The organism is Streptomyces sp. NPDC031670 (genome assembly GCF_055580545.1).
In genome coordinates this window covers 1-43,753 of the sequence record NZ_JBVILC010000035.1, presented here as the reverse complement: position 1 = coordinate 43,753, position 43,753 = coordinate 1, and the positions used below count along the sequence as shown (strand labels likewise).

34 protein-coding genes and 1 pseudogene are annotated in these 43,753 nt (G+C 69.7%); 17 read left to right on the top strand and 18 right to left on the bottom strand.

Features of this window, described 5'->3' with window-relative positions; genetic code table 11:
- Nucleotides 1-371: 371 nt before the first annotated feature.
- Entirely contained in the window at nt 372-776 is a 405-nt protein-coding gene (locus ACZ5ID_RS35385) for a hypothetical protein (protein ID WP_468906477.1), read from the top strand.
- 423 nt (nt 777-1,199) lie between these two features.
- Here the strand turns inward: ACZ5ID_RS35385 and ACZ5ID_RS35380 are convergent, their stop codons facing one another.
- The 8 genes from ACZ5ID_RS35380 to ACZ5ID_RS35345 all read right to left on the bottom strand — a co-directional run bounded on the left by ACZ5ID_RS35380 (nt 1,200) and on the right by ACZ5ID_RS35345 (nt 14,407).
- On the bottom strand, nt 1,200-3,194 hold the full coding sequence (locus ACZ5ID_RS35380; RefSeq protein ID WP_468906474.1) for a hypothetical protein: 1,995 nt from the start codon (nt 3,192-3,194) through the stop codon (nt 1,200-1,202).
- A gap of 278 nt (nt 3,195-3,472) precedes the next feature.
- Nucleotides 3,473-4,846 (bottom strand): hypothetical protein, encoded by a 1,374-nt coding sequence (locus ACZ5ID_RS35375; protein ID WP_468906472.1) that lies wholly within the window; start codon nt 4,844-4,846, stop codon nt 3,473-3,475.
- Between the two features lie 434 nt (nt 4,847-5,280).
- Nucleotides 5,281-6,018, bottom strand: coding sequence for a barstar family protein (locus ACZ5ID_RS35370; protein ID WP_468906469.1), 738 nt, complete (start codon nt 6,016-6,018; stop codon nt 5,281-5,283).
- Between the two features lie 85 nt (nt 6,019-6,103).
- Nucleotides 6,104-10,084 (bottom strand): hypothetical protein, encoded by a 3,981-nt coding sequence (locus tag ACZ5ID_RS35365; RefSeq protein ID WP_468906467.1) that lies wholly within the window; start codon nt 10,082-10,084, stop codon nt 6,104-6,106.
- 219 nt (nt 10,085-10,303) lie between these two features.
- Nucleotides 10,304-11,431, bottom strand: coding sequence for a hypothetical protein (locus ACZ5ID_RS35360; protein ID WP_468906465.1), 1,128 nt, complete (start codon nt 11,429-11,431; stop codon nt 10,304-10,306).
- Nucleotides 11,428-12,045 (bottom strand): RICIN domain-containing protein, encoded by a 618-nt coding sequence (locus ACZ5ID_RS35355; RefSeq protein WP_468906463.1) that lies wholly within the window; start codon nt 12,043-12,045, stop codon nt 11,428-11,430. The genes ACZ5ID_RS35360 and ACZ5ID_RS35355 overlap by 4 nt, the downstream gene beginning before the upstream one ends.
- A 173-nt stretch (nt 12,046-12,218) precedes the next feature.
- Entirely contained in the window at nt 12,219-12,776 is a 558-nt protein-coding gene (locus ACZ5ID_RS35350; RefSeq protein ID WP_468906460.1) for an RICIN domain-containing protein, read from the bottom strand.
- A 53-nt stretch (nt 12,777-12,829) separates the two neighbouring features.
- Nucleotides 12,830-14,407 (bottom strand): AbfB domain-containing protein, encoded by a 1,578-nt coding sequence (locus ACZ5ID_RS35345; RefSeq protein ID WP_468906457.1) that lies wholly within the window; start codon nt 14,405-14,407, stop codon nt 12,830-12,832.
- 771 nt (nt 14,408-15,178) lie between these two features.
- Between ACZ5ID_RS35345 and ACZ5ID_RS35340 the strand changes: the two are divergent.
- From ACZ5ID_RS35340 to ACZ5ID_RS35330, 3 genes and pseudogenes are all read left to right on the top strand, one after another.
- A pseudogene (locus tag ACZ5ID_RS35340) lies at nt 15,179-15,385 on the top strand (RHS repeat-associated core domain-containing protein); the annotation flags it as partial.
- Nucleotides 15,377-15,685 carry a polymorphic toxin type 17 domain-containing protein gene (locus ACZ5ID_RS35335; protein WP_468906480.1) on the top strand — a complete coding sequence of 103 codons (309 nt, stop codon included), beginning with the start codon at nt 15,377-15,379 and terminating at the stop codon, nt 15,683-15,685. The pseudogene ACZ5ID_RS35340 and the gene ACZ5ID_RS35335, both read left to right, overlap by 9 nt.
- A gap of 61 nt (nt 15,686-15,746) precedes the next feature.
- Nucleotides 15,747-15,995: a hypothetical protein gene (locus tag ACZ5ID_RS35330; RefSeq protein ID WP_468906454.1), complete on the top strand. Its 249-nt coding sequence runs from the start codon at nt 15,747-15,749 to the stop codon at nt 15,993-15,995.
- 414 nt (nt 15,996-16,409) lie between these two features.
- Here the strand turns inward: ACZ5ID_RS35330 and ACZ5ID_RS35325 are convergent, their stop codons facing one another.
- The 4 genes from ACZ5ID_RS35325 to ACZ5ID_RS35310 all read right to left on the bottom strand — a co-directional run bounded on the left by ACZ5ID_RS35325 (nt 16,410) and on the right by ACZ5ID_RS35310 (nt 20,908).
- Nucleotides 16,410-17,489, bottom strand: a complete 1,080-nt coding sequence (locus ACZ5ID_RS35325) for a hypothetical protein (RefSeq protein ID WP_468906451.1) — start codon at nt 17,487-17,489, stop codon at nt 16,410-16,412.
- Nucleotides 17,490-17,502: 13 nt separating this feature from the next.
- On the bottom strand, nt 17,503-19,761 hold the full coding sequence (locus ACZ5ID_RS35320; protein WP_468906449.1) for a WXG100 family type VII secretion target: 2,259 nt from the start codon (nt 19,759-19,761) through the stop codon (nt 17,503-17,505).
- A 9-nt stretch (nt 19,762-19,770) separates the two neighbouring features.
- Nucleotides 19,771-20,229 carry a hypothetical protein gene (locus tag ACZ5ID_RS35315; protein WP_468906446.1) on the bottom strand — a complete coding sequence of 153 codons (459 nt, stop codon included), beginning with the start codon at nt 20,227-20,229 and terminating at the stop codon, nt 19,771-19,773.
- A gap of 556 nt (nt 20,230-20,785) precedes the next feature.
- Nucleotides 20,786-20,908, bottom strand: a complete 123-nt coding sequence (locus tag ACZ5ID_RS35310) for a hypothetical protein (protein WP_468906444.1) — start codon at nt 20,906-20,908, stop codon at nt 20,786-20,788.
- Between the two features lie 485 nt (nt 20,909-21,393).
- Between ACZ5ID_RS35310 and ACZ5ID_RS35305 the strand changes: the two genes are divergently transcribed.
- From ACZ5ID_RS35305 to ACZ5ID_RS35285, 5 genes are all read left to right on the top strand, one after another.
- A complete protein-coding gene (locus ACZ5ID_RS35305) occupies nt 21,394-21,768 on the top strand; it encodes a hypothetical protein (RefSeq protein ID WP_468906442.1) in 375 nt (124 codons plus the stop codon).
- Nucleotides 21,765-26,045, top strand: coding sequence for a DUF6531 domain-containing protein (locus ACZ5ID_RS35300; RefSeq protein ID WP_468906440.1), 4,281 nt, complete (start codon nt 21,765-21,767; stop codon nt 26,043-26,045). The genes ACZ5ID_RS35305 and ACZ5ID_RS35300 overlap by 4 nt, the downstream gene beginning before the upstream one ends.
- Complete coding sequence (locus tag ACZ5ID_RS35295; RefSeq protein WP_468906438.1) at nt 26,042-26,521, top strand: hypothetical protein; 480 nt, start codon at nt 26,042-26,044, stop codon at nt 26,519-26,521. The genes ACZ5ID_RS35300 and ACZ5ID_RS35295 overlap by 4 nt, the downstream gene beginning before the upstream one ends.
- A gap of 408 nt (nt 26,522-26,929) precedes the next feature.
- Nucleotides 26,930-27,403 (top strand): hypothetical protein, encoded by a 474-nt coding sequence (locus ACZ5ID_RS35290; RefSeq protein ID WP_468906431.1) that lies wholly within the window; start codon nt 26,930-26,932, stop codon nt 27,401-27,403.
- Nucleotides 27,404-27,566: 163 nt separating this feature from the next.
- Nucleotides 27,567-30,677 (top strand): FG-GAP repeat domain-containing protein, encoded by a 3,111-nt coding sequence (locus ACZ5ID_RS35285; protein ID WP_468906429.1) that lies wholly within the window; start codon nt 27,567-27,569, stop codon nt 30,675-30,677.
- A 72-nt stretch (nt 30,678-30,749) separates the two neighbouring features.
- On the opposite strand, the gene ACZ5ID_RS35280 is transcribed toward ACZ5ID_RS35285, so the two are convergent.
- The gene (locus ACZ5ID_RS35280; RefSeq protein WP_468906427.1) at nt 30,750-31,976 is read right to left on the bottom strand and encodes a hypothetical protein; all 1,227 of its coding nucleotides are present in this window, start codon (nt 31,974-31,976) and stop codon (nt 30,750-30,752) included.
- Between the two features lie 121 nt (nt 31,977-32,097).
- On the opposite strand from ACZ5ID_RS35280, the gene ACZ5ID_RS35275 reads away from it, so the two are divergent.
- Together ACZ5ID_RS35275 and ACZ5ID_RS35270 are read left to right on the top strand one after the other, a co-directional pair.
- A complete protein-coding gene (locus tag ACZ5ID_RS35275) occupies nt 32,098-32,355 on the top strand; it encodes a hypothetical protein (RefSeq protein WP_468906424.1) in 258 nt (85 codons plus the stop codon).
- On the top strand, nt 32,355-32,567 hold the full coding sequence (locus ACZ5ID_RS35270) for a hypothetical protein (protein WP_468906421.1): 213 nt from the start codon (nt 32,355-32,357) through the stop codon (nt 32,565-32,567). The genes ACZ5ID_RS35275 and ACZ5ID_RS35270 overlap by 1 nt, the downstream gene beginning before the upstream one ends.
- A 131-nt stretch (nt 32,568-32,698) precedes the next feature.
- On the opposite strand, the gene ACZ5ID_RS35265 is transcribed toward ACZ5ID_RS35270, so the two are convergent.
- The gene (locus ACZ5ID_RS35265; protein ID WP_344077859.1) at nt 32,699-32,869 is read right to left on the bottom strand and encodes a hydrophobic protein; all 171 of its coding nucleotides are present in this window, start codon (nt 32,867-32,869) and stop codon (nt 32,699-32,701) included.
- A gap of 303 nt (nt 32,870-33,172) precedes the next feature.
- On the opposite strand from ACZ5ID_RS35265, the gene ACZ5ID_RS35260 reads away from it, so the two are divergent.
- The 4 genes from ACZ5ID_RS35260 to ACZ5ID_RS35245 all read left to right on the top strand — a co-directional run bounded on the left by ACZ5ID_RS35260 (nt 33,173) and on the right by ACZ5ID_RS35245 (nt 36,527).
- The gene (locus ACZ5ID_RS35260; RefSeq protein ID WP_468906418.1) at nt 33,173-33,361 is read left to right on the top strand and encodes a hypothetical protein; all 189 of its coding nucleotides are present in this window, start codon (nt 33,173-33,175) and stop codon (nt 33,359-33,361) included.
- 240 nt (nt 33,362-33,601) lie between these two features.
- A complete protein-coding gene (locus ACZ5ID_RS35255) occupies nt 33,602-34,024 on the top strand; it encodes a hypothetical protein (RefSeq protein ID WP_468906415.1) in 423 nt (140 codons plus the stop codon).
- The gene (locus tag ACZ5ID_RS35250) at nt 34,021-35,895 is read left to right on the top strand and encodes an alpha/beta hydrolase (protein WP_468906412.1); all 1,875 of its coding nucleotides are present in this window, start codon (nt 34,021-34,023) and stop codon (nt 35,893-35,895) included. The genes ACZ5ID_RS35255 and ACZ5ID_RS35250 overlap by 4 nt, the downstream gene beginning before the upstream one ends.
- Nucleotides 35,892-36,527, top strand: a complete 636-nt coding sequence (locus ACZ5ID_RS35245; protein WP_468906409.1) for a hypothetical protein — start codon at nt 35,892-35,894, stop codon at nt 36,525-36,527. Before ACZ5ID_RS35250 ends, ACZ5ID_RS35245 begins: the two co-directional genes overlap by 4 nt.
- A 69-nt stretch (nt 36,528-36,596) precedes the next feature.
- Here the strand turns inward: ACZ5ID_RS35245 and ACZ5ID_RS35240 are convergent, their stop codons facing one another.
- From ACZ5ID_RS35240 to ACZ5ID_RS35230, 3 genes are all read right to left on the bottom strand, one after another.
- On the bottom strand, nt 36,597-37,121 hold the full coding sequence (locus ACZ5ID_RS35240) for a GNAT family N-acetyltransferase (protein ID WP_468906406.1): 525 nt from the start codon (nt 37,119-37,121) through the stop codon (nt 36,597-36,599).
- Between the two features lie 146 nt (nt 37,122-37,267).
- Nucleotides 37,268-37,864: an HD domain-containing protein gene (locus ACZ5ID_RS35235; protein WP_468906403.1), complete on the bottom strand. Its 597-nt coding sequence runs from the start codon at nt 37,862-37,864 to the stop codon at nt 37,268-37,270.
- Nucleotides 37,865-37,969: 105 nt separating this feature from the next.
- A complete protein-coding gene (locus ACZ5ID_RS35230) occupies nt 37,970-39,136 on the bottom strand; it encodes an alanine--tRNA ligase-related protein (RefSeq protein WP_468906401.1) in 1,167 nt (388 codons plus the stop codon).
- 839 nt (nt 39,137-39,975) lie between these two features.
- Between ACZ5ID_RS35230 and ACZ5ID_RS35225 the strand changes: the two genes are divergently transcribed.
- Both ACZ5ID_RS35225 and ACZ5ID_RS35220 read left to right on the top strand, forming a co-directional pair.
- Complete coding sequence (locus tag ACZ5ID_RS35225; RefSeq protein ID WP_468906398.1) at nt 39,976-40,599, top strand: hypothetical protein; 624 nt, start codon at nt 39,976-39,978, stop codon at nt 40,597-40,599.
- A 507-nt stretch (nt 40,600-41,106) separates the two neighbouring features.
- Complete coding sequence (locus tag ACZ5ID_RS35220; protein WP_468906395.1) at nt 41,107-41,829, top strand: M15 family metallopeptidase; 723 nt, start codon at nt 41,107-41,109, stop codon at nt 41,827-41,829.
- Nucleotides 41,830-41,947: 118 nt separating this feature from the next.
- On the opposite strand, the gene ACZ5ID_RS35215 is transcribed toward ACZ5ID_RS35220, so the two are convergent.
- The gene (locus ACZ5ID_RS35215; RefSeq protein ID WP_468906392.1) at nt 41,948-42,523 is read right to left on the bottom strand and encodes an HAD domain-containing protein; all 576 of its coding nucleotides are present in this window, start codon (nt 42,521-42,523) and stop codon (nt 41,948-41,950) included.
- Nucleotides 42,524-43,753 lie beyond the last annotated feature (1,230 nt).

The window sequence follows — 43,753 nt, the reverse complement described above, 5'->3', positions numbered from 1 at the left end:
CCGGTCCGGGAGCAACGGCTCAATCCGCGCCCACTGCGCGTCAGTCAAAGGCACACCCGAACCAACGATCAGATGATCCGAACGAAACGGCCTAGCCGTACCGGGAGGGAAATGAGCCATATGAGGCCGGACTGCTGTGGATCTTCGCGAGTCACACAAGCATTGCGGGTCTGGCTCAACCAATCAGGCAGGCATCAGGTGGAAGGAACAGCCAAGTGATGGAGACCGTGTGCTCACGGCACCGAACCGCAGCTCAAGCAGTCCTGACCGCGTTCGCACTCTCCTTGTCGGCCATGGCAGTCACCGGCTGTGACGCTTCCCCGCCAAGCCGGTCGGCCTCATCATCGGCGCCTTTCAGCGACCCGCCCAGCGTGGACACGCCCATCTCGGAAGCGGGCAAGAAGGCCGAGCAGGTACAGAGCGCTGTCAACGAGGAGCTGACCAACTACTACAACAGCTTCGGCGAAGGGGTTCACTCTCCCTGTACGCCGGCCGCCCGAACACTGTTCAGCGATAAATGCCGCAACGCAGGGGAGTCGATCCAGTCCGTTGCCCGCGACGCTCTCAAGGACATCGGGGGTAGCAAGGCCTTCCCTACCTTGAGAGAACAAGCCCAGATCACGATCGACGCCTTCAGCGGGTACCGGGAAACTCGCTGTGCCAGCAACCCGCAGGCGGCGAAGTCGCGATCACTGTGTGTGCAGTACGGAAGCGTTCTGGCGCAAGCGCCGTCCAATCTGCGTGATGGGATCACCCTCGGCCTCGCCGGAAAGTGAGGAGCCTCGGCGGGGGCTTGGGTGTGCCGCCGACGTTCCCGGAGCGGTCGGGGCCCTCCAGCCGGGCGGGGCGGTCTGGCGGGGGTAAGCGCGGCATGCGGGATTCCGCTGTCGCGCAGTGCTGCTGGTGGACCGGCATCCCGGTGGCGGCGCACAGCGGTCAGGGGCGAATAAGGGCCCGCAGAACTCCTGAAGTACGCGCGGCCCCGGAGCCCGTGGACCGGACAGAGCGACAGAGCGCCGCTCCGGTCCACGGGCTCCGGGGCCACCTGCGTCAGTGTGCCTGCGTCCGGCGGTTTCGGGTCTTCAGGAAGAGCCCGGCGCCGAGGGCGACTGCAGCCGCGTCGGCACCGGCCTGTCGTCTCAGTCCAGTACACCATCGGCCGTCCTGGAAGGCATCCACGCGTGCGCGTCGACCCGTCGTCACGGCAGGGCGAGGACATCGTCGATCGCGGACCAGATCTCCTCGTGCCGCAGGAGGGCCCGGTAGTCCCGGTACGTCGACAGCCACCGGTCAGATGCCTGCACCGTACGCAGGGCCGCCCGCGCCGCCGGAGAGACAGTGCCGATCCTCGCGAGGGCGCGCAGCGCGACGAGGAAGGAGCCGTAGGTCTCGCCCCCGTCGGCGCAATGGAGGAGGTACTTCTCCATGACGGATCCCGTCGGCTCGGGCTCGCCAGTGATCGACCACAGCGCCACCGCCGCGTGCAGCCGTAGCCAGCTGTCACCGTGCTCCATGACATCCAGCACCCGGTCGGCGTAGCGCGCGGCCGCCGGGCCGAAATCGCCGAGCAGGGCGACGGGACCGTAGAACGGTTCCTGTTCAGTCAGCACGGCCTCGCCGATGAACTGCAGCGCCTCATCGCGATCGCCGCCCAGGCGCCAGGCTGCCCACGCCACCTTGTGATGGTTACCGGGGAAATCGAGGACCGTGCAGCGGCGCACGGCGGCCTCGGCAGACCGTGCAGCCGCTCCCATCGCCACCAGCGCATCGACTGCGTGCAGCGAGTACCTGGCGTCGTCGAGCAGCGCCACCACTTCTGGCAGCGCGGGCGCCGCGGACGGGCCCCACGCTGTGAGGACTTCCAGGAAGCAGCAGGTCAGTGAGCCGCCCACGCCGTCCTCCCGGAGCAGCCTCCGTACTGCGGGCAGCAGGACCTCCGCATGCGCCTGCAACGGGATCAGCACGTCCTCGACCTCCGGCAGGCGCGGCTCGCCCTCGACGTATCCGCGGGAGTACCCGGCCCGGTACGGCGCGCACAGCCGCTCGACCAGCCCCGGCAGGGCCCGCTCGTCGCCGATGCGGGTCAGCGCCCAGCGGGCGTGGTCACCGACGGTGCCCTCAAGCAACTCCGCCTCGCCCGGGTCGTCGAGGAGAGCGGCCAACTCGTCGGCGTACGGAGCCGCCCGTGAACCGAGCACGGCCAACAGGTGGGCGGCCCGGTACCTTACGCCGTCGTCGGGCTCGGCGAGCAACGCGCCCGCCAGCGGCAACAGCAATGACGCCGCGGACGGCCGGACCACCAACAACCTCCATCCCTCGTCCAGCGCGGCGCAGCACAGCAAGGTGTCCCCGTTCCGGCGCGCCGCGCCGATGAGCCGGACGACGAAGGCGAGTGCCGTCCGCGGCGCACCCTCGAACAGCCGGGCCGTCCAGGAGATGACCTCCTCACGCGTGAAGGCACTGTCCGTATCCGGTACGTACCAGATCTCCTCGAACCGTGGACGTACGGCTGGGTCGGACAGGGCCCCAACCAGCAGGTTCAGCTCACGGACCGATGCCTGGGGATCGAAGGCGGCCCAGGCGTGCACGGCCGCGACCCGCAAGACGGGAGTGCCCGTACGCAGCACCTCGGCCAGCACCGCCCGCACCCGGTCCACCGGCCCGGCTTGAGCGGAACGTGCTGCGGCGCGTCCCATCGCGAGCAGCACAGGCAGCCGCACCGTAGGGTCCGTCTCGGCGTGCCACCGCTCCAGCAGCACGCCGACACTCTCTCCGAGAGGCAGCGCTTCTCGGCGCACCTCGGGCGCGGGGTCCGCGAGCAGCGCCCGGATCCGGGGACGCTGGCCCTGCCATGCCTCCTGCCACCTCGCATCCACCCGGTCCGCATCGGCTTCGGCCGCCACCTCGGACAAGCTCACCAGTAGCTGAACGAGCGTGGCCCTGGCACCCATGCCCGGATCGCCGGCGAGTGCAACGACGAACGGCAGCGCAGCGGTTGAGACGGACGCCACGCGCCCGGTGCACAACGCGAAACAGTCGAACAGGAGATAGCAGTCTTCCTCGGTCGCCGCACCGCCCCTGAGGGCCAGGCGACGCAGCGCTCGCCGCATCTCCTGGGCTGGGTACTGCTCAAGCGCCGACTCCAGCTGCTCCCACGGCACATCGTCCAGCGCCTCAAGCGCTATACCTGCCACTTACACCCCCCGGGACCTTGCGACGCGGCTCCCCGACAGACATCCTGTCATCGCAAACGGGTCCCTGCAGGGGGCCGGTCTGGCCGGTAGGTCGGTGGTGAGGGCGGCGCCCAGGACGTACCAAGGCGGTTTCGGCGACCGGTCCGGCCCGACCCGCCGGTTGGTTCGGTGGTCGCGGGGAGCGGTCGCCGGGACCGCGGCTGTCTCAGCCGGCCTTGGCCAGATCCAGAGAGAAGTCGGGGCAGACGTCCGGATCGGCGTTCTCGTAGAGAACTGTCCTAGCCGGATCCATGGCGACGGGGAGCCGGTCGATCGTGTCGCCGGACATCCAGTCGTGTGGCGCGGTGAAGGAGAGGTGGACCAGGGGTGGCCGTGGCCCGCGTTCGAGCGGGTGTCGCCCCCCAGGTACCCGAGCCCTCGAAGGTGTCTCCCAGCTCCGAGCGGCAGTAGTCGCCGGTGGGCCAGTTCTCCACGGTGAGGGTGCCGCCGTTGCGGCCGGCGGTGAGCGCCAGGGTGAGACGAACACCCTTCGCCGCGTGCCTGCCCCAGTAGGTACCGGCCAGGTCGCTGCCGTCCGCGGCCGAGGCCTCGGGCGGGGTGCAACTCCCGGTCGCGTAGCCGCACCCGGTGAGATCGAACGCCAGCAGGCAGAGGGTCGCGGCCCCCGCGAGCGCGCCCAGAGTGCGGGTCATTCGGAGGTCTTTCCTCCAGCCGGGGTGCGTTCGGTCCAGGTGATCTCCTGACGCACGGTGGAGAGGACGCCCTCGTCCCGGTTCGTTCTCTTGAGCCAATCGTAGTCCGAGGTAGTGCGGGAACGATTCGTTGCTGGTGGCGTTCTTCAGCTTGTACTGAACGACCAGGGAGCCGTCGGGGTCCTGTCCCCGCACGTCGTAGTCGAGGGAGTAGGAGCCGACGAAGACCTCGCCGATGTGGTCCGGGTCCCCGGTGACGATGGCGGGGATGTCCGGCAGGACCAGCTTCTTCAGCGCGCCGGCCCTGCCGCCGTCGGAGATCGAGTAATGCACCGTCCCTTTGGCGTTGCCCTGGGCGCGCCACTCCTGGAGGGTGTCCGCACGCAGTTGCTTCATGCTTTCGCTGGAGCGGATCAGCTCGGTCATCCTGTCGCCCGCCTCGTAGTTCCGCTCACGCGGTCCCTCGCCCAGGAGCCGGCCGAAGCCCAGGTCGTACGGGTCGTCGCTGTCGGGCAACCGGTAGGGCGACTTGCCCTGGATGGCGCGGTTGAGGGCGTTGCACTCCTCGTACCCAATGGTGTTGGTGGTGTCGATGTTCTGGTGCTGGGGCTTGGCGCTGAACCACAGGCCCACCCCGATGTCCGACATGAGACTGAAGGAGAGGTCCTGGTCGGCGGCGATGCCCCGCTTCACGATCTCCACGATCTCGTGCTGGGCCGCCTCGATCGCCTTCGCGTCGTCGGACCCCTTCTCGTTGACTTTGCACTGGCCGTGGACCATCGTCGGTGAAACGGCCCCGTCGCCGTCGATGTGCAGACCCCGCTCACCGGCGCGGCGAACCGCGCCCTCCAGGTCCGTCCGTACGGCCTTCAGCTCGCCCAGGGCGTCGTCCAGCACCCCGACCACGGCCGCCGCGACCCTGGTGGCGTCCTGGAGCTGGCGCTCGATGTCGTCGATCATGCACCAGGCGTACGGCGCCGCCGCGCCCTCCTAGTCCAGGCCACGGACAGCACCGTCGAGCATTACCGCCCCGGCTGCGGACTGAGCCCGTGCCTTTCCCGTTTCCACTCCTCGCGTTCGGCCGCCTCGCGCTCCCACTGCTCTGGCAGCGCCGAGCGCCTGCTCGGCACAACCCGCGCGGCGCCGTCGTCAAGGGCAGCAGCAACTCGATCTCCGAGGCCGCCTTGAGGCTCCCGCCATGCTGCTACTTGAGCCAGCCGCGTAACCCTCCAACGTGGCGGGAGCCTGGTCGGTGGTACCAACGGGCCGGGTGAAGTCCTTGTCGTCCTCGGTGGTGAAGGAGTTCGTCACCGTCCGTGCATCAGTCCGCCCGCCGAGGCCCGCCGCGTCGCCGCAGGAACGAGCCCCTTCTGCGCCGACTGTTCACTGCCCGGTCAGCAGAAGGCCACGGTGACCCCGGCGGCGCGCATCGTTTTCACGACGCCATCCACGTACGCGTCCCCGAGATGAGCGCGAGCCGTTTGCACCGAATGCCAGTTCACCTGAAACGGCGCGGCCAGCCCGAACCCCCCGTTAAGGCAGTCCCGAAAAGCATCCAGAGTCGATCCAAAATATCCACCCGGGCCACCTAGCGCCTCGCCGATGGCGCAGTAGAGACCCGCCCATTCCGTAATGTTGCACCCGTCCAGCTCGTACACGCCCCCGGAGACATCCGCCTCGGTGCGACGGGCAGTCGCGTGGTGATGAAGCCGCACGCACTCCAGCCAGGCTCCCCTCGCCGAGGGGGAGAGTGCCACCCACGCGTTCTTGCGGAGATCGCTCGATTCGCGCCAACGGTCCCAGGCGACCGGCGCTTGAGGATGCGGATGGCTCAGAAGGTAGCCCGTGAGCTGCAGGGCCTGCCTGCCTGCCTGTTTCACTTCCTCGATGCGAACGTCGCTCACGGAATATGCACCGAGAACCCCGCCCTGGGAGTCGAGAACCCGAACTTCAAGGAGCTCGATTTCCCCTTCTGCCGCCCGACTGCTTGCCGAGTACCGTAGTGCATGGAAAGTTCGCCAGGGCTCGTCCGAATCAACGAAGAAGTCGGCGAGATCGCCGGCGATGAACAGTTCCCTCTCTTCATCTACCGAGTACAAAGAATAGACGCCTTCTTGGCATATTTCACTCATTCGAGACCACCATGGGATTCAATATTTCGACAAGCGAGCCAGCAGGGTGCGTCCTATCATCGCACCCTGCTGGCCATTCTGGTTTCTAGGGCTTACGCGGCTTGAGGTTCGGGACCTTTCCGCCGTCCTTGTACCAGGGGCCCGGGAAGAGCCTGGGGTTGGCGTAGTCGTGCTCCCAAGCAAATCCGATCAACCCGTCGGGCCGCTTGATGATGCGGTGACTGGTACCCGGCACGTCGTAGATCACCGAGCCCTTCCACTTCGCCTGCTGGGCGGGCTCCAGCTCATTCGCCTGGTAGATGTCCAGTCCTCCGGGTCCATTACCGGGCCGCGGCGTTCCTCGTCCGGCGAGGACCTCCTCGTACTCCTGCCGCAGCTGCTTGCTCGGGATCGGGTTCCTGTCAGACAGCTTCGGACACTTACGCTCCGGTTTCGGCTTTCCGGCGGCCAGCGTGAAGTAGACCTGCTGGAGGTTGACCGAACGGGGCACACGGGAGGAGTTACTGAAGCTGCTGGGCTCGACCTCCACCTCGCACGAAACAACCTTGTCGAACACCTCCTCGACCTTCTTGACGTACTTCTTCGCCTTGGCCGATTCGTCGAGGAGCTTGCCGATTCCAGCAAGACGCTTGGCGGATTTTAGGATCTCCGGGAACTTTGTGGCGGCTTGGCCCATCTTGGTCCACGGGAGGTTGTTGACCAGGCTCCAGAAGCAGGCTTCGACGTTGTGCTCGCTGACGCACTTCTGGATGTCGTCGATATCGAAGTACTCGTTGAGGAGTTCACCACCGATTTCGATGACGAAGTCGGCGAAGCTCTTGTTCGCGAGCTCGCGCAGCCTCTCGTACTCGTCCGGGTCCAGATTTGCGCCTCTCAGCGCCTTCTTCTGCTCATCCGTCAGCTCCAGGAGGTCACCCTTGGCGCTGGCCTCCTTGGCGGCTTCCTCTCGGGCCTTGCGCTCCCTCTCTTCCTGCTCCGCTTCCGCCTTCTTGGCGACCTCGTCGGCCTCCTTGGCGTACTTCAGCGCGTTGTCGGCCGCTTCCTTCGCCGACTTGGCGTGGCCTTCGGCGGACTCGGCCAGCTTTCCCGCGTCCTCGGCGTCCTGCTTTGCCTGGGTCGCGGCGCTCTGTGCGGTGGCCGCTTCCTTCTCGGCGAGGTCGGCGGCACCGGCGGCCGCGGCGGCGTGCTGCTCGGCTTCCGCGGCGGCGCCGCGGGCGCGGGCGGCTTCGGCTTCGGCCTGGTTGGCGGCCTGGCGGGCGGCGTTGGCGTCCGCATAAGCCTGGTTGGCCGCTGCCCGGGCGTCCTTGGCGTCCTGCTGGGCCTGGGCGTCGGCCTGGTTGGCGCGGGCGGCTGCGGCCCGGGCCAGGGCGCCGTCCGCCGCGGCCTCGGCCGCCGACTTCATCGCCGCCGCGGTGGAGCGGGCGGCGTTCGCGGACGAACGGGCGGCGTCGGCTGCGGCCTTGAAGGCCGGGGCGACCTGGGCGTTGGCGCGCTTCGCGGCGGCCTCTGCCGCCTCCGCCGCCTTCACGGCTTCGGCTGCCTTGGTCTCGGCCGAGGCGACCTGCTCCTCGCCCATCTCCTGGGCTGCGGCGGCCACCGCGGCGGCGAAGTCCGCGTCGATGTCCTTGCCGGAGAACGGTGCGGTCAGCTCGATCGCGGTGTTGGCCGGGTCGGCGATGCCCGCCGCGGTGGTGCGGGCGGCGTTGGACGCCTGGACGGCGACAGCGGACTGGAGCCGGGCCATCGCGGCCTCGCGGACCGCTCCCTCGGCCTCGGCCTTGGTGCTGTTCGCAGCCTGGAGGGCGTTGTTGGCCTCAACGGCGGCCAGTCCGGCCAGCCGTGCGGCCTCGTGGGCCGCGACTCCGGCCCGGGCTTCCTGAGCGGTGGCCTCGGCGGCCTGGGTGTTGGCGCGCAGCGCGGCGGCGTGAGTAGCGGCTGCCTCGGCCTCGGCGCGGTTCGCGGCAGCGTTGGCGGCGGCAGCCGCCGCCTCCGCCTTGTTCGCCGCGGCGTTGGCGCGCGCCGCGTGCGCGGTGGCCTCTGCTGCCGCTGCCCGTGCGCGGGCAGCCGCACCGGCGGCCTGGGTAGCGGCGGTACGTGCCCGGATCGCCGCGCCACTGGCGGTGTCGGCGGCAGTCTGTGCCTGGCCGGCCGCGGCGTTCGCGGTGTCGGCGTCGGCGCGGGCGGTGGTCGCCGCGGTCTGGGCCTCGACGGAGTACGCGGTGCCCTTGGCGGCGGCGGCCATCGATGCGGTGGCCTGTGCACGCGACGCCTTGGTGTCGGCGTCCATCCGGGCTTCGCGCGACTTGCGCCACGCCTCGCGGGAGGCGTTTTCCATGCCGCGCGCGTTCTCGTCGGCCTTGGACGCGATGCCTTCCTGCTTCTCGGCATCCGCCCGGGCCGACGCCGCAGTGGCCGCTGCCGCCTGCGCGTCCGCGCGGGCCGCCGACGCGGTGCGCGCCTCGGCCTCGGCGCGGGCTCTAGCAGCGGCAGCGATGTCCCGTTCCTTCTCGGCGCGGACCCGCGCCGCCGCTGCCAGATCCCGCTCACGCTCGGCGATCACGCGCTGCTCGGCCGCGATCTTCGCCTGGCGCTGAGCCTCGACGCGGGCCTCGCGGGTCTTCTTGGCGTGCTCCCAGGCCTCCTTCTCGGCCTTCTCGGCTGCGATACGGGCCGTCTTGGCGCGGGCTGCCGCATCCGCTGCGATCTTGGCCTGCTTGGCGGCGGCGTCGGCCAGAGCAGCGGCGGCCTGGGCGTGCTGCTCGGCGTTGGCGCGCCACTGCTTGGCCTGCTGCTCGTGCAGCTCGGCCTGGTTCTTGGCGTTGAGGCCCTTGGCGTCTGCCTCGGTGGCGTCGATGGCGTGCTGAGCGGTCTGGCTCGCCTTGACGGCCGCGTCCGCAGCCGCGGCGATGCCGGCCGCGACGTCGGACCACTGTGTCCCGTAGGTCAAGCCGGTCTCGACCAGAACGTCGGCCTGGACCTTGGCCTGCGCCGCCGCGACCTGGGCAGCCTTCGCCGCGCCATCGGCGATGCCGACCTGGCGGACGGCCTCGGCCTTGACACTCTCGTACGAGGACAGGGTCTTGCCCGCGCGGTCCGCGGACAGCATGCGGTCAGCCTGGCGTGCCTGTCCGGCCGCGGAAGTCATCGCGTTGGACGCTTCCTTGAGCGCCTTGACCGCGTTGCCGTGGGCGGTGATGAGCTTGGTGCGGGCCTCTGCGGCGCGGGCGGCCTTCTCGGCCAACTCACGGAGCTTGTCCGCGGCCTCCTGGGCCTCCTTGAGCGCCTTCTCGTGGGCCGCCCGGTCATCCGCGTCCTTCTGGGACGCGATCTGGTAGCCCTTTTCGAGGAAGGCGGCGATGACCTTGTCATCGTTCGTGGCCAGGGCAGCCGCGGCGGCCTTCTTGACCTCGGGGCCGCCGGAGGCGACCAGCATCTCGACGCGCTTGCGCAGCTCCGCAGCGCGCTCCTTGGCGCTCTGCTCGTTCTTCTTGTCCTGCGCGCGGGCGATGTCCGCGCCGAACGCCAGGAAGTCGGCCCGGGCCTTGGTGTCGGACTTCAGGACCCGCTCGACCTCGGCGTTGAACACCGGACCACCGGTGCCCCGCAGCGCCTCGATCTGCTGGCGGTTCTTGACGTCCGTGCCGTCACGCTTGTCCTTGGCGCGCTGGCGGGCCTCGGCCTCGCCGTGCTCCAGGAAGTCCTTGATCGCGTTCGGGTCGCTGCTCTCCAGCGCCTTCTTCGCGGCTTCGCGGACCTCGTCCTCCTCGTCGAACTCCGCGTAGTCCTCAACGAGTTGGCGGTCACGCTCGGCGCTGACCTTGTCCAGCTCGGAGCGCGGGGCGGGCGGCGGTGCGGCGGCGGCCTTCGGCAGGGCCGCAGCCGCACGGTCCAGTGCCGCCAGGGTGTTGGTGTGCGACGTCTGCTCGGCGCGGGCGGTCGTGGCGGCGGTTGCCTCGGCGGTCGAGCCGCCCAGGATCGCCAGCACCAGGGTCGCGGACAGTGCCCCCGACGCTGCTGCGGCTGCCCGGCCGCGTATACGTCCGGCCCTCGGCCGGAATTTACCCATCACGGGATGAATCCCCCTCAATTATGGAAACAGAAAGCACTCCCTGCCCCCGGCGTCACCGCACGGAGGAGCAGGGAGGACAGAGAAAACGCAGCGCACCAAGGACACGCGCGGGAAGCAGGCGAAACGCGCGCCGAGACAGGAGCCCGCTGGACGCGTCACGCCTGCGGGTGCCGTCCGGCTGGTCACACCGGCCGGCACCCGAGACGGATCCGGATGTCAGCCCTTGACGCGGTTCTCCGCGTCCCGGGCCCGCTCGAACATGTCCTTCCAGAAGCCGGCCGACGCGGTTGCACCCGCCTGCTCCTCGGCCCAGGACGTCTGGTTGGCGTCGGCGGGATCGCCGATGCCCTTCCAGAGCTCGTTCGCGGACTCCTTGGCGGCCTGGGCGATACCGCGCCAGTTCTCCGCCTGCGCAGCCGCGGCCTCCTGCTCGGCCAGCCACGCCTTCTGCGCCGCGCCGGCGTGCTCGGACACCGCCTTCCAGGCGGCTTCCGCCTCGGCGCGGGCCTTCGCGGCGTCGGCGGCGCCCTTGACCGCCTCTTCGGCGGCCGATGCCTTCGCGATCAGCTGCGAGAGCGCGGCGCGCCGGGCCGTCTCGGCGTCGGACACGTGCAGCCGGTACGCCTCCAGGTCCAAGGATCCCCCGGTGGCCCAGCCGTACCCGTAGAACTCGGCGATGTCTGCATCGGTGGCACCCGGTCGCAGTGCCCACTGCGCGGCGACCCGCACCTGCTCGCCCGGGGCGTGCTGGGCGAGTGCGGCCACGAACTCCCGGTCCGCGGCGGATACGTCCAGCCGGTGCTGGACGTCGGCCGCGCGGGCTTCGCGATCACGCTTCTGGGCCTGCGCGTAACCGGACTTCACGAAGGCGGCGCGGTCGGCGTCCGAGCCCTTGAGCGCCTTCTCGGCCGCGGCGCGGACCGCCGGGGAGAACTGCGCGGTGTGCGTGGCCACGACCCGCTCGCAGAAACCGCGGTTCTGTGTCCGGGAGTCCTTCAGGCGCTGCTTGGTGTACGCGTAACCGCCGCCGGGAGCCATCCACTCGGCGATCGCGTCGTCGCCACGGGTGCTGCGGAGCGCGTTCCACGCGGAGACGCGCAGCTCGGCGGGCAGCTTGGAGACGGCGATCGAGTGGACGTAGTCGCGCGCGCTCGCGGCGGCGGCGGCCTTCATCGCCGCCGCCGGGTCGGCCGGCTGCTCCGCCGTGGCGGCAGACGCGGTGGCGGACCGCGGCGCGTCGGCCCACGCCGGTGCCGTTCCCGCCGCCAGGACGCCCCCGCCGGCCAGCAGGGCTATGGCCGTGGCCTGCGCGGCCCACCCCTGGCGCCTCGTTGCCCGCCTCACTTGGTCTTGACCGGCTTGATCTGCCACAGCTGGGCGTCGGACTGGTTGCAGTACCAGGACTGGGCCTTGACGCCGTTCTCCGCCTTGGCGCTGACGATGTCCAGGCAGCGGTCCTCGGTGTGGGTGGGACGCACCTGGAAGAGCTTCCTCACCGGGTCGACGAGCACGATCCGCCAGCGCATCTGCGCGCCGCTGCCGCACGTCCACTGCTGGACGGCCGCGCCGGCCTTGGTGCCGCTGTTCTCGACCTCGAGGCACTTGTTGCCGGTGACGGTCCGCAGCTCGTAGGAGGCGCCTCCCTTCGGGACCATGCGCCAGTGCTGGGCGACGACGGCGGTGTTGCAGTCCCACTGCTGGGCCGGCAGGCCGTCGTTGACAGCGCCGTTGTTGATTTCCAGGCACTTGCCGCTGGAGGCCACCTGGAGCTGGACGATCGTCTCGGGCAGCTTGGCCCGCGCTGCCGCCTCGTCGACGCTCGCGCGTGCCGTGTTGGCCGCTTCCCGTGCGGCCTTGGCCGCGTCTTCGGCCGCGTCGGCATGGACGGTGGTCGCGGTGCCGGCCAGGGCGGCGACACTGGCGGTCAGGGCCAGCGTGGCACGGATGATCCGGGACATGGGGTGGTGGGTTTCCTCTCGGGGGTGGGGGGTGCTCAGGCTCGGGCGGATGCCGGTGCCGGGTCCGGTGCGGACCGATTGTGGTCCGGGGGGATGCCGGTGCCAGGTCCGCTGCGAGGACCGGTGGTGGTCCGGGCGGACGCCGGTGCCGGGTCCGGTACGAGGACCGGTTGTCAGGCCTTGGCCGGCTTGATCTGCCACTGCTGGGCCGCGCTGCCGTTGCAGTAGTACAGCTGTGCGTTCGCGCCGTCGGTGGTGGCGCCGCTCTTGATTTCGAGGCAGCGGGCCGCGGTCGTGTGTGCGGGACGCAGCTCGTACAGGTCCTTGGCGACATCCACCAGGAACGGACGCCAGCGCATGTTGGCGCCGCCGCTGCACCACCACTGCTGGATGTTGGAACCGCCGGTGGTGCCGCTGTTCTCCACTTCGAGGCACTTGCCGCTGTGCGCGGGCCGCAGCTCGAGCGTGCCGTCGCCGACCGGGGCCATCTCGAAGAGCTGGTTGTCGGCGCCGTCGGCGCAGGTGCTCTGCACCGCGTTGGCTCCGTTGCGCAGGCTGGCCTTGTCGATGGTCAGGCACTTGCCGCTGTGCGCCGCCTGCAACTGCACGGTGGCCACCTCGGGGGCGGCGTTGTTCGTGGTGGTGTCGTCCGCATGGACGGCGGTGACGGTGGCCGCCAGGGCTGCCAGGCCGGCGGTGGCGGCCAGCGCGGCTCGGATGATCCGGGACATCGGGTGTTCCGTTCTGTTCAGGTCTGCGAAGGAGTGGAGCCGGTCGGGCCGGATCAGGGCGCGAGCGGGGCGGCCAGCTTCCAGCTGGCGTCCTGGGCGAAGTCCTTGCCGCCGTCGAAGCGGTTCTTGCCTTCCTTGCCGGCGGCGTAGACATCACCGGCGAAGTGGCGCAGCCAGCGCCCCGGCTGGCTCGCCGACTCGAAGGACTTGCCCGAGCCGGAGAGGCCCGGGCGGGCGCACCAGGTGGCGGCCTGGGCCGAGCCGTCGCTGCCGTCGTGCGCGGCGGCGACGACCCGCTGGCCCTTCAGCGTCAGGTAGGAGCCGCGGTCGCGGGCCGACTCGAAGGAGTAGCAGTCGGCCTTCTTGGCCAGGGACGGCACGACGACCCAGGTGGCGTCCTCGCGGTCGGACTGCTTGCCGTTGGCGGCAACGGGCGCGACGAAGGCCTCGCCGGCGTCCACCTTCGACTGCCGGACGAAGAAGCCGGCCGGCTTGCCGGTGGCGGGCTGGAGCGACTGGCGCATCGCGCGGTACTGGTTCGTTTCCTTGAGGAAGTCGACGACCTCCTCGTCCGTACCGATCAGCGCCTTGTCGGCCTTGGTGACGAACCAGGGGTTGACCCCGGTCTTCGCCAGGGCTGCCGCTATCTGCTTCAGACGCAGCTTGTTGGCCTCGGCTACCTGCTTGCGCCGGTTCTCCGCGTCGGTCTTGTACGCCTTCTCCGCGCCGGTGTGGATGAACTCGCTCCAGTCGGCGGCGCTCTGGCTCAGCGCCGCCTTCTGCGCGGACGCGTACAGCTCGGGGCCGTTGGCGGCGACGGCCTGGCGCAGCAGCTCGCGGATGAAGTTGTCGTCACTGAGCCCGAGCATGGCCTCGGAGGGCGTGAGGTTGAACAGCGCGGCGGTGGCCTTGCGCGCGGCCAGCTCCTGCTGACGCCGGGCCTCCTCGCGGTTCTTCTCCTCCAGCTCCTTGAGCTCGGCCGCCACGTCGCGCTGGTGGGCCTCGCGGGCGCCGTTGGTGATGAACTCGCGCCAGGCGGCCGTGTCACCGGCGAGCGCCGCCGCGGCGGCGGCCTTGACCTGAGGACCGGAGGCAGCGTGCTTCATGATGGCGCGGACGAAGTTGTCGTCGCTCAGCGCCAGCAGGTCGGGGCTGTTGGGGATGCCCACCGCGATCAGCGCCTGCGACTTGGCGAAACGGTCGGCACGGGCCGCGGCCTCGCGCTCCTGCTCGCGCTTCTTGTCGGTCGCGTACGCCTCGTGGATACCGCTGGCGATGAACCGTACATGGGCCTCCGCGTCGGGGTTGAGCATGGCCTCCTCGGCCGCCATCCGCACCGCTTCGTACTTCTCGCCGCCCTCGCGGGCCTTGCGCCACAGCTCCTGGATGAAGTCCAGGTCACCGCGCTGGAGCACGTCCCAGGTGGCGTCCAGGCCGACGACCGCAGCCGCCTCCACGCGCTGCTTCTCGTCGGTGCCGACGGCCGAGGCCGCAGCCACGGCCTGCGCGGGCCTGGCTATGGCGATGCCCGGCGCGGCCACACCGGCGACGGCGGCCAGAGCGGTGGTGGTGACGACGCCGCGGGTGATGACCCGGCGCATGCGCGCAGGGGTGATGTCTTGCTTGTCCATGCTGGTTCGGCTAGCCCTTTTCATCACGTAATGCCCCCGTAAGTAAAGGGGAGATGAAGGCGAAGTCTTGAAGAGTCACCCGATAGGAGTCAAACCGGACTAGAGGGATATGATCTCGTCCAGCACACCCAAAAATTGATTTGCTTTTGCAACTCGATGGGATGGGCTTGGCCTGTCTTTTACTCATGCCGGGTATAAGCGGATGCGCCGCTACAGCACCCCGGCCGTCTCCTTGGCCGTGGACGAGCCGAGTTCGACCGACTGCGGGAACTCGGCGTGCGCTGCACCCAGAAGCCCAAGGAGACGTCGGCACGGGTCGGACCAGCGCAACTCAAGGCGGCCTGTGCACCGGATGAACGTGCCTCAATCCCCCGTGACGCGCCACCGCACGCCTACGGCGTCGAACCGTGCACGAGGGCCTTCGCTTCAGGCGCAGGCCCTCAGAACTTGGCCCGACTGTCAGGCCGTCACTGGGTGCGGGCCTGGTGCCCGACGTCAACGGCGCCCGGACCAGCCACGCGTACGACGAGCTGGGCCACTGACCTCGACCACCGACCCCCTGGGCCACACCACGTGCACCACCTGGGCCACCGAGGGCAGACCGGCCCGCCGCGAGCACCCCGACGGCACCACGGAGTCCTGGACCTGGGACTCCGAGGGCAACCCGCTCACCCACACCGACCAGGCCGGCCACACCACCCACCACACGGTAGGTCACTTCGACGTCCCGGCCACCCGCACCACTCCAGACGGCACCACCTACACCTTCACCCAGTGCGCTTCCCCGGCCAGTACGCCGACCCCGAAACCGGCCTGCACTACAACTACTTCCGCTACTACGACCCGGAGACCGCCCGCTATCTGTCGGCGGACCCCCTCGGCCTCGATCCGGCGCCCAACCACCACGGGTACGTGGACACGCCGCTGTCGATGATCGACCCGCTGGGGCTGAAGACGTGTGACGAGCCGGTGCCAACGCAGAAGCCGCCCGACCGGAGTGAAGGGGCTCATCAAGGAAGCCCAGCTGCCGACTCCGGGCGCATCCGGTTCGTACCGTCGCAGGACGTCAACGTGAACTCGGGCCTGCCGCGGGGAACGCGGAAGGGCTACATCGACCGCTTCGGTAATGAATGGATCAAGGGACCGTCGCGCACGGCGGGCCGGCCGTTCGAGTGGGACGTGCAGCTGAGCAAGAAGGGCAAGGCCCAGCTCGGCTGGCTGAGCCGGGACGGCAGCCATCTGAACGTATCCCTCGACGGGGAGATCACACACAAATGAGACAGTGGACGGCGCAGGCGCCCGGACAGCAGGAACGGGCGCCCAGACAGCAGGAAACGCAATGACCGCCATGGAGCAGACCGCAGAAGACGCGTTCCACTTCTACGCCGAAGTGCGCATCACCGACTCCCCGCGCCGCCCGGAACTGGCGGGCCGCCTCGGCGCGATCCTCGGCATCACCGAGCCGAAGGACTCCGAGGTCCCGCCCGCCTACGCGGTCATGGTGGACGACTACGACTACACGGTGCAGTTCGAACGCCATGAACTGACCCCGACGGGACGGGACCGCAAGCACGAGGACTACTACTGACCCGGATCACCGAGTCGCGGCCAAGGGAACCTCGGCTGCGCCGGTGCGCGCGGGCTCCGGGGCTCGCGAGCTTGGCGCTCGCGGGCTTGGGCGATCTCCAGGCGAGCTGGGGAGAGCCGTCGGGGACGGCGGAGGCCGGATGAGTGGGCGTCCTGGTGGCAGGGCCGTGGGGCCGGCCTGCGGGTAGCGCACGGCTACGTCGCCTCGGGACTGCCCGCTCACCGCGCGCGGCGACGCGTCGGCAACGGCGCACCATCCCCGCCAGCACAGCGTCCCCCTGCTGTCTCCTGGCCGCCGTTCGGCAACGGAGTGCGGCGAGAAGCGCGCGGCCGGCGCCGCCAGAAGGTAAAGCGGCGCCGGACGGTGAGGCGGCGCCCTCCGTCAGCGGCACCGGACGGCGGCGCCGCCGGGCCTCTACGTGCGGGGACTTCTGGGAGCCGAGCCTGTGTTGATCAGTGCTTCGTCCAACCAGTCCCGCCCGACCCGGCCGGAGGCCACGGCCTGCCGGAGCGGCTGTGCGACGGACGCCGCCGTGCGGCCACTCGCCTTCACGAGAATGCCGACCATGTCCCGCGTCTGCCCGCGCAGAGCCGGATAGCCGCCGCCGGCGACGCCCCGCTCCCAGGTGCGGGCTAGGTACCCGGCGGGGTCGGAGGAGAACGGCGGCACCTCGCCGCCCCCCTCCGCCAGGCCCTTGACCACGTCCGCCTTCCACCTGGCCGCCGCGCTCGTGGAGCGCGAGGCGAGGACCTCGTCCGCGATGGCGTCGAGCAGCCCCAGAGCGGTGGCGGTGGAGCTGACCGGAACGGACACGGAGACTCCGGCCGAGGTCTTGGTGATCTGCGCCAGATCCTCCGCCGAGCGTGCGGTCCCGGCCCTGCGGAGCGTCGCGTACGCGGCGGGGTCGTCGGAGACCGCCCTCATGACCAGGATGAGCGACTGGTTCTCCACCGGCATGCGGACGACCCCCCGGTCGTCGCGCCACGGCCCGCCGTCCGGCCCCGCGTGTCTGAGGTAGTCCCTCGACTCGGAGTAGTGCACGAGCATGGTGTGGACGTCCGTGGCGTAGTCGGCCAGCAGCTGGGCGACCGGCTTTCGCAGGGGCGGGGCGATGTCCACCCTGGAGCGGTCCCGGAAGTCGTCCGCGAGCGTGTTGACGAGGTCGCGCATCACCCCGGCCTGGGCGAGGGTGTGGCGGCCGGAGCCGTCCGAGGCCGCCGCCCTCTTCAGCGCGGCTGCCAGCTCCGTACAGCCCATCCCCTCCGGGTCCGCCGGCGCCAGGTCCTCGCGGATCCGGGTGTTCCCCCCGACGGTGGCGCAGGACGGCTGCCCGCCACCGTCGTCGCGGGTCAGGGCCCAGGTGGCCGCCGCCCCGCCGAGGATGACGAGGGCTGCGGCCAGGGCGAGTGCCTTCACCGGCACCCGGCGGCTCTTCCCCTGCCGCGGCGCGGCCGTCGTCACCTCGGTGTCCATGCCCGTCGCCTCTGACTCCATGCCCGTCGCCACCTCAGTTGGTGGTGTCGGTGAGGTAGCCGCGCGCCATGGTCAGCCCGTCCGTGTGCCCGTGCATGATGTCGGTGATGAAGCCGTTCACCTGCAACTGCCCCTCCGGCGTGCTGGTGTTGAAACGCCCGCTCCCCCAGCCGCCCACGATCGACTTCATCTGGGTGTCCGCCTGCATGAAGGTGTCGGAGATGCCCTCGTTGGCCTTGGAGTCGGCGTTCGCCTTCAACGCGTTGCCCCACTGCCAGGCGAGGACGTCGACATCGCGCTGCAGGGAGTCGCCGACGGCGATGCTGGTCCCACGCCAGGTGAGATAGAACGGCGTGACGGATCCGCCGATGAGGTGGTACGCGACCTTGGCCTTCCAGTCGGCCTTCGCGTACTCCCCCACGCGCTCGTCGTTGAACAGGTCCTCGCGTATCGCGGTGTACGTGCCGAGCACGGACCCGGCGTGGGAGAGCGGCACACTGCGGTCGTACCCCGTCGCGCCCTGCGGCATCAGGTGCAACTGCTGGTCGATGTAGCGCAGTTCCGTCTTGTTGAGGTCGGCATAGGCGGCGGGGTCCTCCGAGAGGCCGCGCATGACCTGTACCAGCTTGCCCGGCGGTGTCGCCAGATGCGCCATGCCGTCGGCGTCCGTCCACGATCCGTCGGCCAGGTGGTCGACGTACCCGCCGCCGGATCCGCCCAGGATCTCGTGGGTGTCCGGGGTGTACTCGGCCAGGGCCTTGGCCACCGGGTCGCGCAGGTCGGCCGGGACCGTGGTGCCGGTGCCCTGGTCCAGGTTCTTGATGATGGCGTCCATCACCCGCGCCTCGGCCGGGCTGTGACCGGGCAACGGATAGGGGTCCTGGTGCAGGCCGAGTGGCGGATGCCCCGTCGCCGCGGCCTCCAGCGCCGCGCCGAGCCCGGCCCGCGGGTTGGGCAGGTCCATGTGCGCGGTGGCGGGCCCTGCCGAGACGAAGTGCTGGGGCCATTCCCGGCTGCCGTGCCCGTGCCCCACGAGGTACTTGAGGTGGTCGGCGCCCGCCTTGTCCGCCGGGTCGAAGAAGAAGGTCGCGGCGTCGGGGTTCTTGCTCATCACGCCCATCAGCGCGTCGATCGGGTCCGGCGCGATGCCCTTGTAGTCGGCGCCCCAGGTGTCGAACAGGCCGTGCCCGCCCTTCTTCTCGGCCGCGATCATCTGATCGCCCAGGGCGTTCAGATACTGGTCGTCGTACGGGCCGTCGGCCTTCTGCATCAGCGTGGCGAGGATGTGGTACCCGCGCAGCGGGCGGGTGTTGTCCCCGTAGTTGTGGACACCTGCCTTCTCCATCCCCTCCATCCAGTCCTTGGAGAACTTCCCCTCCGGACTGTTCAGCCACTGCTGGTACTTCTCCGACCCCGGCGGCATGTCGGAGACCTTGCCGGGGACGGCGGTCGCGGTGAGCAGGGAGTTGGCGAAATCGCGTTCCAGGGCCGCGTAGTCGCCCTTGTGGTTGTTGTCGGAGCGCGCCCAGTCGTCCACGTGCCGGGTGAACTTGATCGCCCCGTCCGGACCCAGGCTCTGCAGCACTGTCTGGGTGAAGACCGTGTCGTGCTCGTTGTCCCTGAACAGCGAAGCGGCCTCGGCCAGCTCCTGAGGAGACAGCTTGTCGCCTTTGCTGATCTTGCGGGCCAGCGGGATCGCCGCCTCGGCCTCGTAGTGCTCCACGTCGCCACTCGCCCGGGCGTTGAAGCCGTTCGTCTCCCCGTCCCGGAAGTCGGAGTCGATGCCGACCGCCTCCAGGGCGATCCGCACCCCCTGGTCCGCGTCGTTCACCGCCGAGACGGCCTGGGCGATGTGCAGGGACCAGGCGTTCTCCGTGTTGCTCAGCCCCGGGTCGTGCCGGACGGTGTCTCCCTCCTTCGCACTCACCTTGCTGTAGTCGAAACTCGCCCGGCCCGCCTCGGAGACCTTCATCCCGGCCCTTATGGCGTCCTCCCGCGCCGACTCCACCCTCTTCTTCAGGTCCACGAACTGCGCATAGGCGTCCCGCAACAGCGACGCGACGGCCCTGGCCTCGGTCTGGGCCGCGACGTACTGCGCGTGGGTGGTCGCGAAGTTCGGCCGGGAGTACAGCGAGGCCTGGCCGGTCCAGGTGCCGTCCAGGCTCACGCTCTGCACCTGGCTCCTGTACCGGTCCTCCAGCTTCTTGAACTCCCCTGCCATGTCGTCCCACTTGGCAGCGGCGGTGTTGAGATGGGAGAAGTCCGTCTTCATGACCAGTTCGTACGTCAGCATGCCTGCCTCCTACCGCGGGGAGGGCGGCGGCGAGATCTGGTTCAGCTGGGACGGCTTTACCAGGGGGACGAAGTCGTCGGCGACCCAGATGTCGTTGGTGAAGTACAGCTTGTTCGTGCCGCGCAGCGAGGCTTTCTCCCCGGCCAGCCTGCCGAGCAGCGAGGTGACCGACTTGAACCAGGCGTCCTGGGCCTTGGTCAGCCCGGCCGCCGTCGCCCATCCGTCGAACGCCTTGGCCGCCGAGATGCTCGCCTCGTCCGCCCAGATCCCGGCCCTTCTGGTGTTGGGCTCGAAGTCCGTCTCTATGTCGTTGGCGGCGGTTGCCTTCCGCGCGGGGCTGGAGTTCAGGTCCTTGTCATCCCCCGGCGACGGCGGAAAAGGTCCGTCGTACGCCCCGTCGAGGCGCGTACTCCCCAGCTGCCGCGCCGCTGCCGCCTTGCTCGACGCCCATTCCTCGTCAAACCTCACGGACGACCCCTCCCCCGGGTCCGGCGTTTACCCGGCATCGTAACTACCGTGCACAGAGCGCGCGTTGGGAATTGACGCCATTCTGGGGCGTGCGGTTCCAGACCCGCCCCGAGGCCTCGTCCAGCCCCCGGCCCCCAGCCCCCGCCCTCACGCAGACCACCGCCGAGCCGGCGCCCACCGCGTCGGCTCGTAACCAGCCTCGTCGAAGAGATGCATGGTCAATGCCACGGACTTTCCGTCCCCGCCTCTCGGCCGAGAACCTGACGCCCTGCGCTATCCACGGGCCGCCCCGGTCCAGCGCCGAACCGCGTCGCCGGTCGGCGCTGGACCGTGAGCGTCGCGGTGTCCACCGCCGCGCTTGCGGGTAGCGCACCGCCCTGGTTGGGGGACGGGTGGCGCATCCATCGTGTGTGGGGAAGCCGAAGGCCCAGTTCACCAACGGCCGCATGCCCGCCAGCGTACCGTCGAGGTCACCTCGGAACGCTCGCCCGTACGGCGGACCCCGACGAGGCGCGATCCCGCCGAGGCCAGTGGCCCGGTTGTACTTCCCTGTGACTCACATGGTCGGTACGGCCAGACTCGAAGCAAACTCCGGGTGCTGGCGCTTCAGTTCGTCGACGAGCGCCCGGAGCGGCGAGGTGGCGCTCACGTTGGTGGCGAGGACCCGAAGCGGCAGCACGACGCTCTCCCCGAACCTCAGCCCCAACCGCACTCGAAAGTCGGTTCGACGTGGGCGGCCCCGATCGCCTCTTCCGTCCGGACAGGCAGGCAGGCTGGTACGGGGGTCGACCCACAGGGCCATGGTGATCTCCTGGACCCCGCCGGTGTACCCCCCCAGGAGGCTGCCTTTACCCTGCCCGGTGAAATCGGACCCCTTGTAGCGGGTGGACGCACACCCCAGCAGCTCGACCGCCCGTGCACCCAGGACTTGCCGCGTGAGAACGCCACCTTGCGGCCATCGAGTCGTACGCAACGCCCGCTATGACGGCCCCCTCCCCTCACTCATGGCCGGTGAGGCCAGGTCGACAACACGGCTCCGACCTGCTCTTTGTTACGTTCCCACGACAACTCCTTTGCGGTCCCTTGACCCTGGCCCCCTACGGTCGAGGAGTTGCACGCGCAGATGGCAGGGGCGGGTGCGGGTTCGACGGGGGAAGGTGCCGGGTGGGCGACGACGGCAAGGTTCTGGACATCAAGACGGCTGATCTGAAGCTGTCGGCGCCGGTGTTCCACGAGCAGGCGAAGAACCTGAGCACGGCGCTCACGAATCTGGTGAAGGCGCTGGACGGTTTCGGCAAGCCCTGGGGCGATGACGAGCAGGGCAAGGCGTTCGGGGACGCGTACGAGCCGCAGCAGAAGGCGATCGAGCGCGGGGCGGGGATCTTGGTGCTCGGGCTGACGAGCATCCACGAGGCGATGATCGACATGTCGGACGGGCATGTTGACAACGATGAGCTGATCGCCGGGATGTTCGCCAAGGTGAAGCCGCGGGATTCGTCGCACGATCCGCACGCGCCTCACCAGGACGGTGCCAAGTGAGCATCGAGGACGAGGCCAAGAAGGTCCTGCTCAAGCTGGGCATGTGGTGGCCGGACGCCAACTCGGGCACCCTGCGGCACGCGGCGCAGGCGTGGCGGACCTTCGCGGACGCTGTCGACGACGTGCGTACGCCGGTCAACAACACCGCGAGCTCGCTCATCCACAACAACCAGGGCGAGGCGATCGGGACCTTCACCACGTTCTGGGAGCGGTACGCCAAGGGAAACGACGCGGGCTGGCTCAGCGATCTGTCGAAGGCTTCGCGGAAGATGGCGGAGGGGCTGGAGAAGTTCGCGGACGCGGTGGACGACGCGATCACCAAGCTGTGGACGCAGATCGGTATCGACGCGGCGGTGATCGCGGGCGGTATCGCCCTGGCGTTCGTCACCGCGGGCCTGGCCTCGGGTGCGGCGGTGGCCGCCGCTGATGTGATCATCGAGATGGGCGCCACGCTGGGCGTCGCGGTCTCCACGACGGTCGCGGAGATCGCGGCGGGCACGCTGGTCGCGGCGGCGTTCGGCGGCGTCGAGTCGGTCACCGTGGACCTGGCCGTCGCCCAGCCGCTGAAGATCGCCACCGGTCTGCAGAGCGGCTTCAGCCTGGACGAGATCAACCAGGCCGCCAAGGACGGCATGATCTTCGGCGGAGCGCTGGGCGCCGGCAGCGGGGTGCTCAAGGCGGGCGTCGAGGGCGCTTTCACCAACCCCACCCCGTTCATGCTGCGCCCGCCCTCCCTCCGCCCCGACCTGGTGGAACTGGGCCCCGCCGCCCGCAACGGCGAGCGCACCCCATGCGTGGGCGAGCCGATCGACGTGGCGACCGGCGCGATGCTCATGTCGCAGACCGACCTCACCCTGCCCGCCTCCCTGCCGTTCGCCTTCGAGCGTACCCACCTCTCCTCCTACCGGGGCGGGGTGTGCTTCGGCCCCACCTGGATCTCCACCCTCGACGAATGCGTCCAGATCGACAGCGAGGGCGTGGTCTTCGCGGGCGCGGACGGTATGCGGCTGGTCTACCCGGTGCCGACGCCGGGCGAGCCGGTACTGCCGGTCAAGGGCCCGCGCTGGCCCCTGAAGTGGGACGGCAAACCGGACGGCGTGATGACCGTCACCGACCCGGCCACCGGCGTGATCCGCTCCTTCAGCACCCCGCTGAACTCCGCGACCCCCGGCATCTTCCACCTGCCCATCGACGCCTGGCAGGACCGCAACGGCGCCCGTATCGACATCGAGCGCAATGCCGGCGGCGTCCCCGAGGGCATCCGCCACTCCGGCGGCTACTACCTCGCCGTCGACTCCCACGGCCCCCGCATCACCGCCCTGCGCCTGCTGGAGCACGCCCCCGACCGCTACACCGGCCAGCTCCCGCCCGACGCGGGCACGGTGGTGATGCGCTACGCCTACGACGACGCCGGCAACCTCAGCGAGGTCATCAACTCCAGCGGCAAGCCCCTCAGGTTCGCCTACGACGACCAGGGCCGGATGACCCGCTGGACCGACCGCAACGGCACCTGGTTCTCCTACGTCTACGACGAGCGCGGCCGCGTGGTGCGCACCGACGGTGTCGACGGCATCCTCTGCGGCACCCTCACCTACGACGACACCGCCCGCACCACCACCTACACCGACTCCCTCGGACACACCTCCAGCCACCGCTACAACGCCGAAGGCCTGGTCATCGAGGAGACCGACGCCCTCGGCCACACCACCCGCACCCAGTGGGACGAACACGGCGACAAACCCCTGACGGTGACCGACCCCCTCGGCCGCACCACCCGGTACACCTACGACGACCATGGCAACCTCACCGAGCTCACCCTGCCCGACGGCTCGGTGGCCCGCGCCGCCTACAACGAGCGCGGCCAGGCCGTCGAGGTCATCGAGCCGGGCGGCGCCACCTGGCACCACACCTACGACGAACGCGGCAACCTCCTCACGACCACCGACCCGCTCGACGCCCGCACCACCTACACCTATGACGAGTCGAGCCACCTGACCTCGGTGACGAACGCGGTGGGCGCGGTGCGCGCGGTGAAGACGAACCGGGCGGGCATACCCGTGGCCGTCACGGACGAACTCGGGCATACCACCGCCGTTCGGCGCGATCCCTTCGGCCGCATCACGGACGTGACCGACCCGCTCGGCCGGACGGTCCGCACCACCTGGACCCCCGAGGGCAAACCGGCCCGCCGCGAGCACCCCGACGGCTCCGTCGAATCCTGGACGTGGGACGCCGAGGGCAACCCGCTCACCCACACCGACCGGGCCGGCCACACCACCCGCCACACGGCCGGCCGCTTCGACGTCCCCGCCACCCGCACCGACCCCGACGGCGCCACCTACACCTTCACCTACAACACCGAGCTGCTCCTGACCCAGGTCACCAACCCGCACGCCCTGACCTGGACGTATACCTACGACGCAGCGGGCCGTCTCACCTCCGAGACCGACTTCAACGGCCGCACCCTGACCTACACACGCAACGCGGCCGGTGAACTGACCTCACGCACCAACGGCGCGGGCGACACCCTCCGCTACACCCGTGATGCGCTGGGCCGGATCACCGAACAGCGCGACGGCGGCGGCGAGGTGGTCACCTTCGCCTACGACGAGGCCGGTGACCTGACGCGTGCGGCCAACTCGACCACAGAAGTGACGTACGTGAGGGACGCACTGGGCCGCGTCCTGTCGGAGTCGGCCCACGGCCGCACCACGACGTACGCCTACGACACCCTGGGGCGGCGCACCCGCCGCACCACCCCGTCCGGCCTCACGTCCCACTGGTCCTACGACGCGGCCGGCCACCTCGGCGAACTGCGCTCCGAGGCCGGCACGCTGACCTTCGCCCACGACGCGGCGGGCCAGGAGACCCAACGCCGCATCGGTGACGCGGTGACCCTGACCCAGACCTGGGACTCCACCGGCCGCCTCGCCGTCCAGTCCCTGGCCGGGCGGCCCGACGACCCCGCCCGTCTGCTCCAGCACCGCGCCTACGCCTACCGTCCCGACGGCTACCTCACCGAGATCCGCGAGCTCACCTCCGGCACGAGGAGGTTCGACCTCGACCCGGTGGGGCGCGTCACCGGCGTCCGGGCCCATGGCTGGACCGAGACCTACGCCTACGACGCGGCGGGCAACCTCACCCACGCCACCACGCCGGCCCATCCGGCCGCGGGGGAGCGCGAGTTCGACGGCACCCTGGTGAAGCGGGCGGGCCGTACCACGTATGAGCACGACGCCCAGGGCCGCCTCGTCCGCAAGACCCGCAAGCTCCTCAACGGGCAGACCCGCACCTGGACCTACGCGTGGAACGCCGAGGACCGCCTGGTGACGGCCACCACCCCGGACGGCGACACCTGGCACTACACCTACGACCCGCTCGGCCGCCGCGTCGCCAAGGACCGGCTGCTCGGCGACGGCTCGTCGGCGGGGCGAACGGCCTTCGCGTGGGACGACAACCGGCTCGCCGAGCAAGAACTCCCCGACGGGCGGGTCACCACCTGGGAGTACGCTCCCGACTCCCACCGGCCCCTCACCCAGACCGACCACCGTCCCCTGCTGCGCAAGGCGGGCGGCTCCCTCCTGGCGGAGCTGGCCGCCGACCCCAGCGCCGACCGCACCACCACCTTCCACGGGATCGTCACCGATCCGGTCGGCACCCCCATGGAACTGGTGGACGCGGAGGGGCAGGTGGCATGGAGTCTGCGCCCGGCCCTGTGGGGCACCGCTCTGGCCACCGGCCCGGAGCCGCCGACCGTCGAATGCCCCCTGCGCTTCCCCGGCCAGTACGCCGACCCCGAAACGGGCCTGCACTACAACCACTTCCGCTACTACGACCCGGAAACGGCCCGCTACCTCAGCCCGGACCCGCTGGGCCTGGAGCCCGCTCCCGATCACCACGCCTACGTCCTCAACGCCACCGGCTGGATCGACCCGCTCGGCCTGGCGCCCAAGGGCCCGAAGGACCCACTGGACCTCGGCTCCGGCTACCGGGGGCGCCTCGACACCTGGCAGGAGGGGACGAAGGGAACCGACTTCGAGATCCACGTATACGATAAATCCGGTCGTGAAGTCGGTATCTTCGGCAGCGACGGCTGGTTCAACAAGCACGGCACGACCGCCGCAGACGTTCAGGTTCCGCCCAGTGTGGAGAACGCCCTCAAGGGGCGGGCCGTGGACACCCTGCGCAGGACCGGCCGGGTCGGCCCCAAGGGCACCGAGGACATCTCCGGCGACAAGTGGCAACGCCCTCGTCTCGCAGCAGAAGGTTGCAAATGAAATACGTCAAGGCTGCCTGGGACGACGCGTTCCAGGGATTCTTCACGGACGCCACCGCCTACCTCGCAGCTCTCCCGGAGCTCGCAGAGGCACTGCCGCCCGGCGCCCGCGCCTTCGCCCGCGACGGCGACCACTACCGCCGGAACGCGCCACGGTGCGTGAAGGACCTGGAGCTCGCCGACATCCGGATCGCGACGGACAAGAGCGGCACACTCACCCTCGAATTCGCACCAAACCAGTTCAAGCACGAGGCAGGCCTGCGTATCGCCTACACGGGCGTGGTCCATTTCGCGATCGCCTACGACCACGAGATCGACTGGATGCGGGCCGACGCCGTACTCCTGGACGAGATCCTGCCCGCCGACGACGGCGGCTGTCTCCACGAGATCGCCCTGACGGACGCCACGATCACCGTCCGCGCCCGCGATCTCCAGGCGATCTGGGGAGAGCCGTCCGGCGCGGCGGAGACGGGATGAGCGGGCGTCCTGGCGGTAGCCCCATGGGGCCGGCCTGCGGATAGCGGACCTGGGCGACGGAACCCGAGTGTCGTCGTCACACGGCCGGGGCCCGCACAGGGCAATGGTCGACTCATCGTCGAAACCCGTGGTCGTCGGCCATTCGACTCCGACCCCCCCAGGTCGCTCGCGAAGACGATCTCCACTGCGAGCAGACACCCGGAGACCTGTCCGGGCAGGGCCACGCAGGCAGGCTCTGGATCTACTTCGCCACCGGCAACGCCGACGCGCCGTTCGGGCCACGCCTGGAGATCGGGCCAGGCCATTGAGGATCCAGCGGGCCAACCGGCGCGCGCATCCTCGATGGCCGTCGACGAAATGAGTATCCGCACTCATGCCTCCCGTCGGCCGCACAGCAACGATGGCAGCATGCCCACCACTTCGATACGTGCCCGCTCCCCCCGGGGTCTCCCGGTCGCCGCCGCCGCTGCCGGGCTGGTCGCGGCCGTGCCCGTCGCCGCCTGGTGGCTGGTCGGGCAGCAAGGCGTGGACGGGGTCGCGCCGGCCGAGCTCGACTACGCCGTTCGCCCCTTCTCCCTCGGCCCGGGACCGGAAACGGCGCTGGGGGTGGTCTCGCTGCTGCTGGCCGTCGGTTCTGCGGCCTTCCTGCTCCGCACCTGCTGGCGCGGGCCGTTCGACCCTCGGTGGTGGCAGGTCCTCCTGCCGCTGCTCGTCGCGGGGATCCTGCTGGGCGTGGGCTGGCGCATCGTCACCGCCGGAGTGATCGGCGCCAACATCGGGGCGGGCCTGACCCTCTTCCTCGCGGGCCCGGTCATCACCGCTCTGGTGGCAGGCGCTCTGATCCGCGGGCTGTGGCTGTGCTTCGCCCGAGATCCCTTCTGATCCCTGCTGATCCCCCTCTGATCTCCTCCCTGTACAGGGCTGTTGTAGGGTCAAACCACTTGCAGGGGGGGCAAGCCGGGGGGCTTTGCTTTCACTATTCGGCCGCGCCGTACCACTTCACGTGGTGGCTCCCCCATGCCGCGACACCTCTGGGGAGCACTTCTTGAGACGCCACACACTCGTACGGGCTGCCGCCGCCGCTGTCACGGCGGTCGGCATCGCGGTCGGCGCCGCACCGCTGATGGCGGCGCCCGCCGTCGCGGCCGACACCGCGCCTCCAGAGGTGGCGGTTCCCGCCGAGCAGTACGCCCTGGAGGATGCGGGCACGCTGATCAGCGCCGGGGACAGCGGCGTTCTGGGCGGGAGCTACCAAGGGCAGTACGGCAACTACCGGGGCGAGTACCGGTGGACCTCGTACGCCGATGGCAGCGTCAAGGAGATCCCGCACGACCACTGGCACTACCAGGCCGTGGGCACGGGTTCCGACTACGTCGGACTGTACGGCAACGACGCGGCGGGGAAGTTCTTCGTCGAGCTTCGTGACATGCGCGACGGCACGTCGAAAACGGTCTACCTGCCGTCCGACCACCGTCTCGTCGGGGTCTTCGGCGATACCGCCCTGACCGCCACGTCCGCGTCCGCCCCGGACGGCGAGGGCTGGTACCTGCTGACCGCGGAGGGCGGGAAGACCGTCACACGCCGGGTGACCGGCTTCCCCGAGGGCGCGACGCTGCTTCGCGGGCCCATGTACCGCAACGGACAAGGCGCCCTCGGTTCGTACCAGTTGGGCGGAGCGCAGCACCATTTCTGGGTGGACTCCAGCGCGCAGGTGCGCCTGGTCGGTGTGACCGCGTCAGCGGACGCCGTCTCGACCCTTCTCGTTCAGGGGAAGGTGCTGCGTCTGCTGAAGGACGGCACGGTCCAGCTCTGGGGGCTGACCGCCGACACGCGACCCGAGCGTGAGTTCCACATCGCCTACCGACAGGGCGACCACCTGCTCGGACTGCTCGGCGAGCAGGTTCTGCTGGCCCGGCCGGCCGAGCCTGTCCAGCAGCCCGAGGACAAGAAGCGGTTCGCCTACGGAGTCTGGGCGGCGCCCGCGGACGGCGGCGAACCCCACCGCATCCTCGACCGGACGACAGCGGCTTCCGTGCTCGATCCGAGCGGACGGGTGCTCATTGCACGGGCGGGTGAGGGCCTGGCGCGTTCCGTCTACGCGATCCGCGCGGGTGCGGAAGGGGCGGGGCCCGAGCCGGTCAAGGTCGCGGACCTGCCGAGCGCCCCGGCCAGACCCGCCGTGACAGCGGTCGCCCAAGGACAGGTGAACACCCTGGACGCGATGCCTGTGCCCGGGGCGCCGTACCGACTGCGCGGCATGACGCTTACGACCGGCACCCCCCTGACGGCGGGGCCGCGAGTCGACCGCGGTACCGAAACACAGAATCCCTTCTGCGACGGTTCCTCCTGTTCGCATCTGCTGGCCACGGGGGACGGCCGGACGCTGACCGGGCTGTGGACCACCGGCACGATCCGCGTCGTGGAGGACGGACAGCCCCTGCCGGGGCGGGAGTTCAGGCCCGAGGCGCGCTTCAAGACTCTTGTCGCCGCCTCCGGACGCTACGCGGCGTTCTCCGGATGGGTGGACGACCCGGCGCCGTCCCAGCCCGAGATCCTGTCGGTCGTCGACATCGACTCCGGCAAGACGGTGGCCACCCAGCCCTACGCGGACGAGGCGGTCACGCTGTGGGGCAACCGTTTGTACACCGAAGCGGCCGGGGAGCCCGGTCGTGTGCGGGTCACGACGCTGGGCGCCACAAGCTCCGGCGTCCCCCCGGTCAGGCTCGCCTCCTGCGACCTCACCGACCTGCAGGCCGTCGGCAGCCGGATCTACTGGGCCTGTGACGCGGAGAAGCAGGCCGGTGTGTATGACACCGCCACGGCGCGTACCAGTCCGCTTCCCTACGCCGAGCAGACGCGGCTGGGCGACGGCTACCTGGTGTCCGCGGCCGACGGGACCCTGCGCATGACTGATGTCAGCGGCTCCGCGCCGACCTCCCGGTCCATCGGCCAGGTCGCCGGCTCGACCGCGGGTACCGGCTGGGACGTGGACCGCTTCGGCGGGCCGCTCGTCTACAGCGACGCGCAGGGGGTCACCCACATCGTCCCCTCCGGCTCGGGAACGTCCCCGCTCGCCGTCATCGACGCCGATCTCCCCGCCACCGCGAACGTCAGGTCCGGCTCCTGGGCGGCCCGCTGGTGGCTTTCTCGGCCCGCCGCCTCCTGGCGGCTGACTCTCACGAGCCGGACGACAGGCGCCACGGTCCGCACCCTTACGGGCGGTGAGGCCCGCGGCCTGATCAAGACCGGTTGGGACGGCCGGACCGAGGAGGGGCGACCCGCTGTCGACGGGGCGTACACCTGGACGCTGAGCGCGCTGCCCGCCGACGGCCACGGGCCGGCCCTGACGCGTACCGGTGACCTCCAGCTCGCCGGTGCGGCGCCCGCTCCGCGCGACTACGTCGGCGGCGACGGCATCGGCGACCTGCTTGCCCTCACGCCCTCGGGCAACGCGGACTTCCGTGCCGGTACAGGCCGGGGCGGAGTCGACCCGAAGGTATCGGGATCGGGGTGGACGGGCACGAACACGGTGACGTCCGCGGTGCCGTACGACGACGTCGACGGCGACGCCTCCAACGACGTACTGGTCCGCCTGAGCAGTGGCGAGCTCCGCGCCTACCGGCCCGGCGGCAGGGCCCTGACTCCCACCACCCCGTATACGTCCATCGGCGGGGGCTGGAACATCTTCGACGCGCTGACCTCCCCGGGCGACATGACCGGCGACGGCCACGCGGACGTCCTCGCGCGCGAGAGCGCCACGGGCGACTTCTATCTGTACGAGGCGAACGGCTCGGGCAACTTCAAGGCGCGGGTGAAGGTGGGCGAAGGCTGGAAGGGGTACTTGCTGGCGTCGGGCGCCGGCGACGTGAACGGTGACGGCAAAGCCGACCTGCTGGCCCGGGACGCGGCCGGGGTGCTGTGGCTCTACCCCGGCACCGGCGGCGGCCGGCTGGCCACCCGTGTGAAGGTCGGCGGCGGCTGGCAGGTCTACGACGCCCTGGTCGGCGCGGGCGACATCAACGCGGACGGCAGGCCCGACCTTCTCGCACGGGGCACGGACGGTGTGCTGTGGTCGTACACCGGCGACGGCAAGGGCAACTTCGCCGCCCGTCAGCGGATCGGCGGCGGCTGGCAGATGTACAACCACCTCTTCTGACGGCCAGGCGTGACGTGAGGGGGCCGGATGCCAGGTCTGGTGGGTCCGGCCCCTACGGGTCGAGTCTCAAGATCATCGCCGTTTCGTCCGCCAGAACGAGCGCGGGCTCGGCCTCTGTTCACGCTGCCTGTTCGTCTCCTTCAGCAGCTTCGTGAAGGCGGGCCCCTGTTCGGCGCGGGTCGCCAGAACTTCCAACCGGTGCGCGTAGTCGCCCAGGCCGGCCCTCGCGAGTGCGACGAGCAGGTCCACCTGGCCGGGTACCGGCTGGTGGGCCACCACCTCTTCCAGCAGGCGGGCAGCCACGCGGTCGGCTCTCGGCCTCGTCCAGTCGCTGCTCTCTGCGAGGTGGCTGAGCAGGTGCGTGTTGTCCGTGGCCGACCGGACTGTCGCACAGACGTGCAGCACCGTGTCCAGATGCCGACGCAGGGCGGATCCGTCGAGGGCACGCACGAACTGTGCGAGGCCAAGGGTGGTGCTGCGCTCCGCATGCCGCCGCAGTGCTTCGTCGGTCATGGCGAGGGCACCGTTGACGTGGAGGGCTTGGAGGAACATGCCGCCCTGGCCCGTGGGCATGGTGTCGACACAGCAGTGGAACAACGTCTCGGCCTGCTCGTGAAGTCCGCAGGACTCCAGAGTGGCGGCCATGGCCGCGGCCTGGTCGGGCGTGCACACGCGGATCGCCGCCTTCAGTACGGCGTCCACTCCGGCGTACCCCCGGCCCAGTTCGGTTACCACGGCCCTCACCCCGGCCGCGGAGGCTTCGCCCAACGCGGCGATCAGTGCGCGCGAGGACTGGTAGAAGCTTCTTGACTCATGGAGCGTGTTGATCAGTAGGGCGACTTCCACCGGGGTGCGGTCGGCGACGGTCCGCAGGAGCATCGTGTCTGCCGCGACGTGGCTGCCGTTGCGGCCCAGCGTGTAGACCAGTTCCGTGACGTGCACGATGTCGCGCTGTTCCGTATCGGTCGCCACGGTGCCCACCAGGCCGCCCATACCGCGGTTACGGGCGAGGGCAAAGAACTCGGCCACTTCGGGGGCTGTGCGCCGGGCGGCGAGCGCGTTGGTCATGGCTGTGACGAGATGCCCCAGCCCGTCCTGACAGAGCAGGCCGATGAGTTGGAGGACATCACCCACGGGACGCTCGCACGCGGCGGTGGACAGCGCAGCCCGTACCGCATGCTGGAAAAGGGGCTCGCGCAAGCAGCCGAGGGTACTCATCACGTCCGGCAGCGGTCGGGTGACCGCCGCGGCCCCGAGCAGGCTCAGCGCGTGGTCATCGAGACCCGAGGTGTGGAGCATGCCCGCCAGCTCGGCGACATCCTGGGGAGTGTGAAGGCTGGGCGGCGGCGGCTGGTACCGATCCAAGGAAGGGCTCGACTACGGCCCCGGATCGGCCGAGGGACACTGCATCACCCACGTCATGCAGCACACCCAGGAGAACCCGGCCAAACCGGCCCACGGAGTCTTCGACACTGGCAGCAAGGGTGTTCTCGACACCGTGGACGAGGCATGGAGTCGGCGTGCCCTGGCCGTATTCGTGAATCCGCAGGGGGCGCGAACGACCTATATCATCCCGATGGAGCGTCAAGTCGGGTTCAATCCCGGCGAAAACTATATTTCTATCACCGTCGAGCACGGCAATGAAGTGATCACGGCTTTCCCGAGGAGTTGGAACTAGTGGAGAAAGTGGCCTGTGTCCACTGCGGTCAGGACTGGGTGCGGCGGTATCGACGCGAGGACACCGGCCAGATCTTCTTCCTGTGCCCGGAATGCGAGTCGGTGTGGCCCGACGGGGAGGACATCACCGAGGAGACAGATCTGTACCTGAGCGAGTTCCTGCGTACCGGGGATCCGGCCAAGGACTGGCAGATCATCGCCCCCTGCGACTGAGGTCCCGGCGTCCGGGCCGCGTCTCGCCGGGGTCGCCCGCGGACCGCATGACGTGGGGCCCGGCCGTTCCCGGCCGGGCCCCACGTCCATGTGCGGTGTCTACCGCGGTCCTCGCACGGAGGAGAACCCGCCTACCAGCGGTACCAGCGGCCTCGACGGCCGCTGCTGTCCGCGGCCCGGACGACGAAGCCGAGCAGCCATACGGCCAGCACGATCACCGCGATCCACCACAGCGCCTTGAGCGCGAAACCTGCACCGAAGAGGACCAGAGCGAGCAGAAGTACCAGAAGCAGGGGAACCATTGTTATCAACCTCCTGACCACCGCATGCCCTCACACCGCTCCTACAAGCACATGAAGAGGTGTGTTTCTGCAACGGTGTTCAGGGCATACACACTCGGCCGTCGGCCGCCGACTACGTACGTATCCCTGCCTTAGGCCCGGTTCACGAATCCCGCCGCCCGCCCGTACGTCTAAGGTCCCGCGTCCGCAGGAATGGGGCGCTCTCCCGATGTTCCGCAGGCCCCTGGGGGACGAAGGTTGAGGCATCGCAGGAAGCGATGGACCACCGACTGAAGCCTCTGCGGGGGCACCAGGGAGCCGACGATGTTCGAGTACCGGATGTACAAGGTGAACGAGGCCGAGCTGCTGCGTGAGGCCGCCGCCCAGCGGCTGGTCGGCGAGGCCCGTGCCACCCGCCGCGACCGGCGGCGCGGGCGGCACGCCGGGCACGGGGCCGAAGGACGGACGAGCCACCTGCGCGACCTGCGCGACCGTTTCGCGCACGCCGCCTGAAGCACGACCCGCGGCCAACCACCGGGCACTCAGACAGCACCCCGGAGAACTTGGCGGCGCCGACGCGCACGACTGAGCGCGATCACTCTTGCGCACACCCCGACAGGGGTGTTATGCGTGGCCACTCTTTTTTCAGCCACCCTCCTGTTTGCGCTTGCGCACGCCCCCACCTGCCCCTTTAACGTCATTTCGGGGCGACGGAAGAGGTCGCACGAGACCACGGGGGAGACGGGGGAGTACGTGTACGCGCAGAGCTGGCAGCGGTTGCTGGACCAAGCGGGGCAGCCGAGGGCGATGTCACTGGCGTCGGCGGGGCCGGCGGGTGGCGGAAGCAACGGTGGCAGTGGCGAGCTGCAGCACAGCGCCAAGCCGTGGTCGGACGCGGCGGGCACCGCCCACGCCCTGCAGACCGACACCGCCACGGCCAAGGCCAAACTCACCTCTGCCCACGCCGGGGCCGAGGCCGGCACGGCCGGACTGGCGAGTATGGCCGCGCTCAAGTCCGTACTCACCTCGTGGGAGAAGCGGCTGACGGCCGTCCACACCGAGTGCGGCGCGCTGGAGCCGATCCTGCGTCAGACGGCGTGGGCGCAGGGCGAAGTGGACACGGGCGTGAAGTCGGCGCTGGCGCAGTTCTCCGCGCCGGCCGGCCAGGGCCGGTGACGGGGGTGCTCACCTGGCAGCAGCTGCACGACCTCAAGTGCGCCGAGCTCCTCGACGCCGCCGACGGCTGGGGCGCCGTCAGCACCCAGGCCGACGCGGCACGGGACCGGATCAGCAGCGAGATGATCCACGGTCTGGAGGCCACCCAGAAGGGCATGGCGTCCCCGGCCGCCGTCAACCGGCTGCGGCGCCTGGACCGCAATTACGATTACATCCGTACGGAATGCGGTCTGGTCCGTACGACCCTGAGCTCGCTCGTGGCCGAACTGGTCGGCTTTCAGGGGCAGTTGAAGGACGCCCTGGACGACGCGGCGAGCCTCGGCTTCACGGTCGCGGCGGACGGGTCGGTGAGCTACCCGGCCGGCGGCCAGAACGTCGTCACGGACAAGCCGATCCCCGGCGGCAGCGCCAGCGCCGACACGCCGCTCATGTCCCGCCCGCCCACCCTCGGCGCGCTCCACCCCGGCCTTGCCGACCCCAACCCGAACCGGGCCAAGGCCCAGGACATCGCCGACCGCATCCGGCGCGTGCTCACGGCGGCCCGCGAGGCCGACGAACACTTCAGTACGGCCCTGAGCAGGCTGAAGGCCGAGCCGGGGCTGGACGTCACCGACGCGACGTGGAGAGACGCGGCGGCGGACCTGGCAGCGGTACGCAAGGTCTCCGGTGACCGCCTGAAGAAAACCATCCCGACGGGCGCCTCCCCCGCCGAGCGCCACGAGTGGTGGACCCACCTGTCCCAGGCCCAGCGCGACGAATACCTCACGCTCTGCCCGGACGTCCTCGGCAACCTGGACGGCATCCCGGCCCTCGCCCGCGACGAGGCCAACCGTGACAACCTGCAGATGCTGATCGGCAAGCTGTCGGGCGAGGACAACGAGGCGGCGCGGGCGAAGCTGGCGGGGCTGCGGTCGATCAACGAGCAGCTGCAAGCGGCACCGGAGCCGGGCGTCCCGCCCATGTACCTCTTGGGGATCGGCGACGAGGGCAACGGCCGCGCCATCGTCTCGTACGGCAACCCCGACACCGCGAAGAACGTCGCCGCGTACGTGCCGGGGCTTGGCACCAGTCTCGACAAGCACTTCGCCGAGAGCGACCTGAAGCGGGCGCGGGAGACCGCACTCGGTGCCAGGGACGCAGACCCGAACAGTCCCACCGCTTCGATGGTCTGGCTCGGGTACGACGCTCCTCAGCTGCCCGCCGAACAGCCCCTGGCCAACGCCGCCGTCATGATCGACTACCACGCCAACATGGGCGCCACCGCGTACAACGGGTTCATGGCAGGCATCTCCGCCACGCACGAGACGGGCGACCCCCATATCACCGCCGTCGGTCACTCCTACGGCTCGCTCACCGTCGGCCTCGCCGCACAACGGCACGGTGGCATCCCCGGGGCCGACGACATCATCCTCGTGGGCAGCCCGGGCACGGAGGCGAAGACCGCCGACGAGCTCGGAGTCGGACGGGACCACGTGTTTGTCGGCGCCGCCAAGAACGACATCGTCACCCAGCTGCCCAGCAAGAGCGAAGCCACCGGAATCCTGCTCGGAGGCTTTATCGGGGGGCCTGGCGGCGCGCACATCGGCCACAAGATCGGTCACGCTCTGAACGACGTCCCCGACGAGCGCTACTTCGGTGCCGACCCGGCGAGCCGCGAGTTCGGCGCCAGGCGCTTCGCGACGGGGGACGGGCCGCTGCTCGTCAGCCCCGACGCGGATACGGTGGACAAGATCAAGCACCTGAAGAATCCGACGGACTTGGGCGCACACTCCAACTACTTCGATCCGGAGAAGGATGCCATGTCGGCAGGCAACATCGCGCTCGTGGTAGTGGGCAAGAGCAACAAGATCATCACTGCGGAGCCCCGATGACCTCCCTCCTCCGCTCGGTCACCGTGATCCTGCTGCTCATGACTGCCGTCGGCTGCGGAGCACTCCCCAGCACCCCATCTGAAGGAAGGAAACCGACCATGGACATGAGCCAAGGTGCTGAGCATGCCGACGCACTGCTTCAGCAGACCTTGCGGAGCATCACTCCGCCTCTGCGTTGGTACCACGGTCCCTCGAACGACATCGCGTGCAGCAATATCCTCGGCAAGGGCACAGGTACCGGCTCGGTCAAGCGCCGTATCGCCATCCTGACCAAAGTGTCCGCCGAGCGACGGGGCGGGCTGCTCGGCATCGTCGAGCGCAACTGGAGGGCCTGGGGTTACAAAATCAACGGCGTGAACCCCGACAAGGAAATGCCCGCCATCTTCGCCACGACGCCCGAGGATTTCCAAATCACCCTGCAGGTGGGCGCTACTGGCCAGTTCATCTTCTCCGCCGGGACTCCCTGCCTCACCCAGACCAGCAACATCCCTAAGCCCGCCACCACCCCCAACACCCCGCATCGCGACGACGTCCCCTACCCCGCCCCCGCAGACATCCACGACGACTTCTGGTCAGCCCCCACCACGGGCGCCCAGAGCCCTGAGCAAGCCTCCCCGGACACCGGCCGGTAATACGCCGCTGCGGCCCGTCCCTACCCGAGCTGCGCTGCGCGCCGGGGAGCCCGGCGGGGACCTGCGACATCACTCCGGCCCCGCGCTGGAACCACGGCCCCTCGATCGAGGCCGCACGGTCTTGGACAGCGACATCGACGACACCTCATAGCCATTGCGCCGGTACAAGGCAATGGCTGCCGCGTTGTCCCCGAAAACGTTGAGATTGAGCGAGGTCATGCCCTCACGGGCAACGAGTTCCTCGGCGGCGGTGAGGATGGCGGATCCGTACCCGTGGCGCCGGAACGGGGCGAAGACGTTGATGTCGTACAGCCAGGCCGAGTCCGCGGTGGCCGCTGCCTGACGCGGGTCCGGACCGATCCACGCGTTTCCCACGACCTCGCCCGATGCGTTCTCCGCCACCACGAGGTGGTGACCAGCCGTGTCACGTCCGTCCGGGAGAAACTGGGCCGTGCCCCGACGAGCCCGTACTCGCGCCAACTCTGCGGGCATGAACTTGCCCAGTTCACGGGCCGTCTCGGCCTCACGGTGCTCAGTCGCCGCTTCGTACTCCGACGGCGTCATTTTCCGCAGGGTCACCTTCCGCGCGTCCATACCCCCATCTTCAGCCGGCTGCCGGTGACAGCGATACCGAGTTTCCACGCACCACGGGTCGCCGTGTGGCCGGTACGCCACCACACGGCGTCCACGCCTCGACTGGGTCCAGGCGTACGGCGAGGTCTCTACCCGAGGGGCGGCGGTCAGTGCACGGCGTGGCCGTACGCCGTCACCAGGCCGTCGAGGTCTGGGTCACCGAACCTGGCTCGCAATTCCTCGAAAGCCCTGGTCTTGTCGGGGCCGAAGCGGGCGACGTAGGCGGCGTAGCTGTCCGGGGTGAGGAATCTGGGTGGCGTGGACTTGCTGTGGAACTTGTCCGCGTACATCACCAACCGCTCCTCGGCCGTTTCCGCCACGTAATCGGCCGGCGGCAGCGGCAGTTGCTGGCGCTCGATGTCGTCCTTGGTCAGGCCCACGCCCGTATGGCAGGAGCAGAACCGGCACACGTACTCGGGGAACCCCTCCCCGGCGAGGAGGTCGTGGCCGAGGATGCCGTGGCGCAGGTAGTTGGCGTGATCGAGGCGACCCGTACTGTCGTAGAGGCGGTAGACGCCGATGTCGTGCAGCAGACAGCCCGCCCGTACCAGCTCGCGGTCCAGCTCCGCCCCGCAGCGGTCCAGCAGTCCTTCGGCGATCCGCCACACGATCTCGCAGTGGGTCCAGACCAGCTCGTACGCCGCCCGGGAAGGGGCGTGCTTCTCGTGAAGCTCGCGGATCTCGTCCATCGACAAAATGGTCATCGCCGGAGCTTAGCAATGCCGCGAGGGCTGCATCGGAGGGCAAGCGGCGCCCCTCCCCAACCGATGGCCGCGCCCGCCCTCCCCCCGAGCCGTCGCTCGCTCCGCTCACCCCTGCCGCAAGCTCGTGACGAGATCGCGGGGCAGGCCGTGTGTGTCGTGGAGGTACTGGAAGTCCTCATCCCTCAGCGGGCCCTGGAAGCGGGAGTGGGCCAGTACCTGTCGGCCTCGTACCAGGAGTCGGCTGAACCGGCGTTCCTCTTCGAGGAGCAGTCGGCGTACGTCGCCGGGACGCACCTCCTGGCGGAAGCGGTCCAGGGTGTGGGAGACCAGCTCCTCCGGCAGGTCTCCCAGACTGCGCGACGGATCGTCCCGCCACAGCAGGGTGAGTACGCGTCGCAGCAGGCGGCGGAGTACGTAGCCGCGTCCCGTGGCGGCGGGGCGCACGCCGTCGCCGAGTACGACGACGGCTGAGCGCAGATGGTCGTAGACCAGGCGCAGCGACGGTTCGTCGAGCGGCCACAGGGCCGGCACGAGGCGGCGCCAGGGGTCGAAGACATCGCACTCGAACACGGACGACTTGCCCTGGAGCAGCGAGGCGAGCCGCTCCAGGCCGAGTCCGGTGTCGACGTTGCGCTGGGGAAGCGGGGTGAGGGAGCCGTCCTCCAGGCGACGGTGGCGCATCATCACGTGGTTCCAGACCTCCACCCAGCGGTCGTCACGCGTCGGTGTCGACCGGGGCGGGCCATCGCCGCTCCACAGGAAGATCTCCGAGTCGGGGCCGCACGGGCCGACGGGGCCGTTGGACCACCAGTTGTCCTCCACGGTGAGTTCGACGGGTACGCCGCGCTCCTGCCACACCTCTAGGGAAGCGGTGTCCGGGCCGGTCCGGTCGTCACCGCCGAAGACGGTGGCGTGCAGCATGCCGGGATCGATACCGAGTCCGTCGGTGAGCAGGCCGTACCCCCAGTCGAGGCTCAGTGGGCCCTCGTAGTCGCCCAGCGACCAGCTGCCGAGCATCTCGAAGACGGTCAGGTGGGTGGCGTCGCCGACCTCGTCGAGGTCCGTGGTGCGCAGACAGCGCTGCACGTTGACCAGCCGCCGGCCGAGCGGATGGGGGCGCCCCTCCAGGTACGGGGTGAGCGGATGCATCCCGGAGGTGGTGAACAGCACCGGGTCGCCGGGGGGTGGCAGCAGTGTCGAGCCGCTGATCCGGCGGTGGTCACGCTCCTCGAAGTACTCGACGAACGTACGGACAATCGTCTCCGTGTCCATGGGGTGGCTCCTTTACTTCTTCGCTTCTTCGCGTCACAGCGGGGAAGGCACCGGAGACGGGACCGCGCTGGTCAACGCACCGCGGCAAGAAGCCGAGAACGCCACGGAACCACCGACGGGCCGTTTCCGGTCGCCGGTGGGAATGGGGGAAGGTCAGACGGCGGCAACCGGCGAGCTGGTCGCTCGCGCGGTCGCGGGGGTGGTGGGTCGGCCGGTGACGTTCATAGGGGGACGGTAGCCCGCCCGGGCCATGGGAGCACGCGATTTTGCTTCCGCCGCACCCTGGCCAGGACTCACCCTGCCGTGCATCGCGCAGACCGCGCGCGTCTCGTGCGTACCTAGGCGCCGTGCCAGGGAAGTTGACGCTGCGGACGCATGCGTCTGAGCGCGGTCGCTCTTGCACACACCCCGGCAACAGTGTTATGCGCGGCCAACTCAATTCCGCCCACTCCCCTGTTTGCGCTTGCGCATGCCCCCATCTGTCGCTTTAACGTCATTGCAGGCGACGGAGGAAGGTCGCTCGGGACCAGGGGGAAGTACGTGTACGCGCAGAGTCGCCGTCGATTGCTGGACGAGGCGGGGCAGCCGGAGGCGACCACACTGGTGCCGACGGGCCCTGCGGGCAGCGGGACCACCATCGCGGCTCCTGGGTCGCACAGTTCTTCAGCTCCAGAACACCCGCCGACGAGGGTGGGAAGCCCTTTCCTCGTCCCTGCCACCACGACGACGTCTGCTCGGTCACTGGTCGGCCCCGACCACGGCCACGCAGACGCGTACATGAACGAGACGCCCCTCTCACACCCCCCTCGGAGCCCTCGGTGACTTCTTTCCTCCGTCCAGTGGCCGCATCCCTGCTGCTCGCCGCGATGGCCGTCGGTTGCGGCGTGCTCCCGGACAGCCGCGCGACGGGAAGTGAAACCCATGACCGTAAGAAGCCGACCATGGACATGAGTCAAGGTGCCGAGCGGGCCGACGCGATGCTTCAGCAGACCTTGCGGAGCATCACCCCGCCCCTGCGCTGGTACCACGGTCCCTCGAACGACATCGCGTGCAGCAACATCCTGGGCAAGGGCACCGGGACCGGCACCGTCAAACGCCGTATCGCCATCCTGACCAAAGTGTCCGCCGAGCGGCGGGGCAGCCTGCTCGGGGCCGTCGAGCGCAGTTGGAAGGCCCAGGGTTACAAGATCACCAGCGTGAATCCGAGCAGAGACATGCCCGCCATCGACGCCACGACACCCGACGATTTCAACGCCTCAGTGCAGGTCGGTGCCGCGGGCCAGTTCATCTTCTCCGCCGGGACTCCATGCCTCACCCAGACCAGCAATGTCCCCAAGCCCACCACCACCCCGCAGCGCGACGTCCCCTACCCCGCCCCCGCCGACATCCACGACGACTTCTGGTCAGCCTCCACCCCGGGCGGGCCGGCCCCACAGCGGCGCTCCGCCGCCGCCAGCCGCTAGAAGACCGCCGACCGTTCCCTCCCCTAGGCCGTCAACTCAGGCTGCCCGGCACCTACAACGGGTCGTGCCCGGGACAGGCGGAAAACGGTGCCGCCACCAGTCGAAGCGCGTGCCAGGCGTCAGCGCGACCTAGCCGACTGGAGCGCAGCGTCCTCGCAATCCTCCACGCGCGAAATCCGCGAGCGGCACCAGGAGCTGCCCGAGCCGTGGGCGCGGGAACTTGTAACGTCGCCCGTCAGGCGATCCACGCCTCGCTGCGTCGATCCCGGCCCAACCGCACGGCGGAGAACTCGTCCTGGCCGGCATCAGCCTCTACACCCAGCCGTCGCAGTGCTTGAGAGAGCGGGCTGCCGGCAGACGAGAAGCGCACGTTGCCAGCGGGTCCAGGGGGCGCGCTTCGACGCGTGGCCCCGGCCCAGACGTCAAACGCCTCCCCCGTCCTCGCTGCTGAATACGCACTTCCCCGTCCCCTTCCCCCTCCGCCGCGCATGCAGCGATGATCCCCTCATGGAAGAGATCATTCTTATGGCAGATCCGCGCGTCGCCTCCCTCCCGGTCCGGGAATGCGGCGAACCCCTCGTGGACATCCGTAGCAGTCGCCGCCTGCTCGTCGACGAACGCAAGCAGGACACCGGGGACGCATTCGCGCACCTGCGCACGGGAGTTGTCGAGCGATTAGAGCGGGCCCAGTCGTCGCTCCCCGGTGGGCTGCGGCTGCTGATCGTTGAGGGATACCGTCCCCCTCACCTGCAACAGCGGTACTTCGAGGAGTACGCGGACGCGCTGCGCACCGACCACCACGACTGGTCCGAGGCACGGATTCGTACAGCCGCGAGCCGTTACGTATCCCCGCCCGAAATCGCCCCGCACAGTGCCGGAGCCGCCGTCGATCTGACACTCGTCGGCGCCGATGGGGTCGAGCTCGACCTCGGCACCCCCATGAACGCCACGCCGGAGGAGAGCGCGGGTGCCTGCTACACCCAAGCGGTCAACATCAGCGCCCAGGCGTCCGAGAACCGCGCCATCCTGGCTGCGGCCTTGACCTCCGCCGGACTGGTCAACTACCCCACCGAGTGGTGGCACTGGTCCTACGGCGACCGCTACTGGGCCGTGGCCGCCGAAGCACCCTTCGCCCACTACGGCCCGCGAGCGATCGACAGCGACAGCGACGACCGTATTGGCTCGCAGGGGTCCGACCGGGGGGACCCCGTGCTCGGCGGGGAACGGTAGCGGGACCTCGCTTCCGCTCACGGAAATGGCAGCGTCCCGGCGCAGGGTGGCGTCACTGTGACCGGCCGGCCTCGGCCGCGTTGTTCCCCTCATGTACGTGGATCGACGGCTGGAGCCCCTACGGCACGGTGTTGCCCCGAGCCGTGTTCCGGACACCGTCCGGGCCGGTCCGGAGCCACCGCTCGATGACGGTGAAGTCGGCGTCGGTGAGGCCGTAGCGCGGGTCGACGCGGTGGAGGAGGGCTCGGCCCGGGTGGTGTGCTTGCGTCCAGGACCGGTCCCTGTCGGTGATCTCGTCGTCGATCCATACGTACGGGCGTCCGGCCGCCCAGTCCCGGAGCGGGCGGGTCTTCCAGTGGATGCCGTGGGGGTGGTAGTCGGCGGGGTCCGGCCAGTCCACGACGGGCAGCCGCGGAAGGCCCAGCCAAGGGGCGATGCAGTCGTTCGCGTCGGACATCCACGTCGTGGCCCACACCAGGGTGCAGGGCAGGGCCAGCAGTCGTGGCCCGTACGCCGGGTTGATCCTGCTGAGGAGCGGGTTGGCGTCAGCCGCCGGCTGGTGGTGGGCGTGCCCGGTGTCGTACGTCGGGTAGCCGCCGCGCGGGAGTTGGTCGGGCGCCGCGCCGAACGGGATGAGCGGTCCGTCGACGTCGAGGAAGAGGAGTGGCGGGGGGTGAGGTGCGGGGGTGGTCACACACCGCACCGTAGCCGGGGGCGGGGCCGGGCAGTTTGGAAAGTGGGCACGTTCGGTGCGTACCGTGCATACGGACGAGGGCCCCGGCCCCCTTGACGGAGACCGGGGCCCTCATTCATCGAGCGCTGGGCAGGCCTTGCACCTGCATCTCCCCACAGGAAGTGGGGCGCCTTTCCTTGGACCACCAACGCATGTCCCGCCGCCGCTCATCGCGGCCGCAAGCTCAAGATCGACTATACCGGAACAGCGGGCGGACCGCGAACTCGGCCTTTGCATGCGGGAGAAGTAAGCATATGAGGGGGGTGACGGCGTCACAGGACCGCCACCAGCCCATGTGTGCTGGGGCTGGCGCATGATCTTGGAACCGTCTGGCACCAGCCGGTGCGCTCCTCTGCTGTGGCGGGTGCCGCGCTGCCGGAACTCTCCCCAAGCGACTGCATCCTTTGGCCTACTGCGTATTCGGCCCTGCGGAGGACGATCTTGCAGCGGGTCCGCGAGAGGGTTGATCCGTGCGTACAACCATCGGTTACACCCTCGAAAGCATCGGCTACGTCGTAGGCGGCCAGGGGCTGGTCAGTTTCGCTTCGCAGGCCCTCTTCGGTACGGAGTGGGGCTGGATGCACTAAGTGGTCGACCTTCCGTCCGCCGCTTACCTCGGCATCGCCGTCCTGGGGCTGACGCTCGTCATAGTCGGCGTCAAGACGCGTAGGGTGCCGGAGCGTCAGGAAGCCGCCTGACCCGCGGTCTATTACCCTGCTTACCCTGCGATTCTCCTCTCCGCGTCGTGCTCGCCCGCGCGGCTTGGGTCGCTGATGCAAAGCCTGGGGCGCCACCGGAAAGGGCGTAGGCCTGTGCACTCATGGAGGCCGCGGGCCACCGCCCCGTCCGGATGGATCTGCGCATCTCCACCACCCCGGCCTCCAGGGATCCGGATCTACGGCGAACGTACCCGACACTTCGTGGGAGTTCGGTCAACGTGTTGTGGCTCCCCTGGGGGGCCCACCGCCACAACCTGCACCGGGCCCTGGGGGCCGAGGCCCACCGCCCGCCCGGACCAGGGCGTTGTCGGGGCTGTGGGGGCCAGTAGGCTGTGCCGGTTCTATGGGAGGGGCTGCCTGGCAGTCGGGGGTTCCGCTTAGAGAGCATCTGATCTAGGTAGTTGGTGTTCTGGGATGGTTTTGTGACTGGTGTCTTTGGCGGTCGTTGGATGGGGCGTGAGTGTTCGTCGTG

Coding starts and splice junctions, on each gene's coding strand:
- ACZ5ID_RS35370 (WP_468906469.1), bottom strand. CDS start 6,018: ATGAGTGAAATATGCCAAGAAGGCGTCTATTCTTTGTACTCGGTAGAT.
- ACZ5ID_RS35240 (WP_468906406.1), bottom strand. CDS start 37,121: ATGGACGCGCGGAAGGTGACCCTGCGGAAAATGACGCCGTCGGAGTAC.
- ACZ5ID_RS35375 (WP_468906472.1), bottom strand. CDS start 4,846: ATGATCGACGACATCGAGCGCCAGCTCCAGGACGCCACCAGGGTCGCG.
- ACZ5ID_RS35330 (WP_468906454.1), top strand. CDS start 15,747: ATGACCGCCATGGAGCAGACCGCAGAAGACGCGTTCCACTTCTACGCC.
- ACZ5ID_RS35235 (WP_468906403.1), bottom strand. CDS start 37,864: ATGACCATTTTGTCGATGGACGAGATCCGCGAGCTTCACGAGAAGCAC.
- ACZ5ID_RS35260 (WP_468906418.1), top strand. CDS start 33,173: ATGTTCGAGTACCGGATGTACAAGGTGAACGAGGCCGAGCTGCTGCGT.
- ACZ5ID_RS35275 (WP_468906424.1), top strand. CDS start 32,098: ATGCAGCACACCCAGGAGAACCCGGCCAAACCGGCCCACGGAGTCTTC.
- ACZ5ID_RS35325 (WP_468906451.1), bottom strand. CDS start 17,489: ATGGAGTCAGAGGCGACGGGCATGGACACCGAGGTGACGACGGCCGCG.
- ACZ5ID_RS35290 (WP_468906431.1), top strand. CDS start 26,930: ATGCCCACCACTTCGATACGTGCCCGCTCCCCCCGGGGTCTCCCGGTC.
- ACZ5ID_RS35350 (WP_468906460.1), bottom strand. CDS start 12,776: ATGTCCCGGATCATCCGAGCCGCGCTGGCCGCCACCGCCGGCCTGGCA.
- ACZ5ID_RS35355 (WP_468906463.1), bottom strand. CDS start 12,045: ATGTCCCGGATCATCCGTGCCACGCTGGCCCTGACCGCCAGTGTCGCC.
- ACZ5ID_RS35320 (WP_468906449.1), bottom strand. CDS start 19,761: ATGCTGACGTACGAACTGGTCATGAAGACGGACTTCTCCCATCTCAAC.
- ACZ5ID_RS35365 (WP_468906467.1), bottom strand. CDS start 10,084: ATGGGTAAATTCCGGCCGAGGGCCGGACGTATACGCGGCCGGGCAGCC.
- ACZ5ID_RS35220 (WP_468906395.1), top strand. CDS start 41,107: ATGGAAGAGATCATTCTTATGGCAGATCCGCGCGTCGCCTCCCTCCCG.
- ACZ5ID_RS35265 (WP_344077859.1), bottom strand. CDS start 32,869: ATGGTTCCCCTGCTTCTGGTACTTCTGCTCGCTCTGGTCCTCTTCGGT.
- ACZ5ID_RS35230 (WP_468906401.1), bottom strand. CDS start 39,136: ATGGACACGGAGACGATTGTCCGTACGTTCGTCGAGTACTTCGAGGAG.
- ACZ5ID_RS35345 (WP_468906457.1), bottom strand. CDS start 14,407: ATGGACAAGCAAGACATCACCCCTGCGCGCATGCGCCGGGTCATCACC.
- ACZ5ID_RS35245 (WP_468906409.1), top strand. CDS start 35,892: ATGACCTCCCTCCTCCGCTCGGTCACCGTGATCCTGCTGCTCATGACT.
- ACZ5ID_RS35280 (WP_468906427.1), bottom strand. CDS start 31,976: ATGCTCCACACCTCGGGTCTCGATGACCACGCGCTGAGCCTGCTCGGG.
- ACZ5ID_RS35295 (WP_468906438.1), top strand. CDS start 26,042: ATGAAATACGTCAAGGCTGCCTGGGACGACGCGTTCCAGGGATTCTTC.